This is a genomic window from Stutzerimonas kirkiae, assembly GCF_004327335.1.
In the GTDB taxonomy this organism is placed as follows: domain Bacteria; phylum Pseudomonadota; class Gammaproteobacteria; order Pseudomonadales; family Pseudomonadaceae; genus Stutzerimonas; species Stutzerimonas kirkiae.
The window spans coordinates 1-54,249 of sequence record NZ_QJUO01000007.1 but is presented as its reverse complement, the minus strand read 5'-3'; the positions used below and the strand labels follow the sequence as shown (position 1 = coordinate 54,249).

Sequence of the window (54,249 nt, the reverse complement as noted above, 5' to 3'; positions counted from 1 at the left end):
GGTGGAACTGCCGGTAGCGACCCTTCTGCGGCTTCTCGTAACGGAACATCGGCCCGGTGTACCAGAGCTTCTGCACCTGGCCGCCGCCACTCAGGCCGTGCTCCAGCACCGCCCGCACGCAACCGGCAGTACCTTCCGGGCGCAGGGTCAGTGACTCTTCGTTACGGTCGAGGAAGGTATACATCTCCTTGTCCACGACATCGGTGCCTTCACCGATGCCGCGGGCGAACAGATCGGTGAACTCGAGGATCGGCAGGCGGATCTCGCTATAACCATAACCATCGAGCAACTGTGCGAAAGTCGTTTCCAGGTAGCGCCAGATCGGGGTCTGCCCGGGCAGGATATCGTTCATGCCACGGATGGCTTGCAGGGACTTGCTCAATGCTTTTCCTTAAATCAGCTGCGGATGATCAACGCGGACTCGGCCTGCGCCTTTTCGGCGGCCTTCTGGCGGATCAGTTGTTCGAGTTCATCGACCAGGTTTTCATTGGTCAGCTTCTGCGCCGGCTTGCCATCGATATAGATCAGGTTGTTCGGCGTGCCGCCGGTCAGGCCGACATGCGCCTCCTTGGCCTCCCCCGGCCCATTGACCACGCAACCGATCACCGCCACGTCCATCGGCACCAGCAGGTCGTCCAGGCGGCCTTCCAGCTCGTTCATGGTCTTGACCACATCGAAGTTCTGCCGCGAGCAACTCGGGCAGGCGATGAAGTTGATGCCTCGCGAACGCAGGCGCAACGACTTGAGGATATCGAAGCCGACCTTGATCTCCTCGACCGGGTCGGCGGCCAGGGAAATGCGGATGGTGTCGCCAATCCCCTCGGCCAGCAGCATGCCCAGGCCGACGGCCGACTTGACCGTCCCCGAGCGCAACCCGCCCGCTTCGGTGATGCCCAGGTGCAACGGCTGTTCGATCTGCCTGGCCAGCAGCCGGTAGGCCGCCACGGCCATGAACACATCGGAAGCCTTCACGCTGACCTTGAAGTCAGGGAAGTTCAGTCGATCCAGATGTTCTACGTGGCGCATCGCCGACTCGAGCAGGGCTTCGGGCGTAGGCTCGCCGTACTTCTTCTGCAGGTCCTTCTCCAGCGAGCCGGCATTGACGCCGATACGGATCGGGATACCCCGCTCGCGGGCCGCCTCGACCACCGCCTTGACCCGGTCCTCGCGCCCGATGTTGCCGGGGTTGATACGCAGGCAATCGACGCCCAGCTCGGCCACGCGCAGGGCGATCTGGTAGTCGAAATGGATATCGGCGACCAGCGGCAAACGCACCCGCTTCTTGATCTGCCCGAAGGCCTCGGCCGCTTCCATGGAGGGCACCGAGACACGGACGATATCGGCGCCGGCATTTTCCAGGCGCTGAATCTGCGCGACCGTCGCGTCGACATCACAGGTTTCGGTGTTGGTCATGCTCTGCACGGCGATGGGCGCATCGCCGCCCACCGGCACATTGCCGACCCAGATCTTGCGGGAAACGCGACGCTTGATGGGGGACTCGGAATGCATCGTTACCGCCCAAGGCTGAAGCGTGCGATCTCGCCACGCATATGGGGCGCCAGATCGACCGCCTCGCCGTTGTAGCGCACCTGTGCCGCCGAGGCATAGCCAAGGTGCACGGCGAAGGGCGCCCTGCCGGTCAGGGTCTGGCTGCTGCCGGCCTTGGCCAGCGCACTGAACAGCACCTTGCCATCGGCATCGGTTACCTGTGCCCAACAGTCGCCAGTGAAATTCAACTCCACCCGACCCTGGTTCGCGGCCAGTGGCGGCTGCTCCGGCGGGGCCGCGGCTGGCTGCTCCGTGGCGCTCGTCGCACTTGCCGCGGCAGACGGCGCAGCGTCCGTCTCCTGCGGCGGCGCCGAAGCGTCAGGCCCAGCCTCTTCCGGCGCTTCGACCAGCGCAACGGCAGCGGGCTCTGATTCATCGTCCAGCGCCGTGCCCTCTCCCGGGTCCAGCACATGAACCTCGGTCGTGCCGTCCACCGACTCGACCTCGATACGCTCGAAGGCGCTGCTCAGGCTGCCGATGGCATCGCCGTCGTTCTGCTCCTGCCACCAGTAGAAAGCCGTGGCGAGCAGCACCAGCAGCAGGCTGATACTGAACAGGCGCAGTACATTGCGCGTCACACCGGAGGGCTCATCGATACGCTGCAGGCTGTGCACCGCACTGCTGGCAGCGCCGCTGCCGGTATACGCATCGAACTCGTGCACCAGTCGATTCTGGTCCAGCTCGAGGAACTTGCCGTACGAACGGACATAGCCACGGGCGAAGGTCGCCCCCGGCAAACGCGAAAAATCCCCGCTTTCTATCTGTTGCAGGGTTTTCACTGGCAGGTTGAGTTGCAGGGCGACCGCCGCCAGCGACAAGCCCTTGCCCTCGCGTGCCTCGCGCAGGGTTTCGCCCGGGTTGGCACAGGCCGATGGTGTGGATTCTGGGTACGATGCGCTCATCGTTGCTCCGACTGGTACTGCCTATATTCAGAAGTGCCCGGGTACAGGCGCTGCAACTGCAGGGCCAGCATCGCAGCCTGCTCGGGTTGCTGGTGGATCTGCGCCAGGCGGATGCCCAGCAGCAGGCTACGCGCGTTCTGCCCGGACAACTGGCTGAAGGCATCATAATAGCCTTTCGCGGGAACGTATTGTCCGGCGTCGAAAGATAACTGCGAAAGTTCGAGCAACGCCAGCGGTTGCCGGCTATCAAGCCGCAACGCGCGCTGGAAATGCGCCTCGGCCTGATCCGCCTGCCCGAGCCGTAGCGCCGTCAGCCCGAGGTTCTCGAAAACCCTGGCGCGCTCGCTGTAGAAAGTATCCGCGGAAGCCTGCTCGAAACGCGCCATGGCTTCCTGGTAACGCCCCTGCTCGAACAGGAAGCTGCCATAGTTGTTGAGGATTCGCGCATCGCCGCCATGGGCCAGCGCCGCACGGAAATGCTCATCCGCCAGCGAATTCTCCATCTCCCGCTGGAACACCAGGGCCAGCGCCGCATGCGCATCGGCGCTGCCTGGATCGATCGCCAGAGCGCTGCCCAGGGGCGCCTTGGCGCTGGCAGTGTCGCCCTGGGCGAGGTAGCCGAGCCCCAGGCGCACATAGGCGTCACGCGCCTCGTTGCGACCACTTTCGCTCTTCAGGGGATCGGTATCGTGCGAAGACACGCACCCGCCCAGCACGCCGACCATGAAGAAAAACAGCAAAGCGAGTCGCACATCCATGGACAAGCCTCTCAGGAACGGCCAGCGGCGGCGGAAACATCGCTCTGCAACTCACGGACAGCGATATAGCGCTCGCTGCGGCGCGTGCGGTCCATCACCTGGCCGACCAGTTGCCCGCAGGCGGCATCGATGTCATCGCCACGGGTGGTGCGCACCGTCACGTTGAAGCCGGCCTTGTGCAGGGCGTCCTGGAACCGGCGGATGGCATTGTTGCTCGGACGCTCGTAGCCGGAATGCGGGAACGGGTTGAACGGGATCAGGTTGATCTTGCACTCGATGCCGGCCAGCAGCGCGATCATCTGCCGGGCATGCTCGGGCTGGTCGTTGACCCCTTCCAGCAGCGTGTACTCGATGGTCAGGAAACGCTTCTCGCCGAGCTGGGAAATATAGCGCTGGCAGGCTTCCAGCAGCATCTTCAGCGGATATTTGCGATTGATCGGTACCAGCTTGTCGCGCAATTCGTCGTTGGGCGCATGCAGCGACAGCGCCAGGGATACGTCGATGACCTTGGCCAACTCGTCGATCATCGGTACCACGCCGGAGGTGGACAAGGTCACCTTGCGCTTGGAAATGCCGTAGCCCAGGTCATCCATCATGATGTGCATTGCGGCGACGACATTGTCGAAATTCAGCAGCGGCTCACCCATCCCCATCATCACCACGTTGGTGATGGCCCGGTCGATCTTGGCCGGGACGGTGCCGAAGGACTTGTTGGCGATCCACACCTGGCCGATCACTTCCGCCGCGGTGAGGTTGCTGTTGAAGCCCTGCTTGCCGGTCGAGCAGAAGCTGCAATCCAGCGCACAGCCGGCCTGGGACGATACGCACAGCGTGCCCCGCCCACCCTGTGGGATGTAGACGGTTTCCACGCAACTGCCCGAGGCGACGCGCACCACCCATTTGCGGGTGCCATCGCTGGAAATGTCCTCGCTGACGATTTCCGGGCCGCGTATCTCGGCAGAGGCCTTGAGTTTTTCACGCAAGGCCTTGCCGATATTGCTCATGGCGTCGAAATCATCGACGCCGAAATGGTGGATCCACTTCATTACCTGACCGGCACGGAAGCGCTTCTCCCCGATGGAATCGAAGAAGCTCTCCATTTGCGGCTGGGTCAGCCCCAGCAGGTTCACTTTAGCGGTCGATACGGCCATGTGGTTCCACCTGCGTCCGCTTAGCGGATGCGAGCATTGATTTCGGTTTCGGCGAAGAAGTAGGCGATCTCGCGCGCGGCGGAAGCCTCGGAGTCGGAACCGTGGACGGCGTTCTCGTCGATGGAAACGGCGAAATCGGCGCGGATGGTACCGGCGGCGGCTTCTTTCGGGTTGGTCGCGCCCATCAGCTCACGGTTCTTGGCGATGGCGTTCTCGCCTTCCAGGACCTGGACGATGACCGGGCCGGAGATCATGAAAGCGACCAGATCCTTGAAGAAACCGCGTTCGCTGTGCTCGGCGTAGAAACCGGCAGCCTGGCGCTCGGACAGTTGCAGTTGCTTGGAAGCGACGATGCGCAGGCCGGCCTTCTCGAAACGGCTGGTGATTTCGCCGATGACGTTCTTGGCGACGGCGTCGGGCTTGATGATGGAGAAGGTGCGTTGCAGGGCCATTTGAGACTCCAGAATTTCAGGGTTGAAAGTAAACGAGTAAACCCGCGAATCATACGTGAGTTTGGCTGAAAGGATAAGGGGGCGGCTGCAAGCCAGGGCGATCGCGCTATGCACGGCAAACAGCCGAAAACAGCGCTGGAAGCGTGAGGCTGGGCGAAAGAGCATGGCAACCGATGTTTTTCGTCCAGCTTTCCAGCCTTCAGCGCTTTATCGAAGTACCTTGCCGGTTGAAAAACGGCATAGCGCGATCGCCCTGGCGGGGTCAATACGTCCATGGTGTCGCGAACCCGCTCTTACTTGCCTGCAGGCAGCGCCGATAGTGGTTGTGCGGATGCCAGGTGGCGGGACGGGGCCTTCGCCGCCAGGGATGGCGGCGAAGAGCTACAGGGATGTATTCACGCGGTCCCGCCACCTGGCATTCGCGCAGGAACGCGGATCGCGAAAACACGCCGTGACATTTAATATATGACGCGACCTTAGCCGATCAGCACTTCGTAGGCCCTGCGCAGCAGTTCGCGATCGAGCCAGGGCATGCCGATGCTTTTCGGCAACTCGATCCAGTGGGTGCCGACGGGCGCCGGGCAGAGATCGTGGCCCGGCAGTGCGGCCAGGTAGACCGGCAGGCGCATGCCCGGCACCTCCAGGCTGACCTGGAACTCGCTGACCAGTTCCAGCGCCGGGCCGATACCAAGCTCCTCCTGCACATGGCGCAGGGCACTGGCCGGATGGACCTGCAGCGGGCTGTCGCACGGCCCCTCGGCGAATACCGCCAGGCTCGGCAGGGGCAACGGCAACACCACGCCGGCGCGTTGCGGGACCAGGAAATGCAGGCGCGCGCTGACCGGATGCTTATGGCACAGCAGCATGCGCCAAGGTTGCGCCCCAGTCATGACGGCAACCCCAGCAAGGCGTACTCCACCGGCCCGGCGAACAGCCGCGTACCGCCGCCCTCCATCACCACCCGCCGCGCGGCCTCGCCATCCAGCACCCGCACCCCCGCCAGGTAGTCCACGCCGAACTGGCGCCAGCCGGGCAACCAGGGCAGGCTCGGGCCCATCAGCACCACCCGCGCCTGGGCGGACAACTGCAGCAAGCGCGGCAGGGTCTTGTTGGCGATGCTGCTGGCGCTGACGAAGACCCAGTCCGCCTGCGGCAACAGGTATTCGGCGGCGCTGTCGGGCAGGTCGCCGTCCTGCAGGTGGCGCTCCAGGCACGTATAGGGCAGGTCCTGCCAGAGCCGTTCGAGGCCGGGATAATGGCCGATCACCACCACCTTGCGCCCTTCCAGGCGCGGGCGGAAATGGGCGAACACGCGCAGATGGCCCGGCGCATCGTCGCGCAGCGGCTCGGCCTGCCCGGCGCAGCCAGCGGCGCCGTTGACGCAGGCATTGAGCACGGCCAGGCCGACCGCCGCCTCGGCCTCGTCCCAGGACAGCAGCCACTGGCGCAGGCGCTCGCTCGGCTGGCCGCCGAGGCTGCCGGCCCAGCCCAGGGTGCGCGGCACCTGGCGCGGGCTGAAGGCAAAGCCCAGGCCATCCGCCACCTCGGCCAGGGTCCAGTTGAGGCCGAGGCAGACCCGTTGCAGCGGGGCGCCCTGCACGCTGCTGGCCAGCAGCCAGTCGTAGAGCGCGTTCATGCGCCCAGGGCCGGCAACAAGCGCAGTTCGCTCTTCAGCGCGCCAGGCCAGCCCCAGGCGGTGACCGCCTCGATCACCCACTGCGGCTTGCCCGGGTGCGGCAGGAGGATGTCGAACTCGGCGAACACCTGGCCGTCGCCGGTGAGCAGGATGCTGCCCAGGTAGCCGCCATGCTCGCCACGCCATTCGGCATACAGGGCCAGGCTGTGGTCGAAGGGATCCTCGCGCAGTTCGCTACGGCTGTTCGGCATGCCGGCGACGCTCAGGCCCTGGTCGATGCCGGCCCGCTGCAGGCAGGCACCGAGGGCCGCCCAGGTTTCCGCGAACAGCGGGGTGGCTTGTTGCAGGCAGTGGTCAAGCGACGGTTTCATCAATCATCCTCAGTGAAGGAACGGGCGATCTGCAGGAAGGCGCCGCCGCCGATTTCATCGAACGGGTCCAGCGCCAGGAGCTGCTCCAGCACCCGCCGCGCATCCCGTACCCTGCCCCGGCGCAGACGGATCACCCCCAGTGCCTTGAGGCTGAACAGGTACAGCCGCTCGCCCCCCGCGCGGCGCTGCCAGTCGGCGCTGTCGGGCCGCAGGCGGCGGTAGTTGCGGTTGAACCCGGCGCTCGCCGCCGCGCTGCGCAAGGCCCGCCACACCGCGACCTCGGCTTCGCGGTAGCGCGCGTGGAAGAAATAGAACTTGTACAGGCCGATATGCGCATCCGGTTCCTCGGCCCAGCGGCGCAGGGCTTCGAGCAACAGCGCCTCGACCGCGGCCGGGTGCTCGAGGCTCTGCGCCGCGCTCAGCAGGTAGCGCAGGCCGGTGGGCGTGCGGTCGGAGAAGAACGCCCGGGTAGTGCCCCACAACAGCAACTCGCCCATGGTTCACCAGAGCTCCGACGGAGTGAGCTTGTCCACCCAGGGCTCGCCTTCCAGCAGGTGCTGGCGGACGATGACCTCGGCGTCCGCCGGCTCGACCCAGCTGTACATCACCGCACCGGGATAGACCAGCACATTGGCCCCGGCCTGGCAGGGACCGAGGCAGCCAGTGCCGGTCAGCGCCATGCGGCCCTGCAGGTTGCGGCGGATCAGCGCCTGGGCGAAGGCGTCGAGCAGCGCCGCGCCGCCCTTGGCTGTGCAACTGCCGCGCGGGTGTCCGTCCGGGCGCCGCTGGGTGCAGACGAAGAGATGGAATTCGGGCCTGGCCATGCTCAGGCCGCCGCCGCTTCATGGGTATGGCACTGCTTGGGGCAGACGCGGGCGCAGGACATGCAGCCGATGCAGTCCAGCCCATCCTGGATGGTCATCACCATCATCTCGTCGTCTTCATCGAAATCATCGTCGTCCTCGACCATGCTGCCGCGCTCCACCAGCGCGAACACGTCCCGTGGGCAGACCTTGTAGCAGCGCCCGCAGCCGATGCATTTCTGCGCATTCAGCGCGGTGACGAATTGCGGAACCCAGTCGGCTCCACCCCGGGTGCGCCCGGTAATGACATGCTCGGCCATCTCGATCTCCTCATCCCATCAAAAGCAGCCATAAGCTGCAAGCCATGCAGGGTGCGCTGTATTGTTCATCGACCCGGCCACGGCGCCGGGCCTGTCGTCAGGCGCCGGCCTGTTCCAGCCGCGCCTTGGCTTCGGCCCAGTCGCGGCAGGCCTGCCGGGTGCGCTGAGCCAGTTCCGGGAGTTCCTCGTAGTCGCTGAGCAGGCGGTCCTCGACCAGGTCGTGGACCTGCGAAGCCCATTCGCTGGCGATACGCTTCTTCTGGCTGACTTCCTTCTGCAACGCCTTGCGTTGTTCTTCGCCCATGGCCACCTCCCCTGTCAAAGCTCGGCGACGACGCGGTGCTCGCCGACCTGGGCGACCGCCTTGCCCAACAGCTTCCCGGCCTCGGCGACCACGGCATCGAGGGAGTCGAAGCCGAAGCGGTGCACGTCGCGCAGGATCTTGTCGACCACCACCAGCTTGCCGACCAGGATCAGCGCGCGGCCGAAGCCCTCGTGGGTGAGGTTGATCACCGGCACGGCGAGCAGCCCGGTTTCCCGCTCGATCATCTGGGCGATGGCGTTGTAGTAGGCCTTGACCCGCGACAGGGTGGTCTCGTCGGGGTCGCCCACCACCGGGATGGCCCGCCGCCGTTCCTTGGTCAGCACCAGCGGGTCGAGCACCCGGGCGTCGCTCCAGGTGTCGTAGGTGCCGTAGCTGTCCATGGCGCGCAACTGCACCACCATCTGGCGGATGACCGGCTGCTGCAGGGCCGGGTCGCCTTCCTGCACCACCTGTTGTTGTTCCGGCACGTCATACATATCTGCTTCCTCGTTGGAATGTTCCCGCTATTCGTCCCAGCCTTCGGCGGCCATGGCGTCGAAACGCTGCAAGTCCGCGCCCCTGGTCCTCTGGATCGCCTTGGCCAGCCAGGCCGACGGCCCTTCGCGCAGTTCCGCCTGGAGGGTCTCGAGCAGTTCGCCGATGCGCGCCGACTCGCCGACCTTCACCGGCTGCACGCCGATGGCCAGCAACTGGCGCACCGCCGAGGCGCCGCAGGCGCGGCAGTACACCGCGATGCAGCCATCGAGCAGGTCCAGCTTGCTGGCCAGTTTGTCTTCGTTGCCGTCCTGCTGCTGGTCGCCGAACTCGACCACCAGCAGCAACTGCGCACGCTCGGGGTTGACGCCATAGATGGCGAAGGCACACGACGAGCCGAAATGCTGGTCGACTCGCTCGCGGTCGGAAGAGGCGAAGGCCACCCTGAGCAGGGTGCCGTCGTCCTGGTCGTCGAGGACCTGCAGTCGTCGGGTCTGGCTGGACATGAGTCAATGCCTCCAGTGCGATGGTTCGGTGGCGGGTTCCTGCGCGTAGATCGAGCGGTACGGGGCGATGCCCTGGTGCTGCCCGGCCAGCAGGTTGGCAAGATCGAAAAGCGCCTGCGCGGTGCCGCGGTAGCCGCTCCAGCAGCGCTGGAAGCCGCCGAGCAGGTCGTATTGCGGAAAGCCCACACGCAGCAGCGGCACGCCGAGGCGCTCGGCGCTGGCCAGCGCATGGCTGTTGCCGAGGAGCACCTGGGCGCGTTGTTCGCCGGCGGCCTGCTCGAGGTCCTCGAGGTCGCCGACCTGGATGCCGGGCAGCGGCGAAGCGGCCAGGGCCGGCGACCTGGCCGGCACCACGGCCGCCACGGTGCGCGCGCCCATGCCGCGCAGCAGGGCGTCGAAGCCGAGCAGCAGGTCGGGATCGGCGGCGATGGCCAGGCGTGCATCGCCGAGCATGAAATGGGTGTCGAGCATGCAGTCCTGCAGTTGCCGGCGTTGGCGCTGCCAGCGCTGCGGCAGCGGATTGCCGCTGATCTCGGCCAGCGCCATCAGCCAGGCGTCCACCTCATCCAGGCCGAGCAGCAGGCCGAAACGCCACTCGGGCACCCCGCTGCGCGCGGCCAGCGCATCGGCGGCGCCGGCGATGCTCTGCCCGAGCACCAGGGTCGCGGCGCTTTGCGCGGCCATGGCCAGTTCGTCCAGGCTCAGCCCGCCGCTGGTCAGCGGATTGAAGGGCTCGTCGTCCAGGTGACCGTCGAGGGCGCCGGACAGGTCGGGGATCAGCAACGGGCGCAGGCCGAAGCTCTCGATGCTGTCGCAGACGAACTCCAGGTCGCCGGGGGTCAGGTTGGCCGAACAGAGCACGTTGACCTGGCGCGGCCGCTGGCCGACGCGGCTGCGGTCCTCGGGCAGCAGGGTCTCGACGATCGCCTTCAGCGCCGTGGCGAAGCCGCTCTCGAAGCAGCCGGAAAAGTCCGGCGTGGCGACCGGCACCACGGCCACCTCGGCGAACTCGGGGTATTGCTCGCGGAACTCGTGCAGCGCCCGGCCCAGGTCGCAGCCCTGGGTTTCCGCCAGGCCGGTGCTGAGCAGGCCGATGATCGCCGGGCGCTGCTTCTCGCTGATCGCCCTGAGCGCCTCGACGATGTTCTCGTCGGCGCCCATCACCGAGCTGACCTGGTCCATCGCCGTGGTCTGCAAGGGCACCGGTTCGCGGAAGTGGCGGACGAAGAACACCTTGGCGAACGCGGTGCAGCCCTGGGAGCCATGCATCAGCGGCATGCTGCGGGCGAAGCCGAGGAAAGCCAGGGCGCCGCCCATGATCTGGCTGGCCTTCAGCGGGCTGACGGCCAGGGCTTTCTTGCGGTTGACAATCTCGGCCATGACGCCCTCCTCAGCCGTTGGCAACGTGCGCGGTGGCGACAGGCGCGTCCGCCAGCCGGGTATCCGCGGCCGGCTCCGGGCCAGCGGCCACGGCGGCGATCCGCGACCAGGGCGCCGGGCGGCGTACCGCATCCCACACAGGGCTTTCCAGGGTCAGGCAGAGCTGGCGCACCAGCTCCAGCATGCCGTCGTAGCCGGCGTAGCCGAATTCGCGCTCCTGGTTGATATCGAGGAACGGGATACGCGCCTTCAGCGCGGTGTACATATTGCGTCCGCCAGCGATGAGGATATCGGCGCGGTACTCCTCCACGGTCTTGAGCAGTACCCGGGGATTGCCCTCGTCGAGCATCTTCACCTCGTCGCCCATCAGTTCGCGGATGCGCGCCTTGTCCTCCTCGGTGGATTTCTTGGTGCCGGTGGCCACCACCTTCATGCCCAGGTCCTGCAATGCCGAGATCACCGACCAGGACTTGACCCCGCCGGTGTAGAGCAGCACGCGCTTGCCCCGCAGGCGTTCGCGCCAGGGTTCGAGGGCGGCGCGGATACGCGCTTCCTCGCGCTCGATCAGCGCTTCGGTACGCGCCGCGAGGTCGGCGTCGCCGATCAGCCGGGCGAAGTCGCGCAGCGCCTGGGAGGTGTCGGTGATGCCGTAGAAGCTGCCTTCGAACCAAGGCGCGCCGTAGCGCTCCTGCAACTTACGGCCGACGTTGAGCATGGCCTTGGAGCAGACCATCATGTTCACCTCGGCGGCATGCATGGCCTGCACCTGGCGAAAGCGCGCGTCGCCGGACAGGCTGCAGAGCACGCGCAGGCCCAGTTCGTCGAACAACGGCAGCACATGCCAGAATTCGCCGGCGATGTTGTACTCGCCGATCAGGTTGACGTTGTGCACGCGGATGCCTGGCCGCTCGCTGCCCGCTGGCAGCGGGTCGGGCTCGCGGGTGCCGATCACGTACTTGAGCATGGCCTCGCCGGCGATACGGTTGCCGAGGTTCTTGGTGCCGTAGAAACCGGCGCCGTCTACCGGCACCACCGGGGTGGCGAAATGCTCGCCGGCGGCCTTGCAGATAGCCTCGATATCGTCGCCGATCAGCGCCGGCACACAGGTGTTGTAGACGAATACCGCCGCTGGCGCGTAATCGCGCACCGCCTGGCCGATGGCATGGAACAGGCGCTTCTCGGCGCGGCCCATGATCACGTCCTGCTCGGTGAGGTCGGTGGTCATGCCGATGCGGTACAGCTCGGGGCCGCTGGAGCGGGTGCCACGGTTGTCCCAGGAACTGCCGGCGCAGGCGATAGGGCCGTGGACGATATGCGCCACATCGGCGATCGGCATCAGCGCGATCTGCGCACCGTCGAAGGCACAGCCGCCATCGGTGGCGCCCGGCTTGGGCTTGGCGCAGCCGGACTTCTCCTTCTTGTTGTGAACGCAGGCGGGCTCGTCGAGCAGTTCGACAATGTCCTTGGCTTTCATCGCATCCCCTCCGGTTCGTCGATGCAACGGATAACGAGCCCTTTGCAATGCCCATACCAAAGGTCAACCGACTGTTTTTAAAGGATTTTTAATTTATACTCGTTGTAGCAAACATGCCCTGGTGTCGGCTTTGCGACAGACACCACTGGATGCAAATGTTCATTTTCAGAGCGAACGCAGAAACGCCAGCAGCGCCTCCCGCTCGACGGCACTCATCGCCCGTACCGCCTCGCGGGCGCCGGCCGCCTCGCCGCCGTGCCAGAGGATGGCCTCGAGCAGGCCACGGGCGCGGCCATCATGCAGCAGCAAGCCATGCCCGTTGACCGTCGCCAGCAGGCCGATACCCCACAGTGGCGGGGTGCGCCACTGGCGACCGCTGGCCAGGTAGTCGGGGCGGCCATCGGCCAGGCCTTCGCCCATGTCGTGCAGCATCAGGTCGCTGTAGGGGTGGATGGTCTGCCCGGCCAGGGCCGGCAATTCAGGGAAGGCGCCGGTGCGCAACATCGGCCGGTGGCAACTGGCGCAACCCGCCGTGGCGAACAGGCGCTCGCCACGGCGCACCCGCGGCTCATCGACATCGCGCCGCGCCGGCACCTGCAGCGCGTAGTGGTAAAGGGTCATCGCATCCAGGGCCGGCCCGGACAACTCGGGGTGGCGGTCCGCGTCCCAGGCGCGGCAGGCCGCTTGCGGCGGCGGGCAGTCGGGCTCGGGGAACAGTGCCGAGGTAATGCCCAGGTCGCCGGCCATGGCGCTGGCGATCTGCTGGCGCAGGCCCGGCTGGTTGGCCTTCCAGCCGAAGCGGCCCAGGGCCACTCCTCCCCGCGCCCGGTCCCATACCCGGTTGGGCATGCCGGCCACGCCACGCCCTTCAGCGCGCTGCTGCCTGGCGATGGCGAGGATATCCGCCTCGGACACCGCTTCGAGCAGGCCTAGGCCGAAGATCGGCGGCGCCACCCGCAACGAAGTCAGCAGTCGCGGATGCAACGGGCCGAAGGCCAGTTCGCGGAAGGCCGGGACGGGCCGCCGCAGCTCGACCCGGCTGCCGTCCGCCAGGGTTTCCTGGTGGCTTCGCCACTGCAGCCAGGCCTCGCCCTCGCCGGGCACGCCAGGAACGCCGTGCTCATTGAGCTGCTCGCCATAGTTCGGCTCGGCCAGCGGCCCGCCATGGGCGTCCTGGCCAGGAATGGACAGGCGCACCAGCATCGAGCGCATCGGCTCGGCGACCGAAGCCGGCGGTTCGCCACGGCCATTGCGCGGGTGGCAGGACAGGCAGGACGGGCGATTGTAGGTCGGGCCAAGGCCGGCCAGGTCGCTGTCGAGGCTGGGCGAAACCACCCAGGTGGCGCGGACCAGTGCGCGCCCCTCGGCGAGTCGCTCGTGCAGCGCCTCTGGCACCCGTTCCCAGGCCAGCCGGGTATAGGCCGAACGACCGTCGTCGGCCAGGGTGAATGCGCCACCGGCGCGGGGTGGCACGCCTGGCGCGGCGCCGGCGAGTTGGGCGATGGCCGCCAACAGCAGCATGCCCAGGGACTTGCCAGTGTGCATATGGCAACCTCAGCGCGCGGCTTGCCGCAGGGCGGCACGGGCGGCGGCGATACGGGCATCCACGGCGGCCATCCACTCGGCCTCGCGGCGCGTGCGCAACGGCTCGGACGCCGTGGTCGGATTCGCGAATGCCTGGCGCAGCTCGCTATCGGCCTGCTCGGCCAGGGCCATCGGCGCAGCGGACAGCAGTTGCCGCGCCCGCAGGAGCGCCGGGTGCTGCGCCTGCCCGCCGCCCTCGGCCTGCTGCAAACGCCGCCAGAGCTCCACCAGTTCGTCGTTGCGCCGCACCAGGGCGATGTCGAACAGCGCCGCCACCAGGCCCTGGCGGGCGCGGCCAAGTTCGCCGTCGTAGCCGAGGCTGTCGCTGGCGAAGGGCTGCGCCGGCAGCTCGACGCTCAGGTACAGCGCCTTGCGTACCGGCAGGCGGCGCACGTCCGGGTGCAGCAGCAGGCGCTGGCCGGCATCGGAGAGGGCGAAGTCGACGAAGGCGCGGGCGCCGGCCGGGTTCGGCGCATCGGCGAAGATGGCGATCTGCGCCGGATTGTAGAGGGTCCTGCGCGGATAAGCGAAGGCCACCGGAGCGCCATCGGCGATGGCGCGGGCGGCGAAGAAGTCGATGGTCATGCGCGCCGCGACGCGGCCTGCGGCGACATCGTCGGCATCCGCGCGATTGCCCCCGCGCCCGGCCAGGGCGCCGTTGCCGGCAATCGCCGCGAGCAGCGCCCAGCCCGCGTCCCAGCCCTCGCCCTGCAGCAGCGCCTCGACCAGCGCCGGGGCGAAACCGACCCGCCCGGGAATCGGCATCTGCACCTGGCCCTGGTAGGCGGCAGCGGCCAGTTCGCGCCACTCGAGCGGCGCCTCCAGGCCCAGGCGAGCGAGCGCCTCGCGGTTGTAGGCGATGCCGTAGCCGACCAGTTCGAAGGCAGCGAAGTAGCCCTCGGCATCGCTGATCGGACTGCCGCCGACGGCGTCCGGCAGCGCCTCGCGGTCCAGCTCCAGGCGAAGCAGCCGCCGCTGGTCGCGCAGCGCGGCGAAATTGCCCGGCGCGGGCGCCCAGTAGACATCCACCTGGCCCCGTTGCCGCCGTAGCCAGGCCAGGGCGTCGGCCGACTGGCGCCACAGTATCTCGACCCGCTTGCCGGGGTGCCGCGCCTCGAACGCGGCCTGGTAGCGGACCGTGAGTTCTTCCGGGTAGCTGGTCAGCACCCTGACCCTGTCGCCGGCCCGGGCCGCGCCGCTGGCGGCGAGCGCCAGCAGGACGGCCAGGGCCAGGAGGCGTTGCACGGTCACCCGCATGCCTGTGCTGTGCAGTGTGGTGCGGTGCATGTCAGAAACTCCAGCGGCTGGCGACGATGAAGTTGCGTCCTTCCTGGGGATAGCCCACCGACGTCTCGTAGTCCTTGTCCAACAGGTTGCGGCCGCTCAGGGCGAGCTGCCAGTCCGGAGTGATGTCGTACTCCAGCCTGGCGCCGAGCAGCAGGTATTCCCCGGTCCTGCGGTAGCCGCCCTCGAAGCTCGACCAGCGGTCGGCGGCGTATTCCAGGCTGGGCAGCAGCCGCAGCCGCTCGCCCGCCTGCCAGATGGCGTAGGCGAAGGCGCTGTGCCGGGGGCTGGTTTCCAGGCGCGCGGCGGAGTCGTTAGGATCGTCTACTTCACTGTCGATATAGCTGTAGTTGCCGCCGACCTGCAGGCTGGACGACAGTTCGGCGCTCAGGGCCAGTTCGAAGCCCTTGTAGGTGGCTTCGCCGAGGTTGCGGTTCTGGCCGAACCAGCCGGAATCGGCGGGGTCCGGGGCGTCGTACCAGACGTCCAGCGAATGGATGGCGTCCTTGACCCGGTTGTGGAAGATCGCCGCCTCGCCGCGCAGGCCGGGGAGGATCTGGTCGCTGATCGCCAGTTCGATGTTGAGGGCGCGTTCCGGCTCCAGGGCGGGGTTGGAAATCGCCCCGCCGAAGCGTGACGAGAACCGCTCGAAGATGGTCGGGAAGCGGGTACGGTCGGACACCGAGAGATTCACCTTGCCCGAGTCGCGATAGCGGTAGATCAGCGCCCCTTGGTAGTTGCTGGCATGGCTGTCGGAGGTCGGCTGGGTGAAGAGTCCATCGCCCGCGCGGTAGTCCTCGGCCTTGTCCGTGGAACGCTCGTCGCGACTTATGCCGAGCACCAGGTCAAGCCGGGGGGTGATGTGCCAGGTATCCTCCAGGGCGATGGAGACGATGTCTTCCTGGTTGGTGTGCTTGGGTTCGACGAAGCCGCTGGAATGGGTGAGCTGCCATTCGTCATGTTCGTCGCGGCGCCAGTGGGCGGCCAGTTTCAGGGTCTGGCCGGGCAGGAAGGTGGTGCCGAACTCCAGGCTGGCGCCCATGGCGTTGTCGTCGTAGTAGCTGGTCCAGTTGCGCGTGCCGTCGTTGCGGTAGGCCACCAGGTCGTTGACGAATTCATTGTAGTAGGCCCGGCTCTTCAGGTAGTTGTGTTCGCCCAGTTGGGTGTGCGACAGCCAATACAGGCTTTCCACGTTCCACTTCGGCCAGTCCCACCATTGGGTGTTGCTGCGGGTGGACGAGGCGCGGGTTTTTTCTCCCTCCTGCTTGACGTAGTTGAGCGAGTACTCGTCGGTGTCGTTCGGCGTGAAACCGAACTTGAGGCCCACCCGCCAGTCCTCCTTGCCGCTGTTCTCGCGCTTGCCGCCATCCTCGTACTGGCGGTTGCGAACCTTGAAGTCGTCGGCCAGGTACCACTGGTCGATGTCGCGCTGCTGGGCATTGGCCTGCAGGTAGAACGTCTGCTGCCGGCTGCCGATGCTGGCATAGGTGGTGTTGCCGTTGTAGCGACCATCGTTGGAGAAATAGGCCGAGCCGCGCAACTCGCCCTCCAGTTCCCTGGTCGGTTTGCGGGTCACCAGGTTGATCGCGCCACCCATGCCATCCGGGCCGTTGAGCACCGACACATAGCCCTTGGAAACCTGTATCTCGGCCAGGTCCGGGGTGAGGAAGCGGTCGAAGTCGATACGATTGTCCGCCGGCAGGTAGAGGCGGATGCCATCCATGTACAGCGGCACCTGCCAACGATCGAAGCCGCGCACGCTGATGGCCGCCTCGTTGCGCTGCCCGGAACCCGGCGTTGCGCTCACGCCCGGGATCAGGTTGAGCGCATCCGGCAGGCTGTCCTTGTTGAAATTCCACAACTGCTCGCTGTCCAGTGTCGCAGTGGCGAGCGGCTGCTCATCCGCGGCCGGTGCGCTGACGGCCAGTTGGCCGAGGGTGAAGACGCCGGCCGAAGCCTGGTCCCCGGCGCTGCAGAGAAAACTCTGCAGCGCCAGCGGGAAACCGACGGCCATGAAGCGAAGTGATGATCTGTTCATATTGCTCCTCGTCAGGGGTGAATCGCCGGGCTGGCAGTGCCCGTAGCGCCCAGCACACGAGGTAGCAATATGTATTCCACTATATATAAGTAAGTTTGCTCAACGAAATCACCGCACCATGCCCGCTATTGCGCCCCGTATCGCCGCCGTAGAATTCCCCAGACTGCTTATTTTTTAAAGATAAGTTATTGATTTTTAACTTATTAATTTATTTTAACGAGTAACGAAAGGCGATACGGTATAACGGCGCGCAGCAACTGGCACGCAACTGGCGCACGCCCTCATTGCATCGAATACGACATTTCGCCGCTTAATTGTAGTTAACACTACATATATAAAACCGACACGGGACACGGGTTCGGGGACACGCTGGCGCAGGGTACGCCGTGCGCACCAGGGGTGGCTGGCAACGTTGATCGTCCAGGTGCGCATGGCGCCCTCTACAAGCCGTCGCCACCCACCGCGACAGCGGATCGTCAAACGCCCTGCAGGCGCTCGTCGAGCGCCCGGCGGACTTCCGGGTCGTGTTCGTCGAGCCGGCGCAGGGCCGCCAGCGGGGCGTTTTCCACCGCCGCCAGGCGTACCGTCCAGTCCGGGTCGTGGAGCAGTTCCAGCAGGTCCTCGCCGCGCAGCCGCGAGGCGACGATACGGCGGATTTCCGGTTCGGCATCGAACATCATCAGCCCCAGGCTTTCCTCGGGCAGGCGCTGGGCCACGCGCTTGCGCACCTCGCGGTCCGCATCGCGCATGAAGCGGAACAAGCGCCCCGGGGCGATGCGCTGTACCACGTAGCCGCGCACCAGGTAGTCCGGGTCCTCGGCCATACGCTCCAGTTGCTCGGGGGGCAGGCGGTCGGCCACGGTGATCCGTACTTCGCGGTCCTCGTCGTGCATCAGCGTGGCGAGTTGCTCGCGCGGCAGGCGATAGGCCACGGCACGGCGCACCACCTCGTCGCTGTCATCGACCAGCCGCACCAGTTCCTCGAGCGGGGCGTAGCGCACGGCGATGGCGCGCCGCTCCCAGAATGGGTCGGCCAGGTACTGCACCGCCACCTGCGGGGTGTTGCGAAAGAAACGGTCGATCTGCCGGCCGCTCTGTGCCGCCACGCAACTGTCGCCGGGGGTGCAGCGCCCGGCCGCCAGCAGGCTGGCGCGGAAACTGCAGTCGCGGCAATCGGCGATGGGCACCTGCAGGCCGCTCATTCGCCACAGACCTCCGCCAGGACGATACCGGAGGCGGCCTCGGGATCGTTGGTCAGTACCGAGCAATGCGTACTGGAGTTGACCAGGTAGAGGTTGAAATGCGGCCGCTCGGCGATGGGCCTGGCGTTGGCCGGGATATCGTCGTCCATGCAGACGGTGAAATGCACCCCCGGATGCCTGCTGCGCAGGCGTACCAGCAACTCGTCGTCCAGCGTGTTCCGTTCGGCCTGGCGGATCACTTCGTCGATCAGTCTCTGCTCGATCATGCTTGTCTCCTCATTCCCGCTCGTCACTGTCGAAACGCAGGCGCTGGCCGGACTCGACGCCCATGGCCTTGGCCAGCCAGGGTGGCGGCGCACTGGCCAGTACCTGCTGCAGTTCCTCGATCACCTCGGCCACCGGCATCGGCGCGGGCACCTTCACCGGATGCACCCCGGCACGGATCACCTTGGCCGCCGCCGGCCCGCCGATGCTCAGGGTGTAGAGCAACTGGCAGTCCTGCAGCAATTCGGCGCGAAGGCTGTAGCGATCCTCGTCCTCCCCCGGCGCGTCCGGCTGGCGCAGGGCGATCAGGCGGCTGGCGCTGGGCGATATCTGGTAGATAAGGAATCGCGTACAGGAGCCGAACCTGCCGTCCAGTTGTTCGCCTCGCTCGGAGGCGCAGGCGATGCGCACCGAGTCGCGCAGTTCGCCCTCGCGGTACGGCAGCGGCCTGGGCAGCGGTTCCTCGGGCATGCGCACGCCGCGCCCCTTGAGCAAGCCGACCACACGCTGCAACTGCTGTTCGCTGATCGCCAGCGGTAACTCCAGTTCACCGGCCAGGGCGATCAGCCGCGCCCGCAAGCGCGCGGCCCGCAGCTTGCTCAGGCGCGTCTCGGTGATCGGCTCGCCGCTGACCGCCAGCACCGCCTGCAGCAGGTGCGCGGTGTCCAGGCCTTTCAGTTCGCGCGCCGCCAGGGCGATACGCAGTGCCAGGTGGGGCGGTAGTTGTGGCCGCCGCAGGGCAACGCGCACGGCCATCGCTCACTCACCGCTGCGCCTGGCGCGCAAGGTGATCGGCAGTTTCGGCGGCGCCGGCAGGGGGTCGAGGTAATAGCTGGAGCCGTCGGTCAGGGAGACCTCGCCGCCCCAGCGCTCGGGGCCGTCATGCTCCAGGGAAAGGACGATTTCCTCCTGGTCTTTCTTGGCGATGTAGAACGTCAGTTGGCCATTCTTGTTGCGGTTGATCATGACACTGGGCATGACACTCTCCAGGGGATTAAAACGTCCGCCGGGCGCGGGAGAGCACGTTACCCGGCCCGACGGACAAAAAGGGGACGGCCGTGGCGCATGTGGCGCCCCGGCCGCGGGTGCCTGCCTGGCAGTCGCCGTCAGCGCACCAGGTCGTAGTTGTAGTCGGTGGACTGCATGCCCCGGGTTTCCTCGTCCAGGCGTTCCAGCACGGCGTTGACCAGGGTGGTCAGGATCTGCATGGCGCCTTCGTAGCCGAGGGTGGTCTGGCGATGCAGGTGGTGGCGGTCGAAGATCGGGAAACCGAGACGGATCAGCGGCACCTCGAATTCCTTGCCCTTGTGCAGCGTGTCGCGCTGGATGAACTTGCCGTAGCTGTTGCCGATCATGAAGTCCGGCTTGTCGGTGAACACCAGCGAGCGCATGTGCCAGAGGTCCTTGCCGGTATGCACGGTGCCGCTCTTGCCATAGGGCGAGCTTTCCAGCAGCGCCTCGACGGCTTTCTTCCAGCGCTTGTTGCCGTTGTTCGCCAGGATGTGCACCGGCTCGGCGCCCAGCTCCAGCAGGAACTTGACCATGCCCATGACGAAGTCCGGGTCGCCCCACAGGGCGAAGCGCTTGCCGTGCAGCCAGGTGTGCGAGTCGGTCATCATGTCGACCAGGCGACCGCGCTCCTTGGCCAGGCTGTCGGGGATTTCCTGGCCGCTGAGTTCGCTGACCTTCATCAGGAATTCGTCGGTCCAGTCCAGGCCCATGGGGATATTCAGCTTGGGCACCGTGTGCTGCCAGGTGCCTTCGACGAGCTTCCTGGTCTTGTCCAGTTGCCAGGGTTGCAGGAGCAGGGTGCTGATGGCGTTCGGCGCGTCCTTGATCTGGTCCTGGGTAGTGCCGCCGGCGTACATGCGGAACTGGCCGTCGGCCGGGGTATCGAGCACTTCGTCCGGATCGGAGAGGAAGCTGTAGCCGACGTCCATTTCCTTGAGCATGCGCTTGATCACGCGGAAGTTGCCCAGGTAGGTCTCGAAGCCCGGCACGATATTGAGCTTGTGGTTGCTGCCCACCACCTTGTCGTCCATGGTCTTCAGGGTGAAGTAGCGGGCGATGCCTTCGAACATGTTGTCCCAGCCGGTGACGTGGCTGCCGACGAAGCTCGGCGTGTGGGCATAGGGCACCGGGTAGTCGTCCGGGACGAAACCGTCCTTCTTGGCGTTGTTGATGAAGGCATTGAGGTCATCGCCGATGACCTCGGCCATGCAGGTGGTGGACACCGCGATCATCTCGGGCTTGTAGGTCGCCTTGCAGTTGGCCAGGCCGTCCTTCATGTTCTGCTGGCCGCCGAACACCGCCGCGTCCTCGGTCATGGAGTCGGAGACGCAGGAGATCGGCTCCTTGAAATGGCGGTTGAAATAGGTGCGGAAGTAGGCCACGCAGCCTTGCGAGCCGTGCACGTAGGGCATGGTCTTCTCGAAGCCGAGGGCGCACAGCACCGCGCCCAGTGGCTGGCAGGCCTTGGCCGGGTTGATGGTCAGCGCCTCGCGCTGGAAGTTCAGTTCCTGGTATTCCAGGCTGGTGCTCCAGGCGAAGACTTCGTCGATCTTCTCCTGCGGGTGCTTCTCCTCGAAGTCGTCGCGCTTGCGCGCGAGCATGTCCTTGTATTCGTCGTCGCGGAACAACGGATAGCTGGGTTTGATGTTGTCGGCTTGCTGGCTCATGATGCTCTCCTTCTTCGCCCCACTCATCTGTGACGGGCGATCATGGATGCCGGCCGCGGGCTGGCCCGCGGCGGGACGTTTCACGGTTGGTAGTGGCCACCTGTTCAGGCGCTGGCGGCGATCTTCCCGGCTGCTTCGTCGCTTTTCTGCCAGGGCGCCTGCAGCTTCTTCCAGCACGGATTGTTCAGGGTCATGTCCATGTCGCGGGCGAAGATGGCGAAGCCGTCGAAGCCGTGGTACGGGCCGGAATAGTCCCAGGAGTGCATCTGCCGGAAGGGCACGCCCATTTTCTGGAAGATGTACTTTTCCTTGATCCCGGAGCCGATCAGGTCGGGCTTGACCTTCTTCACGAACTCCTCGAATTCGTAGCCGGTGACATCGTCGTAGAGCAGCGTGGCGTTGCCCATTTCCTTGAGGGTGCGGTCGTAGTCGTCGTTGTGGCCGAACTCGTAGCCGGTGCCGACCACTTCCATGCCCAGGTCCTCGTAGGAGCCGATCACATGGCGCGGGCGCAGGCCGCCGACGTAGAGCATCACCCGCTTGCCTTCCAGGCGCGGACGGAACTTGGCGATCACCGCCTGCCACTGCGGCTGGTACTTGGCCAGCACTTCCTCGCATTTGCGCTGGATGTGCTCGTCGAAGTGGGCGGCGATGGCACGCATCGACTCGGCGGTCTTGGTCGGGCCGAAGAAGTTGTACTCCATCCACGGGATGCCGTACTTCTCTTCCATGTGCCGCGAGATGTAGTTCATCGAGCGGTAGCAGTGCACCAGGTTGAGCTTGACCTTGGGCGTCAGCTCCATCTCGGCGATGGTGCCGTCGCCGGACCACTGGGCGACCACGCGCAGGCCCATTTCCTCCAGCAGGATGCGCGAGGACCAGGCGTCGCCGCCGATGTTGTAGTCGCCGATCACGGCAACGTCGTAGGGAGTGGACTGGAAGCTGGTGTCGTCGTCGCGCTTGTCCAGCACCCAGTCACGGATGGCGTCGTTGGCGATATGGTGGCCGAGGGACTGCGATACCCCGCGGAAACCCTCGCAGCGTACCGGCACCACGGTGGTGTCGTACTCGGCGGCCTTTCTCTTGGAGACGGCCTCGATGTCGTCGCCGATCAGGCCGATCGGGCATTCCGACTGCACCGAGATGCCCTTGTTCAGCGGGAACAGCGTCTCGACTTCGTCGATCAGCTTGGCCAGCTTCTTGTCGCCGCCGAAGACGATGTCCTTCTCCTGGAAATCCGAGGTGAAGTTCATGGTGACGAAGGCGTTCACACCGGTGGTGCCGATGTAGTAGTTGCGCCGGCCGGCCCGCGAGTACTGGCCACAGCCCACCGGGCCATGGGAAATGTGGATCATGTCCTTGATCGGCCCCCAGACCACGCCCTTGGAGCCGGCGTAGGCGCAGCCACGGATGGTCATCAGCCCCGGCTGGGACTTCTTGTTGGAGGTGATGCACTTCTTCGACTGCTCCAGCGACGGGTCGTTGGGCGACAGGTGCTTGGCGCGGTCCTTGCGGGCTTTCTCGGGATAGACTTCCAGGACTTCCTGGATGAGGGACTCGACCTCTTCGCGTGACATACCGGACATGGTATGACCTCCTCTTGCCTTGCGTTCATATGCGGGTAGCGGAGCCCTCGCGGCGCGAGCCTCCGACAGGGCCAATCCGCCCTGCCCCGTCCTGCGAGCCCGCTCCACGGCCCGGCTGGGCCGTGGAAGGCTCTCTGAAGCGTGCGATCAGACAGCGGCTGCTTCGGCGGCCAGTTCGGCGGCGGTCTTGCCGACGATCGACTCGTCCTCCACTTCCATGACGCCGAACTCCATCAACAGGTCTTCGAGTTCGTCCATGGTGATGGGGGTCGGGATGACCAGCTTCTTGTTGTTGACGATCTTGCTCGCCAGTTGCCGGTACTCTTCCGCCTGCTTGGCCGTCGGGTCGTACTCGATGACGGTCATGCGGCGGATCTCGGCGCGCTGGACGACGTTGTCGCGCGGTACGAAATGGATCATCTGGGTGCCCATCTTCTCGGCCAGGGCCATGATCAGTTCGTCTTCGCGGTCGGTGTTGCGGCTGTTGCAGATCAGCCCGGCCAGGCGCACGCTGCCGGAGTTGGCGTATTTGACGATGCCCTTGGAGATGTTGTTGGCCGCGTACATGGCCATCATCTCGCCGGAGCAGACGATGTAGATTTCCTGGGCCTTGTTCTCGCGGATGGGCATGGCGAAACCGCCGCACACCACGTCGCCGAGCACGTCGTAGAAGACGAAGTCCAGGTCATCCTCGTAGGCGCCTTCCTCTTCGAGGAAGTTGATCGCGGTGATCACCCCGCGGCCGGCACAGCCGACGCCTGGCTCGGGACCACCGGACTCGACGCACTTGATACCGCCGTAGCCGGCCTTGAGCACGTCCTCCAGCTCCAGGTCTTCCACGGTGCCGGCCTCCGCCGCCATTTCCATGATGGTGTTCTGGGCCTTGGCGTGCAGAATCAGGCGGGTCGAGTCGGCTTTCGGGTCGCAACCGACAATCATCACCTTCTTGCCGAGTTCGGCCAGGGCCGCCACGAGGTTCTGGGTGGTCGTGGACTTGCCGATCCCACCCTTGCCGTAGATAGCGCATTGACGCATTGCCATAATTAAGTTCCTCAGGTTTCGTTTCCACATGAAATGTACGTGGGCTATAGGCACGAACAAGCCTGCGCAACATGGCAAGTGCAGTCTTTGTGCCAGCGCTTTTATCGAATCCCAAGCAACTGTTTTAAAAAGAAATTTTATATACGCAAGGGCCATCTGGCGGCAGTGGCATACACAACAAAAAGCGCTCCCTGTCGGTGCCAATGGCAACAATCCAACAACCAGGGCGTTACCCGGCGGGCGTCTCGATCAAAGGGCTCGAGGCTGGACGAAAGAGCCGGCTCATGCGTTAGCCGCTCCTCCTGTTTCCCGATCGGCATCAGTCTCAGCGCCCGCTCTTCGTTCAGCCTCCAGCTTTCCAGCGCTCTTTATCGGCTCTTTTCGGCCTTCCCCAGCCTGTGGCAAACCCGACAATTTGTCGCGAACACGCCGTTCCATGAGCCGCCTGAACGGCCATCAATCACTTATATTTCAATTAGTTGTACATCCTTAGGCGATTGGCGTAGATATTGCGGAGCACTCCTGCGAACCCCCGATAGCAGGAGAGTCCCGTGAACAGCAGTCCGATGCAGGAAATACTGGCCGGCCTGGAAGCTGGCGACAGCGTTCCCTACCTGGGCCCCGGCGTGCTGCGCGGGGTGGTCGATCGCCACTCCGGCCAACCGATCCCCGCCGACAGCGACAGCCTGATCCTGGCCATGACCGGCGGCCAGCCGATGTCGCCACGGCTGATGTACGAGTTCCCCCGGGCCGCCATGCACCTGGAGAACAAGAAGGGGCGCAGTTTCATCGAGCGCTTCCTGAGCCAGACCTACGGCGGCGACGACTGGACGCCCTCGCCCTTCCACCAGTGGCTGGCCGACCTGCGCCTGCCCTACGTGATCGACTGCAACCGCGATACCCAGTTGCAACGCTGCTACGCCGACCGCGCCCATACCCTGGTGGTCGGCTGTGCCCGCCTCGGCGCCAGCCAATACCGCTTCGAGCTGTACCAGTTCGACGCCGGGCAGTACCGGAAGATCGGCCTGGAACAGGTCGACAGCGAGCAGCCAGTGCTGTTCAAGCCGCTCGGCACGCCGCTGCCCAAGCCCAGCTACGTCGCCTCGGACGCCGATTTCGTCGACTACATCACCGAGCTGATGGGCGGCTTCGCCGTGCCGCCCTGGCTCAAGCTGCAGCGTCGCGGCAAGCGTTACCTGTTCCTCGGCATGCGCTTCAACCGCGACACCGAACGCATGCTGATGAGCGACCTGATCCACGACGCCGCGGCCGACGCCGGCTGGGCGCTGATCGACGGACCGAGCGAGAAGGAACGCAAGGTCTGCCAGCGCAAACACCTGCACCTGATCGAGGACGACTGGCCAACCCTGTTCGCCCTCGCCGCCCCCGACGCCGCCAAAGTGGCTTGATCCCAACGACCGGAGAACCCCCGATATGCTGCTGAACACCTACGAAGCCCGCAATCTGCTGTGCAACCTCAGCTTCAACGGCGCCACCAGCCAGGCCGATACCCATGCCTTCCGCGGCGACCTGGTGCTGGAGGAAGGCGATATCGCCGACGATTCCGGCCGGCGCATGCCACCGAAATCCGTGGTCAAGCAGGCCGTGCTGCTGGCCAGCGGCGACAAGCTGCTGATGGCCGCCGGCATCCTCGTCGAACTGAACCTGCTGCCACTGTTCATCCAGCATTACCGCGGCGACCTGGCGCCCGGCATCCGCGTGCTGTTCTACGTGGAAAACCTCGGCAAGGCGCTACGGGTCGACCTCGATGGCGTGGACATCATCCTGCTGCCGCACCCCGATGGCGGCGCGGTATGGAACACCCTGATGGACGACCTGCGCCTGGACAAGGACGACTTCAAGGGGCAGAGCGCCGAAGACAAGGTCATTACCGTCTACCAGACCCTGCTCGACTTCCAGCCGAAACTCGACAGCCCCAGCTACGAGGAAGCCCTCGGCCACACCATCGCGCCGCGCCGCGCCGCACGCGGACCGGTCTGAGCGACAGGTTGGACCCCACCTTAGGCCGATAAGCCAGGCTCCCCCGTGCTCCCGGGGGAGTTCCTTTTCGACGAGCACCCCACCCTCTCCTGCCGAGTGCCCGCCGGCATGCCGGCGCAAGCCGCGTTGCGCCCGCGCGCAGTGGCACAGGGTGCGCCCGCGCACCAGGCATTCACACAGCAACGCACGACTGTCCGGAATGATTAATGCCCGAGCATCAGTAAGCCGGTTGCAATTCCATTTCGCGCTTTCATGCCCGCACTGTCGATAGCGCCCCTGTGCGGATGCCAGGCCTTTCCACGGCCCCGTCCCGAAGTGCTCTCTTAGCCTGGGTCGAGCGCAGCGATACCCGGGGCACGCATTCGATGGTATCGCTACGCTCGACCCATCCGCACTGTCGATCGTGATTTCAGCTAGGCGGGCCGTTCCCTTCCCAGCTTGCGGGCTATGCGGTGTACCCATCTGTCCGCGTCCGGCGAGCCCCCTCTCCCCCCCGCGGGCTACCGTATGCACACAAGCCCGTGGATGCTCTGTTGGCGGTCAAGCGTTCCACCCTGCGCAGGCCCTACCCCTTGATACCATCCGCCCCGAACACTTGCTCCCACTGCTCGGCGAACAACACCCGCTCGGACCAGGTGGTCAGTGTGGCCTCATCGGCGCTTTGCAGGCGCTGTTCGAGCGCATCGGGAAGCGCGCCGAACTTGAGCTGCAGCAGGCGACGCAGGGTGTCTGTACGGCCTTCGATCTTTCCTTCGATCTTTCCTTCGATTTTTCCCTCGGCCTTGCCTGCCAGACGCCCCCTGGCTTCTGCCTCCGCCTTTTCCGTCACCTCGTCATGCAGCGCGCGCTCACGCACGAAGGCCAGGCGCCGGGCTTCGTCATCGTCGGAGAGTGCTTGCAGGCGCGCGTGGGCCTTCTTGACTGCCGGGCTTTCGATGCTTTGCATGAGGACGTCCTCCTGCCAGTGCTTCAAATAGAGGATCCAGTCTGCCAGAGTGCTGCCACCTTGGGAATGCAGGCGGTCGGCCTTGGGCAGCTCGATCAGGTGCAGTTGCAGGCTGCGGTCCAGGCGTATCTGCGGCCGTTGCCGGTCGCGCAGTTCGAAGGCCCAGCAGGCCTGTTGCGCCTCGAACAGGTCGAAGTCCATCAGGTGGATGCCGATCACCGGTTGCATCCGCTGGTAGCCATCGCCCGCCTGCAATTGCCGGCCCAGGTTGCGCGCCAGGTAGTAGAGGCTGCGCGAGGGCCAGCCGGCGTGGTTGCGGGTCTGCATCTCGATATTGAACAGTTGCCCGGTCTGGTCGCGGGCGAGGATGTCCAGCACGATGAACTTGCCGGTCAGCTCCTCCGGGGCGATCTGCGGGTTGAGTACCTGCAGCTCGACGATCGGTGGCTCGTCGCTGCGCACGGCGTTGATCAGGTCGGCCAGCAGATCCGGCGCCTCGGCGAACAGGCGCTTGAAGATGACATCGAGCTTGGGGTCGAGCAGGGGCTGTCCGGGCACGGCGGGCATCCTTGTCGCTGATGGATGCCTGGACTGTATCGAGTCTGGCCAGGACAGACCGTGAAGCCGTTCACAATTGGAACACGCCAGTAGGGATGGTTCCTCGCAAAGGGCTCCGTGGATATGTGCATAGGGTAGCCCCCGCGGGAGAGGGCCGGGGAGAGGGGGCTGCCGCCAGGCAGTCCGGCGGATCGGGCGGGCGCGACGCCCCCTGCTCTCAGCGCCCCAGGCTGGCGATAAAATGGCTGGCCAGGGTGTTGAGCCGCTCGACCTGCCGGCTCAGACGCCCGGACTCGTGCTCGGCGGCCTCGCTGGCGCCGATGGCCTGCGTCGCGCTGTCGCGCAGTACCTGCACCTGGCGTTCGGTCTGCACGCTGATGCTGGCCTGCTCGCGCATGGCATCGTCGACGCCGATGGCCAGTTCGTGGATATGCCCGATCGAATCGAGAATCCGCCCCAGGGCGCGATCGGTCTCGCCAGCCAGTTCGACCGTGTGCGCGGAAGACTCCACGCCCCTGGCCATCACCCCCACGCAGGCGCGCGTCTCGGCCTCCAGGCCGAGGACGATATCGCGGATCTCGTGGGTCGAGTCATGGGTGCGCCGCGCCAGGCCGCGCACCTCGTCGGCGACCACCGCGAAACCACGCCCGGAGTCGCCGGCGCGGGCCGCCTCGATGGCAGCGTTCAGGGCCAGCAGGTTGGTCTGCTCGGCGACCGCGCCGATCACGTCGACCACCTTGACGATGCTCTCGCTACGCTGGGCCAGGGTGGTCACGGTGCGCTGGGCGTCATGCAGGGCCGCCACCAGTTGGTCGATGGCCCCCATCATCCGGTCCAGTTGCTCGCGCCCCTGCAGCGCGGCCTGGCGCGAGTCGCTGGAAGCCTGCGCACTGTGGGTCGAGGCCTGCGCCACCTGGCGCTGGCTTTCCAGCATACGGCCCATGGCCTCGGCGATGGCGTCCACGTCCTGCCCCTGGCCAAGGATCGCCTGGCTGGACTGGGCGATGAAGGTGTCGCTGCGCGAAGTCGAGCGCTGCAGGGAACGGCAGGTGTTCTCCAGGCGGGCGACGATCGCGTGCAGCTCCGAGGTACGCACGTGCTGGGCATGCTCGATACTGCCCAGCTCATCCATGCGCCCACTGTACAGGTAGGTCATCAGCGGGCTGCCGCTGCCTTCCCGGGCACCGCTGGCCAGGCGGCGCAGCGGCGCCAGCAGGCCGCCGACGACGAGCATGGCGAGGGCGGCGGACAGCAGCGTCGGGGCCGCCGCGCCGGCCCCGCCCTGCCAGCCGGCGAACAACCCCAGGCACACCCCTGGCAGCCCTGCCGCCAGCACCAGCCTGGCGGACCAGGGCAGGTGCACACGGCGTACGCGCCAGGGCAGGCGCCCCGCGGCCATCGCCGCGTAGAGCCGCTCGGCACGCTGCCGGACCAGAGGATCGGGTTGCGTGCGCACCGACTGGTACTCGATCACCCGGCCATCCTTCATGGTCGGCGAGACGTAGGCGTCGACCCAGTAGAAGTCGCCGCTCTTGCAGCGGTTCTTCACCAGCCCCTTCCAGGAGCGCCCGGCACGAATGGTGCGCCACATATCGGCGAATGCCTCGGCGGGCATGTCCGGGTGGCGGATCAGGTTGTGCGGCTGGCCGATCAGTTCCTCGCGACTGAAGCCGGACACCGCGACGAAATCGTCGTTGACGAAAGTGATGATGCCGTGCAGATCGGTGGTGGTGATCAGGTGGACATCGCGGGGGTACTCGACCTCATGCGAGGTCAGGGGTTGGTTGTTGCGCATGGGGTTCGCCTCCACTGCTCGATGCGGCAAATGCCAGGGCGTCACCGCAGGGCCCGCGGCCCGGCGCCGAGCGCGCCGGGAACGACGCGCGACGCACGGCACAGCGGGTTCAGGCGAAAACCGTCGGTTCCGACAGGGCGAAGCGCACTCGTTGCTCGGCGGCCACACCGAGCAGCTTGGCCAGCCAGGGCGGCGGGTTGCCGGCCATCACCCGCTGCAGCTCGGCGATCACCTCGCCGGCCTGGCCACCATCGCCGCGCTTGATCGGATAGATGCCGCCCTTGACCACCTTGGCCGCCGCCGGACCGCCGATGGAGACCACGTAGAGCACCTGGCAATCACCGATCAATTCGGCGCGAAAGGCGTTCCTGTCCTCGGCCAGGTCCGCCTCCAGGGTCGAGCGCACCGCCACCAGCGCCTGGCTCCCCGGGGAGACCTGGTAGACCAGGAAACGCAGGCAGGAACCGAAGTGGCCGTCCAGGCGCTCGCCGTTGTTGGAGGCGATGGCCACCCGGATCGAGCCCTCCGGCAGGCTATCCGGCCGCACCGGCCGCGGCAGCTCCTCGCTGACATTCTCGCCCCAGAGAATACGCACGGCGTCCTTCAGCGCCGGCAGGCCGATAGCGCTGTCCTCGCCGCCCTCCTCGCCGTCGCTGCCGGCGAAGCCGTTCTTCAGGTCGGTGACAGTGATGGTCTGCAGGCTGTCCTGGTTCAGTTCGCCGTCAATCCGCTGCTGCAGAATATCCAGCAGGCGGGCGACGCCGACACCGGGCAGCACGCGCGCAGCCAGGGCGATACGCAACGCGGTCTCACGGTTCATGCTCATGGGGCTGTCCATCGGTCTCTCCTCGGTCGGTGGTCGGGGTATGCGCCACGGCAGCGCATGCGCCCCTGACAAGCCGTTTAAAAACTACCTGCGTTGCCATCGCGGCGTTAAAAACAGGCTCAGAATGCTCATTTACAATGCGTAAACTGCGCTTCTTCGCCTGTTTTTGCCTTGCGCTGGCTGCCTCGCCAACGTTTTTCAACGGCTTGTTAATCGTCATCATCCTCATCGTCGTCGTCATCGAGAACCCGCGTGATGCGCTGGTAGATCTCCACGCGGTCCCCTTCCTTCAGCGGACTGTCGAGCTTGACGAACTTGCCGTACACGCCGACTTTCTGCTTGCGCAGGTCGATCTCCGGGCAACAGCTCAACAATCCGGATCGCTCTATGGCCTGCTCCACGGTGCAGCCGTCCTCGACCCGGCAGTTCAGTGCCAGCGGCTGCCGGGCGTTGGCGTAGACCACGCAAACGTTCAGCGCTTCTGTTCCGGCCTGGCTCATTGCAGCACCACCAGTTCGCCGCTGCTGCTCAGGCGCCGGGCGGCCTGCCGGCGGTCGAGCAACCGCTTGGCGGCCAGCAGGAAGCCCAGCACGATGAACGCCCCGGGTGGCAGGATGGCCAGCAGGATGCCCTGGAAGTCGGCGATCAGCGTGGTCTCCAACCAGCGGAAACCGTCGCCGAGCAGCAGCGAGGCCTGGGCGAACAGGGTGCCGCTGCCGAGCAGTTCGCGGATGCCGCCGATCAGCACCAGCACCCAGGTGAAGCCCAGGCCGATGCCGAGGCCGTCGATCACCGACGGCAGCACCGGGTTCTTCAGGCAGAACGCCTCGGCGCGGCCGTACACCGCGCAGTTGGTGGTGATCAGGGCGATGAACAGGCCGAGCACCTTGTACAGTTCGTGCATCCAGGCGTTGATCGCCATGTCCAGCAGGGTCACCACGCCGGCGATGATGCCGATGATCACCGGGGTGCGGACTGCCTGGGAGATGGTATGGCGCAGCGCGGAAATCAGCGCATTGGTCAGCATCAGCACCAGGGTGGTGGCCAGGCCCATGCCCAGGCCGTTGGTGGCGCTGGTGGTGACCGCCAGCGCCGGGCACAGCGCCAGCAGTTGCACCAGGGCGATGTTCTGCCCCCAGAGCGCCCCGCCGAGTTGACGCAGCAGCGGGCTGGAATTGGACGTCGGCTGGCTCATGGTCTGGCCTCCTGGATCTTCTCGGCGAACGCGTCGCCCTGTTCCTGCTGTACTTGCAGGGTCTGCAGCACCGCGCGGACGATGGCCCGCGGGGTGATGGTAGCGCCGGCGAACTGGTCGAACTGGCCGCCATCCTTTTTCACGCCCCAGGCGGGCAACGGCGTATTGGCCAGCGACAGGCCGTCGAAGCGGGTGATCCAGTCGCTCCTGGCCACTTCGATCTTGTCCGCCAGCCCCGGGGTTTCCTTGTGCCCGAGCACCCGCACGCCGAGGATGGCGCCGCCCCGCTCCACCGACACCAGCAGGGTGATCGGCCCGGCCCAGCCGATCGGGCTGATCTGGAACACCAGTGCGGTCAGTTCGCCGCTGTTGCTGGCCGGGTAGACCTGCACCTGGCCCAGCCGGGCGTCCTCCAGGGTGAAGGCCTCGCCCAGCGGGTCGTTGTCGTACAGCGCATCGGGCAGCACCTGGCGCAACATCGCCAACTGGTCCTGCTGCCGGCTGGCGGCGATCTGTTCGCGGGTGGCAAGGTCGCCCAGCATCAGCAGCAAGACCGCCGCGCCGCAGACGATGCCCAGGGACAAGCCCTGGTAACCCACCCGGCTGCGCCAGCGCGCCAGCCGCGATGGCTCGGGCTCGCCCAGGGCGGCCGGTAGACTATCCTGCGTGGTCGGGTTCATACCTTGTCCACCTCCTTGACCCGGCGCGTCCACTTGGCGGCCACCAGTGGCTTGCCCCGGACACTGCGGCCATAGGCCCGCGGTCGCCAGTAACGGTCGATCAGCGGGGTCAGCGCATTCATGAACAGCACGGCGAAAGCCAGCGCCTCGGGGAAACTGCCCCAGGTGCGGATGACGTACACCAGCAGCCCGCAGCCGATACCGAAGATCAGCCGGCCACCGCGGCTGATCGGCGACGTGACCGGATCGGTGGCGATGAAGAAGGCCCCGAGCAACAGCCCGCCGCTGCTCAGGTGATAGAGCGCGCCGGGGTAGCGCAGCGGCTCGACCTGATGGGCGAACAGCGCCAGCAGCGCGATGCTCGCCAGCATGCTCAGGGGGATTTCCCACTGCACGATACGCAGTGCCAGCAGCCACAGCCCACCCAGCAGGATCAGCAGTTCGGAGGTCTCGCCCAGGCTGCCGGCGCTGGTACCGATCAGCGCCGGCAACAGGGCGAAATCGTTCGCCAGGATATCCTCGGCGCTGCGGTTCAGGGTCAACTGGGTCTTCAGGTCGCCGAGGGCGGTGGCACCGGCCACACCGTCGGCTGGCAACGCCCCGCCGAAGGTGATCGCCAGGGACTCGACAAAGCCCGGCGCGCCGAGGCTGCCCAGGGGCTGTGGCAGGACCCAGGTGGTCATCTGCAGGGGAAAGGCGATCAGCAGCGCGACCCGCGCCAGCATCGCCGGGTTGAACGGGTTCTGGCCGATGCCGCCATAGATCTGCTTGCCCACGGCGATGGCGAAGGCACTGCCGCCGACGCCGATCCACCAGGGCGCCCAGGGCGGCAGGGACAGCGCCAGCAGCCAGCCGGTGAGCAGCGCCGAACCATCCAGCAGGCGCCGCTGCGGCTGCCCCAGCAGGCGCAGGCAGACGGCTTCGCTGAGCAGTGCGCTGGCGCAGGTGAGCAGCCACAGGTTGAACGCCGGCCAGCCGAACAGGTACAGCCCGAACAGCGTGGCCGGCGCCAGGGCCAGGCACACGTGCAGCATGATGCGGTTGACCGAGGAGCGGTCATGGGCGAACGGCCCCGAGGCGACACTGGCGATCAGACCGTTCATGGCCGTACCTCCTCTGCGGATGACTGGTGCTGGCGGGCCTTGGCGGCCTTGGCCGCCTTGGCCGCGGCGCGGGCGGCCTCCTCCTGGGCCAGGCGCGCGGCGCGCGCCTCGGTCATCTGCTTGATCCGCTCGTTCTTGCGTGCCGCGTTGCGCCGCTCGTCCTGCCGCCCCATGGCGTACTGGAAGTAGTGCACCAGCGGGATATGCGACGGGCAGACGTAGGAACAGCAGCCACACAGGATGCAGTCGCGCAGGCCGTATTGGCTGGCGCCGTCGAGGTCGTCCGCGCGCGCATGAAGCGCCATTTCCAGTGGCGCCAGGCCCATCGGGCAGGCGTCCACGCAACGTGCGCAGCGGATGCATGGCGCCGACTCCTGGTGCGGCACCTCATGGCGATCCAGCGCCAGCAGGCCGGCGGCGCCCTTGATCAGCGGCACCTCGGCGGACGGCAGGCGCACCCCCATCATCGGCCCGCCGAGCAGCAACTGGCGGGGCTCGCGCAGCAGCCCGCCACAGGCATCCAGCAGCGCCTGGGCCGGCGTACCGATCAGCGCCTCCAGGTTGCGCGGGCTGCCCACGCAGCCGCCGGCCACGGTGACCACCCGCGAGATCAGCGGCCGGCCATGGCGCAAGGCCTGCTGGATGGCGTACACGGTGCCGACGTTGTGCACCAGCACGCCGACCGAGGTGCTGCGCGCGCCGGCCGGCACTTCGCGACCGGTGACCTGCTTGATCAGTTGCTTGGCCGAGCCCATCGGGTACAGCGCCGGCACCGCCTGGACCTCGATGGCGCCGTAGGGCTCGCTGGCGGCGCGCATGGCGGCCAGGGCCTCGGGCTTGTTGTCCTCGATGGCGATGACCACCTGCCAGGAACGCAGGATGTGCTGGATCAGCCGCGCACCGTCGACGATGGCCTCGGCGCGCTCGCGCATCAGGCGGTCGTCGGTGGTCAGGTAGGGTTCGCACTCGCTGCCGTTGATCAGCAGGATCTTGATCTCGTGGCGGGTGCCCTGCTTGAGCTTGACCGCCGCCGGGAAGATCGCCCCGCCGAGGCCGACCACACCGGCCTTGGCGACCTTGTCGGCGAGGGTCAGCGGGTCGAGGGCAAAGGGATCGTCCGCTACCTCCAGGTCGATCCAGCGCTCCTCGCCGTCGCATTCGAGAATGATGCCGTTGGCCTTCAGCCCCGAGGGGTGCGGCGCCAGGATGGAGCCGATGGCGATGATGCGCCCGGAACTCGGCGCATGCACCGGCGCCGACAGTTCCGAGGGCGAACGCGCCAGCAACTGGCCCTTGAGCACACGCTCACCGGCCCTGACCAGTGGCAGCGCCTCGGCCCCGGCGTGCTGGCGCAGCGGCAGGTACAGGTGCGGCGGCAGTGCCAGGCGGGCGATGGGCAGTGCCGCGGAGCGATCCTTGTGGGCGGACGGGTGGATCCCGCCGTGTCTGCGAGCGAAGTCGAACATCGAAGGATTTCCTGTGGTCGGTTCAGGCGGCCTGGGGTTTGCCCCAGTGCCAGGTGTCCAGGGTCGGCGCCTGCGCTGCCAGGGAAACGCAGCCCTCGGGGCAGGCCTCCAGGCACTTGCCGCAGCCGGTACAGGCGTTGTGCAGCACCGCGTGGATCTGCCCGTTGGCGCCGACGATGGCATCGGTCGGGCAGGCCCGGTAACAGCGCGTACAACCGGTGCATTGTTCGGCCTCGATACTGGCCAGCAGCGGCGCGGGCATCTGCCCGCCCTCCAGCGGCACATCGAGCAGTTGCGCCAGCCGCTCCGCCAGGGCCATGCCCCCCGGCGGGCAGCAGGTCGGCGCGACCTTGCCTTCGGCCAGCGCGGCGGCGGCGGCCGAGCAGCCGGGAAAGCCGCACTGCCCGCACTGGCTGCCCGGCATCGACCGCTCGATTTCCGCCAGCAGCGGATTGTCGCTGGAGACCGCGAAAACCCGTGCCGCCCAGCCCAGCCCCGCGCCCATCAGCCCGCCTATCGCCGCCAGGATCAGTGTCGCCGCCAGCATCGTCATGCTCCTTGCCGGTCCATGCCGGCCGCAGGTTTCAGATCAGTCCGCCAAAGCCCATGAAGGTCAGCGCCAGCAGCCCGGCGCTGACGAAGGCGATCGGCGCCCCGGCGAACGCCGCCGGCACCCGGGCCAGCGCCAGGCGCTCGCGCATGCCGGCGAAGATCACCATGACCAGGGTGAAACCCAGCGCCGAACCGAAGCCGTACAGGCTGGCCTCGGCCAGGCTGTGGTTCTCGCGCACACTGATCAGTGGCACACCGATCACCGCGCAATTGGTGGTGATCAGCGGCAGATAGATGCCCAGCGAGCGGTGCAGCAGTGGGCTGCCCTTGCGGATCAGCAGTTCCATCAACTGCACCAGCCCGGCGATCAGCACGATATAGGCGAGGATGCGCACGAAGCCGATACCCAGCGGCAACAACACATAGTGTTCGATCAGCCAACTGCTGATGCCGCCGATGGTCATCACGAAGGCGGTGGCCAGGCCCATGCTCAGCGAGGCGTCGAGCTTGCTCGACACGCCCATGACCGGACACAGGCCGAGGAAGTGGACCAGCACCATGTTGTTGACCAGCGCGGTACCGATCAGGAACAGCAGGTAATCCATGATTGTGCCCCCAGGTGGCGTATGGAAGATGGCGGCGTGCCCGTTTGTCGGGCGCCGCGTCCTTGCCGAGGGCTTTTGCATCAAGCATGCCACGCCCCGGCACGCCGCCGGAGGGGCCTCCCGGCTCCCGGAAAAGCTGATCCAGATCAAATCACCGGCAGATAAATCCATGCCGCCGGGGCCTCTGCGGCAGTGCTTTGTAGGTTTTCCGACAGAACCCCGCGGGATCGGTGGCGTTCACTGTGGGCTTTGCCACAGAAACCTGGCCATTTCCCCCGCCGGCGCCGCTACATTCACCCGCAGCCCGCGTATCACGGGCACGGCACAGGCTTTGCAAATCCACTCGGGTTGCATGGCCCCTGGCCGCGCTGGCGACAAGCGTGGCGGGTTCGCGGATTCCCGGCAGATCGACGAGGCAACGCCCATGACCGAAGTCACATCGCCCGCCAGCGGCGGCCCGGCGCCGCACGAGAACGCGGAACTCCCCCCCGAAGTCTTCCGGCAGACGGTGGAGCACGCCCCCATCGCCATCTCCATCACCGACCTCAAGGCCAATATCCTCTACGCCAACCGCGCCTTCTCCAGCATCACCGGCTACGACGGCGCGGAAGTGATCGGCCGCAACGAGTCGATCCTTTCCAACGGCACCACCCCGCGCCTGGCGTACCGGGCCCTGTGGAGCCGGCTGGCGCAGAAAAAACCCTGGTCGGGGGTGCTGGTCAACCGGCGCAAGGACGCCAGCCTGTACCTGGCCGAGCTGACCGTGGCGCCGGTGCTCGACGAAGACGAGCGGACCGTCTATTACCTGGGCATGCACCGCGACACCAGTGAACAGCACGAGCTGGAACAGCGGGTCAGCAACCAGCGCCTGATGATCGAGGCGGTGGTCAACGCCTCCCCCGCGGCCATGGTAGTGATGGACGACGAGCAGCGGGTGGTGCTGTCCAACCCGAGCTTCCGCCGGCTGGCCAGCGAGCTGACCGCCGACTGCACCGCCGAAAGCCTGGTGACGCTGCTGCGCGACAACCTCGCCGCGCCCATCGAGGCCCTGGAGCGCCAGGGCGCGACCTTCTCCGGCAAGGAAATCTCCTTCGACCTGGGCGGCAGATCGCCACGCTGGCTGGCCTGCCACGGCATGGCCATCCATGTCGGCGACGAGCGCGCCCAGTTGTTCTTCACCCCCGGCGAGCAACGCTACCTGCTGCTGACCCTCAACGACATCTCCGAACTGCGGCAGCAGCAGCAGGACTCCCAGCTCAACGCGCTCAAGGCGCTGATGGCCGAGGAAGGCCTGCTCGACGGCATGCGCGAGACCTTCAACGGCGCCATCCACCGCCTGCAGGGACCGGTCAACCTGATCAGCGCGGCGACCCGCATGCTCGAGCGGCGCCTCGGCGACAAGGCCGAGAACGACCCGGTGCTGGCGGCCATGCGCGAGGCCAGTGCGGCCGGCATGGAAGCCCTGGAGAACCTCAGCGGCTCGATCCCGCTGCGCATCGCCGAGGCCAAGATGCCGGTCAACGTCAACCAGTTGATCCGCGAAGTCATCACCCTGTGCACCGACAGCCTGCTGGCCCAGGGCATCGTCGTCGACTGGCAGCCGGCGCTGCGCCTGCCCTGGGTGCTCGGCGCCGAATCGCGCCTGCGCAGCATGATCAAGCAACTGGTCGACAACGCCATCGAGGCCATGAGCCAGGGCCATATCCAGCGCCGCGAACTGTTCATCAGCACGCGGGTGGAAAACCAGCAGGTGGTGCGCATGGAAATCAGCGACAGCGGCCCCGGCGTACCCGCCGAACTGGCCCTGAAGATCTTCCAGCCATTCTTCAGCACCAAGCCGCCGCACCGCGCCGGGCGCGGCATGGGCCTGGCCATGGCGCAGGAAATCGTCATCGAGCACGCCGGTATGCTGCATATAGACGGCGACTACCATGAAGGCTGCAGGATGGTGGTCGAACTGCCATTCGCGGCGGCGGGTTGAACCAGCGGAGGATATGCCGATGAACAGCTCGCTCGCCCCGCGCCCCACCACAGCGACGCGCCAGCAGCTCTACGACAGCCAGTTGCAGGCCCTGGCGCGCATCGCCCGTACCCTGAGCCGCGAACAACAGATCGAGGACATACTGGCCAAGGTCCTCGCCGTGCTGCACGAACAGCTCGGCCTGCTGCATGGCCTGGTGTCGATCGGCGACCCGGAAAACGGCATCCTCCAGGTCGGCGCCATCCACAGCGATTCGGAAGCGGTGATCCGCGCCTGCGAAGGGGTGCGCTACCGCATCGGCGAAGGGGTGCTCGGCAACATTTTCAAGCATGGCAACAGCGTGGCACTCGGGCGCATCGCCACGGAGCCGCGCTTTCTCGACCGGCTGGCGCTGTACGACCTGGAAATGCCCTTTATCGCGGTGCCGATCAAGACCCACGAAGGCCACACCATCGGCGTGCTCGCTGCCCAGCCGGACAGCCACGCCGACGAGTTGATGGCCGATCGTACGCGCTTCATGGAAATCGTCGCCAATCTGCTGGCACAGACCGTGCGCCTGGTGGTGAACATCGAGGATGGCCGCGAAGCGAAGGACGAGCGCGACGAACTGCGCCGCGAGGTGCGCGCCAAGTACGGCTTCGAGAACATGGTGGTGGGCCACACCGCCTCCATGCGCCAGGTGTTCGACCAGGTGCGGCGGGTGGCCAAGTGGGACAGCACGGTGCTGATCCTCGGCGAGTCCGGCACCGGCAAGGAACTGATCGCCAGCGCCATCCACTACAACTCGCCGCGCGCACACCGCCCGCTGGTACGCCTGAACTGCGCCGCGCTACCGGAGACCCTGCTCGAATCGGAACTGTTCGGCCACGAGAAAGGCGCCTTCACCGGCGCGGTGAAACAGCGCAAGGGGCGTTTCGAGCAGGCCGACGGCGGCACCCTGTTCCTCGACGAGATCGGCGAGATCTCGCCGATGTTCCAGGCCAAGCTGTTGCGCGTACTGCAGGAAGGCGAACTGGAGCGGGTCGGCGGCAACCAGACGGTCAGGGTCAATGTGCGCATCGTCGCCGCGACCAACCGCGACCTGGAAAGCGAAGTGGAGAAAGGCAAGTTCCGCGAGGACCTCTACTACCGCCTCAACGTCATGGCGATCCGTGTGCCGGCGTTGCGCGAGCGCAGCGCCGACATCCCCGAACTGGCGGAATTCCTCATGGACAAGATCGCCCGCCAGCAGGGACGCAAGCTGAGCATCACCGACAGCGCCATCCGCCTGCTGATGAACCACCGCTGGTCGGGCAACGTGCGCGAGCTGGAGAACTGCCTGGAGCGCTCGGCGATCATGAGCGAGGACGGCAGCATCACCCGCGACGTGGTTTCGCTGACCGGCCTGGGCAACGACAGCGTGCCGCTGGCGCCGCTGCCGGAAGTCGACCTGGCCGACGCAGCCATGGACGACCGCGAGCGGGTCATCGCAGCCCTCGAACAGGCCGGCTGGGTGCAGGCCAAGGCCGCGCGCCTGCTGGGTATGACACCGCGGCAGATCGCCTACCGCATCCAGACCCTGAACATCCATATGCGCAAGATCTGAGCGCCGCGCCCGCCACTAACGGCGCGGCGCGTCCCCACGCATGGCGCTTGCGGCGAAGCCCCATGCCCGCCAACACTTGCCAGACTGCAGGGCACAGCATGACCGACCGCGACAATCAGCTCTGGCTGCGGCTCTGGCGCGAGCGCCGGACCGACTTCCACCAGCGCGGCGTCAACCGCCTGCTCAGCCGCTTCTGGCCCGCCTTCGCCCCGGCCACCGGCAGCCGCGTGTTCGTCCCGTTGTGCGGCAAGAGCCTGGATATGCTCTGGCTGGCCGAGCGCGGCCACGACGTGATCGGCGTGGAACTGAGCCCACTGGCGGTGGCGGCCTTCTTCAGGGAGAACCACCTGCAGCCCAGCAAGCACCGGCAGGGCCGCTTCACCCTCTGGCGGCATGGCCGCATTGCCATCCTCTGCGGCGACTACTTCGCCCTCGCCGCAGCCGACCTGGGGCCGGTCGACAGCGTCTACGACCGCGCCGCCCTCACCGCCCTGCCGCCGACCGTGCGCGCCCGCTACGTGGCGCAGTTGCGGCGCATCGTGCCAGACAGCGCCGGGGTCTTCCTGCTGACCCTGGAAGACGCCGAGGAAGGCGCCAGCCTGCAACAGGCCCAGGGCGTGGACGGGGAACTGGCGGCCCTGTACCGGGCCGACTTCGAGATCGCCCTGACCCACGTGCACAGCCTGTTCGAGACCGACCCGCAAAGCGGCGCGCCATGCCGGGTGGAATACAAGCTGTACCAGCTCAGCGGGAAAGCGCCGGCGGATTAGGCTCGGGAGCGGCGCTACTGTGCGAATGCCCTGGGGATGATTCGCACTGCGCGCGCCCGACAACAGTGGCCAGCACCCCATGCGCGATTGTCGCGTGTGCGACAGCCACCCCCGCAGCGCCCCCGCGCTTTGTTGGCTGCCAGACAAAGCCCCGCCGCCATAGAGCTAAATATCCTTTAGAATCAACAAGATGAAAAACAGGCACGGCACTTGCTCGAGCCCCATGGCAATGACTCTCTCACCCGGAGACCAACCATGGAACTGAGCGTACTTGGGCAAACCGATACCGCGCCGCAAAACGCCGGCGGTTGCTCTTCCGGCTCGTGCGGCAGCAGCGGCGACCAGCTTTCCCACCTGCCGGAGCATATCCGCGAGAAAGTGCAGAACCACCCCTGCTATTCCGAGGAAGCCCACCACTACTTCGCACGCATGCACGTGGCGGTGGCGCCGGCCTGCAACATCCAGTGCCACTACTGCAACCGCAAGTACGATTGCGCCAACGAATCGCGCCCCGGCGTGGTTTCCGAAGTGCTGAGCCCGCAGCAGGCGGTGAAGAAGGTCAAGGCGGTGGCGGCGAACATCCCGCAGATGAGCGTGCTCGGCATCGCCGGTCCCGGCGACCCGCTGGCCAACCCCGCACGCACCTTCGAGACCTTCCGCCTGCTCAGCGAGCAGGCCCCGGACATCAAGCTGTGCGTCTCCACCAACGGCCTGGCGCTGCCCGACTGCGTGGACGAACTGGCCCGGCACAACATCGACCACGTGACCATCACCATCAACTGCGTGGACCCTGAGGTGGGCGCCAGGATCTACCCCTGGATCTACTGGAACAACAAGCGCATCCGTGGCGTCAAGGCCGCCAGGATCCTTATCGAGCGGCAGCAGAAAGGCCTGGAAATGCTGGTCGCCCGGGGCATCCTGGTGAAGGTCAACTCGGTGCTGATCCCCGGCGTCAACGACCAGCACCTCAAGGAAGTCAGCCGCATCGTCAAGGCCAAGGGCGCCTTCCTGCACAACGTCATGCCGCTGATCGCCGAGGCCGAGCATGGCACCTTCTACGGCGTGATGGGCCAGCGCAGCCCCGAGCCGGAGGAACTGCAGGACCTGCAGGACGCCTGCGCCGGCGACATGAACATGATGCGCCACTGCCGCCAGTGCCGCGCCGACGCGGTCGGCCTGCTCGGCGAGGACCGTGGCGACGAGTTCACCCTGGACAAGATCGAGGAGATGGAAATCGACTACGAGGCGGCCATGCTCAAGCGCGCCGTCATCCATGCCGCGATCAAGGAGGAACTGGACGAGAAGGCGGCGAAGAAGGCGCGCCTGAACGGCATGTCGGTGCCCGCCCTGCCCGGCGACGCAACGACCAGGCGCCAGCGCCCGGTGCTGATGGCCGTGGCCACCAGCGGCGGCGGCCTGATCAACCAGCACTACGGGCACGCCCGGGAGTTCCTGGTCTACGAAGCCTCGCCGGCCGGCGTACGCTTCATCGGCCACCGCAAGGTCGAGCAGTACTGCATCGGCGACGACAGTTGCGGGGAGAAGGAAAGCGCGCTGTCCGCCGGTATCCGCGCCCTGAAGGGGTGCGAGGCGGTGCTCTGCTCGAAGATCGGTTTCGAACCCTGGAGCGCACTGGAGGCCGCCGGTATCCAGCCCAACGGCGAACATGCCATGGAGCCCATCGAGGAAGCGGTGCTGGCGGTCTACCAGGAAATGATCCGCGACGGACGCCTGGAGCAGGATAGCGCCCCACTCAGGGCCGAGGCCTGAGTGGGGCGGTGGAACGACCGATGACGGGAGGTGCGAAATGGCATTGAATATAGTGGAAGCGTGCGTCAACTGCTGGGCCTGCATGGATGTCTGCCCGAGCGAGGCGATCTACCGTGGCAGCGCGCACTTCAGCATCAACGCGCACAAGTGCACCGAGTGCGACGGCGACTACGCCGAGCAGCAGTGCGCGAGCATCTGCCCGATCGAGGGCGCCATCGAGCTGGCCGACGGCAGCCCGGCCAACCCGCCGGGGTCGCTGACCGGCATTCCCCCCGAGCGCCTGGCCGAAGCCATGCGCGAAATCCAGGCCCGTTGAAGGAGAGCACGCTCATGTCCTGCATCGTCTTCTACGAAAAACCCGGCTGCGCCACCAATGGCCTGCAGAAACGACTGCTGCGGGCGGCCGGCCTGCAACTGGAAGTACGCGACCTGCTCAGCGAACCCTGGAGCCGCGAACGCCTGCGGCCCTTCTTCGGCGAGCGGCCGGTGGCCGAGTGGTTCAACCTCTCGGCGCCGGCGATCAAGCACGGCGAAGTGGCCCCCCACACCCTGGACAGCGAACAGGCGCTGGCGCTGATGCTTGCCCAGCCCCTGCTGATCCGCCGCCCACTGCTGCAGTATGGCGAGCAGCGCATGGTCGGTTTCGACCCGCACGAACTCAGCCGCCTGTTGCCCGGCCAGGACGCCCTGGCGCGGCTGCCGGCCGACCTCGACGGTTGCCGCCACGGCAGCGCTGGCCATGGCGGCAACACCCAGGCCAGCGGCGGCGCCCAAATCAGTAGCTGCGCCCCGGCGCAGGCCTCGTCATGCTGACGCAACTGGCCGCCAGGCCGCGCCTGGCACCCGCGCCGGCGAGCGCCAGGCGGACGCCCAACCAGGCCTGGCTGCAGCAGATCATCCGCGCCCAGCGCACAGGGCAGAGTTGCCTGCCCTTCCAGCTCGGCCTGGACCGCCATGACTACCGCGCACTGATCCAGGCGTTCCCGGAATGGCGCTGGCGGACCCAGGCCAGCCAGCCCCCACTGCTGCGCGAATGCAGCGAACTGCGCGAGGAACTGCGCAGCCTGCGCCGCGACGAATGGCAGGAGCTGCGCGCACTGCTGCTGGCCGGGCGACGCGGCGGCGACCCGGACGAAGCCCTGCTGGCCGGTATCGTCGCCGCCGCCTGCCTCGGCAGCGACCACCTGTGGCGCGACCTGGGCCTGACTTCGCGGCTGCAGTTGCGCGAACTGCTGGAGCACAACTTCCCGGTGCTGGTCATGCGCAACGTACAGGACATGCGCTGGAAGAAATTTTTCTACAAACAACTGTGCGAGCAGGACGGTGGCTACATCTGCCGCTCGCCCAGTTGCGATCAATGCCCGACCCACCATGACTGCTTTGGAGAAGAACCATGAGCGACTTCACCCACCTCAGTGTCGAACAGGCCGAAGACCTGCTGAACCGGCAAGACAACGTCATGCTGCTCGACATCCGCGCCGCCCGCGACTACAGCCAGGGGCACGACCCACGCGCCATCCACCTCAGCGACCTGACCCTGGGCACCCTGCTCAAGCACACGCCGAAGCAGACGCACCTGATCGTCTGCTGCTACCAGGGCAAGGCCAGCCAGGACATGGCGCGCCTGTTCAGCGACTTCGGCTTCAGCCACAGCTACAGCCTCGACGGCGGCTACGAAGCCTGGCGCCAGGCCCACCACCAGTACCGCGCGCCGCAGCGCCAGGCCGAGCGGCGCCAAGCCGCGCTGTAGACCGGAGAAATCGCCATGCAGGTACTCGATACGGAAAGCCGCATCCGCCAGCAGATCGCCGACAACCCGGTGATCCTCTATATGAAGGGCAACCCCGAGGCGCCGGAATGCGGCTTCTCCCGCGCCGCCGTGGCGGCGCTGAAAAACACCGGCCAGCCGTTCGCCTTCGTCAACGTACTGAACGCCCCGCACATCCGCGAGAAACTACCGCGGATCTCGCAGTGGCCCACCTACCCCCAGTTGTTCGTCAATGGCGAACTGGTCGGCGGCTGCGACATCATCCTCGGCATGGAAGCCGACGGCAGCCTGAAGACCTTGCTCGAGAACGCTCCGGCGCAAGGCTGACAAGGATGGGAGCGGCCTTGGCCGCGCAGTGCTTGAAGTGTTCTCGTAGCCTGGGTTGAGCGCAGCGATACCCAGGGCATGCGCTCGATGGGTATCGCTGCGCTCAACCCATCCTACAAGCCAAAAATTTAATAATGATTTGAGTCATCACTTTCTTCGACAGCATGAGCAATAAAGGAGCCAGGCCTTTCACCTGTTTATGCGCCTGGGAGGAAGATTCCGCTGCTGGCTGGATCAGCCTATGGCCTGAGCGCTTTGGATAAAGAACGGGGAGCGCCCGCCAGGGCGCCGCTCGATACGCCGGACTGCCTAGCGGCAGCCCCCTTCCGCGGGGGCTACGGTGTGTGCACATCTTCGCCCCTGGGGATCGGCGTTCCTGTGCGAATGCCAATCCGTGCGCTACTTCCCGGAGCGCACGCTACGGGCCCATCAAAGCGGCAGATCGAAATCCGCGGCGATCGATTTCAGCCAGGTATCCAGGCGTTCCTCGGTCAGGCCGCTCTGGTTGTCCAGGTCCAGCGCCAGGCCGACGAACTTGCCGTCGACCAGGGCCGCGGAATGCTCGAACTCGTAACCCTCGCTAGGCCAGGCGCCGACCAGCCGGGCGCCGCGTTCGGTGAAGAAGTTGTACAGCTCGATCAGCGCATCGAGGAACTCCTCGCCATAGCCCACCTGGTCGCCCAGGCCGAACAGGGCGATGGTCTTGCCGCTGAAATCGAAGCCTTCCAGCCTGGGCAGGAACTCTTCCCAGCTCTCGTTCTCGCAATCGGCACTGGTGCCCGGCAACTGGCCATCGCCAAGGGTCGGGGTGCCGAGGATCAGATGGGAATAGGCGGCGAACTCCTCCAGCGTGGTGCGATTGACGTTCAGCGGATCGGCGACGGTGTCGTCGTCGAAGCGTTTCTTGATCAGTTTGGCGACCTTGCGGGTTTTCCCCGTGTTGGTGCCGAAGAAGAGTCCAATCCTGGCCATGGTTCACCTCGGGCTACGTGTGGAATACAAGTCTGGGAAGCGCGGCTGTCGCGCGCCCCGGTTGTCTATCAGCAGGAAACAGGCCAGCCCCCCGCCTCCGGGGAAAATTCATAACCAAATGATATGAAAGGATTTTTTAATCAAAGAGCGAAACCCCCTGGGGCAAACCCGACGTAGCCCGGGGAAGGCTTCTGTCGGGATTGCGACAAATCACAGGTCGAGTGTCATCCGCGGCGCCGCCGGTAGCGGAGGCCTCTCGCCGCTCACGGGCGGCGCCGTCTCGTCCAGGCTGCGCAGCACCTCCAGGCGCTCGCCGGCGGCGTCCTCGACCAGCGTCAGGGTGCAGCGGCGTACCCCCGGCTGCGACGGCATGCTGAACATGGTCGGCTGCAACGCCGCCTCCAGCGCCGCGCGCAGGCCACGCGCGCCGGTCTTGCGCTGCAGCGCCTGGCTGGCGATGAAGTCGAGGGCGGCGGGGGTGACTTCCAGCGTCACGCCCTGATAGGCGAACAACTGCTGGTACTGCTTGACCAGGGCGTTGCGCGGCTCGCTGAGAATGCGCAGCAAGGTGGCGTGGTCCAGTTCCTGGAGGAAGGTGATGACCGGGAAGCGACCGATGAACTCGGGGATCAGGCCGAAACCATGCAGGTCGTCCGGCAGCAGCGCGGCGAGCAGTTCGTTGATCCCCGGCTGCACCGGGCGCGGCGCGGCGAGGAAGCCGATATCGCTGGCCAGCGGCTGCAGGCGGCTGCCGATCAGCTCCTCCAGGCCGGCGAAGGCGCCACCGGCGATGAACAGGATATTGCGCGTGTCGACCACCTGCTCCTCGCCATGCTCGTTGCGCCGGCCGGTCTTGGCGATACGCACCTCGCTGCCCTCGATCATCTTCAGCAGGGCCTGCTGCACGCCCTCGCCGGAGATGTCGCGCACCGCCGTACCGCCGCTGCCGCGCCGGGCCAGCTTGTCCACCTCGTCGATATAGACGATGCCCCACTGCGCCAGGTGCACGTCGCCGGAAGCGGCGTCCAGCAGCCGCGCGATGATGCTGTCGACATCGTCGCCGACGTAGCCGGCCTGGGTCAGGGTGGTGGCGTCGGCCGTGGCGAAGGGCACCCCCAGGGTACGCGCCAGGGTGCGCACCAGCAGGGTCTTGCCGGTGCCGGACGGTCCGGCCATGAGGATATTGGCTTTCTCCAGCTCGACCTGCTCGCCAAGCCGGCAGGCCGGCTCACGGTCGCTGTTGAGCAGCCGCAGGTAGTGGTTGTAGACCGCCACCGCGAGGGTTTCCTTGGCGCTCTCCTGGCCGATCACCGACTCGTCGAGCAGTTGCTTGTAGGCCATCGGCGTGCGCAGTTGCGGCGCCAGTTGCTGGCTCTTGCGCCGCGCGCCCCAACTGCTCACGACCTGGTGCGCGAGGTTGACGCAGGCTTCGCAGATGCGCCCTTGGTTACCGGCGATCAAGGGCACGCTCAGGCTCTTTTCCACGCCGCAGAAGGAACAGCAGGGTTTTTCGCTATCAGCCATGGGCCTGGTTCTCCATAGGGGGGGCCTGTTGCAGCAGGCTTTCCAGCCAGCGCCGCTGGTGGGCTTGGCGCTGGCGCTGCTGGAGCGTCTCGCGCAGGTGTGGCAGGACAGCCTCCAGCGGCAGTTGCATGGCCGGTACGACGGCTTCGCACAGCAGCAGGTGGAAGCCCAGCGGCGACTCGACGACCGGGCCGATCCGCCCTGGCTGCAGGGCGAACAGGCAGGCGTCGAGTTCCGGGTAGAGCATGCCCGGGCGGATGTTACCGAGCTGGCCGCCCTGCAGCGAGGTGGGGCATTCCGAATGCTTCAGCGCCTGCTCGGCGAAGCGCTCCGGCTTGCTGCGCAGGCGCCCGGCGATCGCCTCGATGCGTGCCAGCGCCGCCTCGCGGATGTTCTCCGGGTAGTCGGGGTTGACGGTGATGAGGATGTGCCGTGCCTGGCGCGAGGGCGGCCGCAGGAAGCGCTCCGGATGGTTGAAGTAATACAGCCCGAGATCGGTATCGCTGAGCGCCGGCAAGCCGGCGCAGACCCGCTCCAGCACCGCCTCGACCTTCAGTTCGCGAGCCAGCAGCCCACGCACCTGCCGCCCGTCCAGGCCACTGTCGTGCAGCGCCTGTTGCAGCGCGGCGGGGCTTGCATAGCGCTCGCCGATCTGCTTCCAGGCCTGCTCCACCTGGGCCGGCGGGATCACCACGCCGAGCGCCTGCGGGCTGCGCAGCACCGCGCCCTCGATCTGCAGGTGACGCTCGACGATACGCCGGGCCTGCTGCAACTGCCCTTCGTCGAGCTCGCCCGGGCCCCGGCCGAAACGCTCATGGGCCACCTTCAGCAAGAGGTAGCGGGCATCGCCGTCAAGGCGAACGTCAGTGCCCATGCTGCGGCCCTCCGGACAAGAGTGGCGCCAGGCTGTGCTCGGGCACCTGCAGGGTGCGCCCATTGTCGAAATACACGTGGTATTCGATGCCATGGGGCAGGTCGCGCAGCACCTTCTCGATGCTGCCCGCCTGCCCCTTGGACACCACCACTTCGCCACCGATAGCCAGCGCGCGGCTGGCCTGCACCGGGTCGCGGAACTCGTACAGATTGGCTATCCAGGGCTCCGCGGCCGGGATCAGCTCCTCCTCGCGGCAGCCGACGGTGCGCCCGGCGTCGAGGAAGTGCACCCGGTAGATCAGTTGATCCTGCAGGTAGGTGCCGACATCGTAGACGCAACCCACGGCGCCACGGCGGATCAGCAGCGCGCCGGTTTCCATGCCCGGATAGGTGCCATCGTTGCGCACATTGCGGATCAGGCGGACTTGTGCACCATAGTCGAATCGCGGCAGGCTCATGGCTCAGCTCGACAGTTGGTCGATGGAGACGAAGGTGACCTGCGGCTCTTGCATGCGGAACACCTTGAAGACCTTCTCGGTCTGCGCGTCGGAGACGACGAAATCCTCGTAGGCGCGCCTCAGCAGTTGGCTGTAGACGGCCTGGCGCGCCGCATCCGCGTGCCCGTCGAGGTCGCCGGTCTGGCCCAGGTAGTCGTGGTAGCGCTGCATGATGTGCAGGCGGTTGATATGCACCACGTCCTCGGCGTAGGACACGCCGAAGAAGTCGAGGAAATCCTCAGCCGAGACCAGCTCCTCCATGGCCTCGTCCAGCGTCAGGCCATCGTCCGGGGAGAAATGTCGTTTGTTCATGGCTGAGTCTCCATTGCAGGCACAGTGGGAAAAGGCAGGATTTCGGCATCGTTCTCCGCCAGCACGTCGAGCAGCAGGCGAGCGCCGAGGCGGTCGCCTGCGTCCAGTTCGACGACCTTGGCGAGCATCGCCTTGCCCTGCTCGAAGTGGCCCAGGCGCAGGCACAGGTAGCCGGCGCCCTTGAGCGACAGCAGGTAGAAACGCAGCAGGCCGATGCCCTGCTCGACGGCATAGGCCAGGTGCCCCAGGCGGACATCGCGCCAGACCGGCGGCAGGCCCAGGCGCGGCGCGACGCAGGCCATCGCCCGCGCGGCAATGGCCAGGGCATCTTGGTAACGATGCTGGTAGTAGTAGAAGCGGTACAGTCCGACCAGCACGATGAGGCTGTCCGGGGCCAGTTCCTGCGCCTCCAGCAACGGCTGCTCGGCCGTGCCGCCGGCGTAGCGTCGGGCCGCATCGGCCAGGCGATGGGCGACCTGCTCCGGCAGTTGCTCATCGAAATACAGGTCGTCGCCGTTGAAATCCTGCAGGTCCATGCCGCGCCTCCGTCACTTGCTCGTCGAATGGTTGGCGACCAGTCGCGAGGGCTGGCCCAGGGTGACGGCGCCGCCGGCGCAGTCGTGCTCGCAGATGGCGTTGTCCGCATCGCAGCCCTGGTAGAACTGCCGCTGGCTGCCGGCGGCGGCCAGGCCGCCCGCCTCGAGCCGCTTCTCCAGGATGTCGATACGTTCCAGCAGACAGGCGATAGCCTTGCCCACGGGGTCGGGAATCAGGTGGTGGTCGAGGTCGACGCCATAGGGGTTGGGCTGCCCGGCCTGGCGCAAGCGCACCACCCTGCCGGGGATGCCGACAACGGTGCAGCCGGGCGGTACGTCCGCCACCACCACCGAGTTGGCGCCGACCCGGGCGCCGGCGCCGATGCTGATCGGCCCGAGGATCTTGGCCCCGGCGCCGACCAGCACGCCATCGCCCAGGCTCGGATGGCGCTTGCCCTTGCGCCAACTGGTGCCGCCGAGGGTGACACCGTGGTAGAGGGTCACGTCGTCGCCGATTTCGGCGGTCTCGCCGATCACCACGCCAGCGCCATGGTCGATGAAGAAGCGCTTGCCGATGGTCGCGCCGGGGTGGATGTCGACATTGCTCAGCAGCCGCGCGAGGAATGCCAGCAGGCGCGCCGGGTAGCGCCAGCCGTGCCGCCACAGGCGATGGCCGAGGCGATGCAGGAGGATCGCATGCACCCCGGGGTAGGTGGTCAGCACCTCGAAGCGGGTGCGCGCGGCCGGGTCGCGCTGGAACACGCAGCCGACATCCTCGCGCCACTCGGCCAGCAGGCTCATGACAGGGCTCCGGATACCACGTCGGCGTCGCCGAGCTGCCGGTAGAAGGACTCCAGCTCGAACGTCTGCGGGCTGCGCTTGGTCAGGGTGGAAAAGGCGCGGATGCGACCGAGCAAGGCGCGGCTCTGCCATTCCAGCAATTCGATGCCCATGGCCCGGTAGCTGGCCTCGACCATGCGCGAACCGGAATGCTTGCCCAGCACCAGGCTGTGGCTGCGGCCAAGCTCATCGGGGTCGAGGCCCTGGTAGTTGCTGCGGTGCTTGAGCAGGCCATCGACGTGGATGCCCGCCTCGTGGGTGAACACCCCGGCGCCGACCACACTCTTGTGCCAGGCCACCTGGCGCCCCGAGGCCTGCTCCACCAGCGCGGAAATCCCCGGGATGCCGCGGCTGTCGATACCGCAGTCGATGCCGTGCAGGTGCCTGAGGGCCAGCACGCACTCCTCCAGGGCGGCATTGCCGGCGCGCTCGCCGAGGCCGTTGACCGTGGTGTTGATATGGCTGGCGCCGCCCGCCACCGCCGCCAGGGTATTGGCCGTGGCCAGGCCGAAATCGTCGTGGGCGTGCACTTCCAGTTCCAGGTCCAGGCGCTGGCGCAGGAAGCGGAAGCGCTCGCGCATGGCGAACGGCTCCATCACCCCCACCGTATCGGCGAAACGCAGGCGCCTGGCGCCGGCGGCCTGGGCCACCTCGGCGACCCGGACGATGAACTCGGGATCGGCGCGCGAGGCATCCTCGCAGCCCAGGCACACCTCCAGGCCGGCCATGCGCGCGTCGCCGACCAGCCGGGTGACCTGGGCCAGGGCCCAGTCGCGGTCACGCTCGAGCTTGTGGCGCAGCATCAGGTCGGAGACCGGCAGCGACAGGTCGACCATGCCCACGCCGCTGCCACGCGCCGCCTGCAGGTCGAGGTCGCACAACCGGCACCAGGCCAGCAAGCGCGCCGGCAGGCCAAGGCCGGCGATGGCGCGCATCACCTCGCACTCCTCCTCGCCCATGGCGGGGATGCCGACCTCCAGCTCCGCTACGCCGATGGCTACCAGGGCGCGGGCGATGGCCAGCTTCTCCTCGGCATTGAAGGCCACGCCGGCACCCTGTTCGCCATCGCGCAGGGTGGTGTCGTCGATGATCACTGTGTTCATGACTGCCTCCAGATAGTGCAATGCCACGGCGGGTCTGCGCTTTGCGCAGGAGCCAGCTTGCCGGCGATACTTTCGGTCGACTGATCGCCAGCAAGCTGGCTGCTGCACCAGGGGCCACGGCTTCGGGGTCGAGCCGCCCTAGGCGTAGACCGGGGCGAACGCCTGGTCGGGCTCCTCCGCCGGGCCGCTACCGTTCCAGTAGGGCGACAACTTGCGCAACTGCGCGATGATCGGCGGCACTTCGCGGATCACATGTTCGATCTCGACATCGGTGGTGTAGCGCGACAGGGAAAAACGCACGGTGCCATGGGCGGCGGTGTAGGGAATGTCCATGGCGCGCATCACATGGGACGGCTCCAGCGAACCGGAGGTGCAGGCCGAACCGCTGGAGGCGGCGATGCCGACCTTGTTCAGCAGCAGCAGGATAGCCTCGCCCTCGATGTACTCGAAGGCGATGTTGGCCGTGTTCGGCAGGCGGTTGTCCGGATCGCCGGTGACGAAGGCATAGGGCACCGCGGCGAGGATGCCGGCCTCGAGCTTGTCGCGCAGGCGCCGCACCTCGGTGTTCTCGTGCTCCATGAACTGCAGCGCACGCTCGGCCGCCACCCCGAGGCCGACGATCGACGCGGCGTTCTCGGTGCCGGCGCGGCGCCCGCGCTCCTGGTGGCCGCCGCGCAGCAGCGGGCGGAAGCGCGTGCCGCGGCGCAGGTAGAGCACACCGATGCCCTTGGGCGCGTGCAGCTTGTGCCCGGACAGCGAGAGCATGTGGATCGACGAGTTCTTCAGGTCCAGCGGCAGCTTGCCCACCGCCTGTACCGCGTCGGTGTGGAACATCACCCCGGCCTCGTCGGCCATTCGCGCCATCTCCTCGACCGGAAACAACGTACCGGTCTCGTTGTTGGCCCACATCACCGAGACCAGCGCCACGTCGTCGTCCAGCAGTTCGGCGTAGGCGGCGAGATCCAGGCGGCCGCGCTTGTCCACCGCCAGCTTGTGCACGGTGTAGCCCTCGCCGGCCAGGTAGTCGCACAGGGTCAGCACCGCCGGGTGCTCGACCGTAGTGGTGATCAGCGTCTTGCGCTCCGGCTGGGCCTTGAGCGCCGAAAGGATGGCAGTGGAGTCGGACTCCGAACCGCAGGAGGTGAAGATGATTTCCGAGTCGTGCTCGGCGCCGAGCAGTTTCTGCACGCTCTGCCGGGCCTTCTTCAGCGCCAGGCCGACCTGGTTGCCGAAGCGGTGCAACGACGAGGGATTGCCGAAGTGCTCGGTGAAGAACGGCAGCATGGCCTGGACCACTTCGTCGTCCACCCGGGTGGTGGCGTTGTTGTCGAGATAGACGTCTTTCATCTCACACCCCCGCCAACTGTGCATGGGCCGGCGAACTGACCGGGACCACCTTGACGAACTCGCCCAGTTCCTCGATCAGGCGCTGCTGGATGCCGCCCAGGGTCATGCTGGCCATCTGGCAACCGGTGCAGGCGCCGGTCAGCTTGACGTAGACGTTCTTGCCCTCGACATCGAGCAGCTCCACGTCGCCGTGATCGCGCTGCAGGGTCGGGCGGATCGACTCCAGTACCTGCTCGATGCGGCGGATGCGCTGCAGGTTGGTCAGGCCTGGGGCCGGGGCCGCAGCGGCTGGGGTCTCGGCCGCCTCGATATTCACCAGCGGCGCTTTCGCCGCTTTCTTCTTCGCGCCGGTGCCCGCCGGCACGAATATCTCGCCCCGCGCGGCCAGCTCTTCGCTGAGCAGTTCCTCGATCTTTTCGTGGCAGGCCGAACAGCCGCCTCCGGCCTTGGTGTAGTTGGTCACCTCCTCGACACTGGACAGGCAGTTGGCGCGGATGGTATCGCGCACCATCACCTCGTCCACGGCGAAGCACTTGCAGACCAGCGCGCCTTCCTCGTGGTCGTCCTCCAGTGCCTCGCCACGGTAGTTGGCGACCGCCGCCTGCAGCGCCTCGCGGCCCATCACCGAACAGTGCATCTTTTCCGGCGGCAGGCCGTCGAGGAAATCGGCGATGTCCTGGTTGCTGATCTTCAGCGCCGCGTCGACGCTAAGGCCCTTGACCATCTCGGTCAGTGCCGAGGACGAGGCGATAGCCGAACCGCAGCCGAAGGTCTGGAAGCCGGCATCGAGGATCACATCCGTATCCGGGTCGACCTTCAGGGTCAGGCGCAGGGCGTCGCCGCAACTGAGCGAGCCGACATCGCCGGTGGCGTTGGCATCGGGCACCGCGCCGGCGTTCTTCGGGTTGTAGAAGTGTTCTTTGACCTTTTCCGAATAATCCCACATGACAATTGATCTCCCGGTGAGTCAGGGGCCGCCATTGCCGCGGGCCCCGGAGCGAACTAGCAGGCGAATGACTTGCCGCAGCTGCAGCTCTTGCTCGCGTTCGGATTGACGAAGGTGAAACCGCTGCCCTCCATGCTTTCGACGAAATCCATGGTGACGCCCTCGAGCAACGGCGCACTGCCGTCATCGATCAGCACGGTGATGCCGCCACAGTCGATGAGCAGGTCGCCGTCGGCGTCCCGCTCCTCCAGTTTCAGGCTGTACTTGAGCCCGGAGCAGCCGCCATCCTCGACACGGATGCGCAAGCCCGCGGTCGGCTTGTCCGTGCTGCTGATAAAACGGTTGATCGCGGTCTTGGCGCTCTCGGTCAGGATAATCATCGGTCTCTCTCCTCAGGCAGTTGCGGACAACCTGGCGAAAGGACTGGTGCAAAGCCGATGCCATAGCGGAAAGTGCTTTTCAATCAGATGATTGGCGTTAAAACCAAGGAGCAGGGCCATGTCGTGAACGACACCCTGGAGGGACTTTGTCGAGTTTGTGACAATGCCGGACGCAGCGGCTCACAACCTCGCGAGGCGCAGTTGGAGGCGGCTTCCGAGCGGTCGCTCAGAAGGCCGCATCGGCGAAGTAATGGTTGCGATGCAACTGGTCGGCGCCGAAACGCGCCACCAGGCAGGCGTGGCTATCCAGCCGCTTCGCGGTGACCACCAGGCCCTGCTGCTGGACCAGCACGTCGCCCTTGCGCAGGGCCAGTACCCGCATGCCGGTGTCGCCCTGCGCGGAACGCTCGCGCAGCACCTGCAGCAACTGCGCCTCCAGGCCGAACCACTGTTGCAGGCTGACGCCGTCCTCGCGCATGCGCTGGATACGCGAGGCCAGGCCAGGTTCCGAAGCCAGCAGCCGGCGCAGGCATTCGCGGGTGCGCGCATGGCTGCCCGGCCAGACCCGCAGGCCGGCCTCCAGCGGGATATCGCGCAGGGCTATCCAGGCCCCCAGGTGCGGGCTGGGGCCGATGCTGGCATTGCAGGCGCAAAGCACCTGCTCGTCATCCGGCGTACCGATATCGAGCAGGAAGCAGCTTTCCCCGGCGAGGATATTCAGCGATGCCAGCAGCCGCTCGTGCAGCGCCAGGTCCAGCCCGCCGCTGGCGCGAAAGGCATGCGTATGGCGCAGCCGGCGCACCGCCGGGTGCGCCGGCCAGGGCGTGGCCGCCGCATATTCGCTGCGCAAGCGTTGCGCGGCGACCGTCGCCAGATGGCGATCGACCACCTCCGTCGGCAGGCAGCCACGCAACAGCAGGAAGCCATCGCGGGAAAAGGCGAAACTGTCCAGCAGGGGTGAAGCGAGGTGTGCGTTCATTCGTGCGTGTGCGTTCATCGGACTTGCCTCCTGCGCATCGTGCGCCCCTAAAAGAAAATACGTCTCAACAAGATCAATGCAAGCAGTATTTTTCCTATATCCACGACACTATCGTTAATGCAATCACGCAGGCAATCTCCGTGCCCCTTTTCATCGGCACTGCACAGAAAATGACGAGGATGGCTATATCGGGGAGGCTATAAGCGCTATGCGCTGATAGTGTGCGGAAGAAGCG

The 54,249-nt window shown here is 66.5% G+C and carries 61 protein-coding genes (1 of these 61 only partly in view); 11 read left to right on the top strand and 50 right to left on the bottom strand.

From position 1 onward, the window contains the following. The 27 genes from hisS to nifH all read right to left on the bottom strand — a co-directional run. Positions 1-382, bottom strand: the beginning of a protein-coding gene (gene hisS / locus DNJ95_RS06190; RefSeq protein WP_131183858.1) for a histidine--tRNA ligase. Its footprint begins 908 nt before the window's first position; the window shows 382 of its 1,290 coding nt (coding positions 1-382); the start codon lies at positions 380-382; the stop codon falls past the left edge of the window. A 14-nt stretch (positions 383-396) separates the two neighbouring features. Beyond that, positions 397-1,509 (bottom strand): flavodoxin-dependent (E)-4-hydroxy-3-methylbut-2-enyl-diphosphate synthase, encoded by a 1,113-nt coding sequence (gene ispG, locus DNJ95_RS06185; protein WP_131183857.1) that lies wholly within the window; start codon positions 1,507-1,509, stop codon positions 397-399. Positions 1,510-1,511: 2 nt separating this feature from the next. Next, on the bottom strand, positions 1,512-2,450 hold the full coding sequence (locus DNJ95_RS06180; RefSeq protein WP_131183856.1) for a RodZ domain-containing protein: 939 nt from the start codon (positions 2,448-2,450) through the stop codon (positions 1,512-1,514). After that, entirely contained in the window at positions 2,447-3,208 is a 762-nt protein-coding gene (pilW, locus tag DNJ95_RS06175; RefSeq protein WP_131183855.1) for a type IV pilus biogenesis/stability protein PilW, read from the bottom strand. The genes DNJ95_RS06180 and pilW overlap by 4 nt, the downstream gene beginning before the upstream one ends. Positions 3,209-3,219: 11 nt before the next feature. Further along, entirely contained in the window at positions 3,220-4,359 is a 1,140-nt protein-coding gene (gene rlmN, locus DNJ95_RS06170) for a dual-specificity RNA methyltransferase RlmN (protein WP_131183854.1), read from the bottom strand. Between the two features lie 20 nt (positions 4,360-4,379). After that, a complete protein-coding gene (gene ndk / locus DNJ95_RS06165) occupies positions 4,380-4,811 on the bottom strand; it encodes a nucleoside-diphosphate kinase (protein WP_131183853.1) in 432 nt (143 codons plus the stop codon). Between the two features lie 476 nt (positions 4,812-5,287). Beyond that, on the bottom strand, positions 5,288-5,701 hold the full coding sequence (locus DNJ95_RS06160) for a hypothetical protein (RefSeq protein WP_242671872.1): 414 nt from the start codon (positions 5,699-5,701) through the stop codon (positions 5,288-5,290). Continuing rightward, entirely contained in the window at positions 5,698-6,447 is a 750-nt protein-coding gene (locus tag DNJ95_RS06155) for a DUF364 domain-containing protein (protein ID WP_131183852.1), read from the bottom strand. The genes DNJ95_RS06160 and DNJ95_RS06155 overlap by 4 nt, the downstream gene beginning before the upstream one ends. Further along, on the bottom strand, positions 6,444-6,818 hold the full coding sequence (locus DNJ95_RS06150) for a hypothetical protein (protein WP_131183851.1): 375 nt from the start codon (positions 6,816-6,818) through the stop codon (positions 6,444-6,446). Before DNJ95_RS06150 ends, DNJ95_RS06155 begins: the two co-directional genes overlap by 4 nt. Next, on the bottom strand, positions 6,818-7,315 hold the full coding sequence (locus DNJ95_RS06145) for a hypothetical protein (protein WP_131183850.1): 498 nt from the start codon (positions 7,313-7,315) through the stop codon (positions 6,818-6,820). The genes DNJ95_RS06150 and DNJ95_RS06145 overlap by 1 nt, the downstream gene beginning before the upstream one ends. A gap of 3 nt (positions 7,316-7,318) precedes the next feature. Further along, positions 7,319-7,642 carry a 2Fe-2S ferredoxin gene (locus tag DNJ95_RS06140; protein ID WP_131183849.1) on the bottom strand — a complete coding sequence of 108 codons (324 nt, stop codon included), beginning with the start codon at positions 7,640-7,642 and terminating at the stop codon, positions 7,319-7,321. A 2-nt stretch (positions 7,643-7,644) separates the two neighbouring features. Further along, positions 7,645-7,941: a ferredoxin III, nif-specific gene (gene fdxB / locus DNJ95_RS06135; RefSeq protein ID WP_131183848.1), complete on the bottom strand. Its 297-nt coding sequence runs from the start codon at positions 7,939-7,941 to the stop codon at positions 7,645-7,647. A gap of 97 nt (positions 7,942-8,038) precedes the next feature. Continuing rightward, positions 8,039-8,245, bottom strand: coding sequence for a CCE_0567 family metalloprotein (locus DNJ95_RS06130; RefSeq protein ID WP_131183847.1), 207 nt, complete (start codon positions 8,243-8,245; stop codon positions 8,039-8,041). 14 nt (positions 8,246-8,259) lie between these two features. Then, positions 8,260-8,742 carry a NifX-associated nitrogen fixation protein gene (locus DNJ95_RS06125; protein ID WP_131183846.1) on the bottom strand — a complete coding sequence of 161 codons (483 nt, stop codon included), beginning with the start codon at positions 8,740-8,742 and terminating at the stop codon, positions 8,260-8,262. A gap of 27 nt (positions 8,743-8,769) precedes the next feature. Continuing rightward, positions 8,770-9,246, bottom strand: a complete 477-nt coding sequence (locus DNJ95_RS06120) for a NifB/NifX family molybdenum-iron cluster-binding protein (RefSeq protein ID WP_131183845.1) — start codon at positions 9,244-9,246, stop codon at positions 8,770-8,772. Between the two features lie 3 nt (positions 9,247-9,249). After that, positions 9,250-10,626, bottom strand: coding sequence for a nitrogenase iron-molybdenum cofactor biosynthesis protein NifN (gene nifN / locus DNJ95_RS06115; RefSeq protein WP_131183844.1), 1,377 nt, complete (start codon positions 10,624-10,626; stop codon positions 9,250-9,252). A 10-nt stretch (positions 10,627-10,636) separates the two neighbouring features. Then, positions 10,637-12,100, bottom strand: coding sequence for a nitrogenase iron-molybdenum cofactor biosynthesis protein NifE (gene nifE, locus DNJ95_RS06110; protein ID WP_131183843.1), 1,464 nt, complete (start codon positions 12,098-12,100; stop codon positions 10,637-10,639). Between the two features lie 165 nt (positions 12,101-12,265). Continuing rightward, positions 12,266-13,645 (bottom strand): di-heme oxidoreductase family protein, encoded by a 1,380-nt coding sequence (locus tag DNJ95_RS06105; protein WP_207388729.1) that lies wholly within the window; start codon positions 13,643-13,645, stop codon positions 12,266-12,268. Between the two features lie 9 nt (positions 13,646-13,654). Next, on the bottom strand, positions 13,655-14,971 hold the full coding sequence (locus DNJ95_RS06100) for an ABC transporter substrate-binding protein (protein WP_131183842.1): 1,317 nt from the start codon (positions 14,969-14,971) through the stop codon (positions 13,655-13,657). A gap of 1 nt (position 14,972) precedes the next feature. Then, positions 14,973-17,006, bottom strand: a complete 2,034-nt coding sequence (locus DNJ95_RS06095) for a TonB-dependent receptor plug domain-containing protein (RefSeq protein ID WP_131183841.1) — start codon at positions 17,004-17,006, stop codon at positions 14,973-14,975. A gap of 476 nt (positions 17,007-17,482) precedes the next feature. Then, positions 17,483-18,208 (bottom strand): 4Fe4S-binding leucine-rich repeat protein, encoded by a 726-nt coding sequence (locus tag DNJ95_RS06090; protein WP_131183840.1) that lies wholly within the window; start codon positions 18,206-18,208, stop codon positions 17,483-17,485. Further along, a complete protein-coding gene (locus DNJ95_RS06085) occupies positions 18,205-18,474 on the bottom strand; it encodes a DUF6129 family protein (protein WP_131183839.1) in 270 nt (89 codons plus the stop codon). Before DNJ95_RS06085 ends, DNJ95_RS06090 begins: the two co-directional genes overlap by 4 nt. Positions 18,475-18,484: 10 nt before the next feature. Further along, positions 18,485-19,228 carry a NifB/NifX family molybdenum-iron cluster-binding protein gene (locus DNJ95_RS06080; RefSeq protein ID WP_131183838.1) on the bottom strand — a complete coding sequence of 248 codons (744 nt, stop codon included), beginning with the start codon at positions 19,226-19,228 and terminating at the stop codon, positions 18,485-18,487. Between the two features lie 3 nt (positions 19,229-19,231). After that, the gene (gene nifT, locus DNJ95_RS06075) at positions 19,232-19,450 is read right to left on the bottom strand and encodes a putative nitrogen fixation protein NifT (protein ID WP_131183837.1); all 219 of its coding nucleotides are present in this window, start codon (positions 19,448-19,450) and stop codon (positions 19,232-19,234) included. Between the two features lie 128 nt (positions 19,451-19,578). After that, the gene (gene nifK, locus DNJ95_RS06070; protein ID WP_131183836.1) at positions 19,579-21,150 is read right to left on the bottom strand and encodes a nitrogenase molybdenum-iron protein subunit beta; all 1,572 of its coding nucleotides are present in this window, start codon (positions 21,148-21,150) and stop codon (positions 19,579-19,581) included. 104 nt (positions 21,151-21,254) lie between these two features. After that, complete coding sequence (gene nifD, locus DNJ95_RS06065) at positions 21,255-22,736, bottom strand: nitrogenase molybdenum-iron protein alpha chain (protein ID WP_131183835.1); 1,482 nt, start codon at positions 22,734-22,736, stop codon at positions 21,255-21,257. A 147-nt stretch (positions 22,737-22,883) separates the two neighbouring features. Further along, positions 22,884-23,777, bottom strand: a complete 894-nt coding sequence (gene nifH / locus DNJ95_RS06060; RefSeq protein ID WP_131183834.1) for a nitrogenase iron protein — start codon at positions 23,775-23,777, stop codon at positions 22,884-22,886. A gap of 551 nt (positions 23,778-24,328) precedes the next feature. Between nifH and DNJ95_RS06055 the strand changes: the two genes are divergently transcribed. Together DNJ95_RS06055 and DNJ95_RS06050 are read left to right on the top strand one after the other, a co-directional pair. After that, positions 24,329-25,186: an SIR2 family protein gene (locus DNJ95_RS06055; protein WP_131183833.1), complete on the top strand. Its 858-nt coding sequence runs from the start codon at positions 24,329-24,331 to the stop codon at positions 25,184-25,186. A gap of 25 nt (positions 25,187-25,211) precedes the next feature. Next, positions 25,212-25,778 carry a hypothetical protein gene (locus DNJ95_RS06050; protein WP_131183832.1) on the top strand — a complete coding sequence of 189 codons (567 nt, stop codon included), beginning with the start codon at positions 25,212-25,214 and terminating at the stop codon, positions 25,776-25,778. 565 nt (positions 25,779-26,343) lie between these two features. On the opposite strand, the gene DNJ95_RS06045 is transcribed toward DNJ95_RS06050, so the two are convergent. From DNJ95_RS06045 to rsxA, 11 genes are all read right to left on the bottom strand, one after another. Continuing rightward, entirely contained in the window at positions 26,344-27,282 is a 939-nt protein-coding gene (locus tag DNJ95_RS06045; RefSeq protein WP_131183831.1) for an Rpn family recombination-promoting nuclease/putative transposase, read from the bottom strand. Between the two features lie 217 nt (positions 27,283-27,499). Further along, positions 27,500-29,077: a methyl-accepting chemotaxis protein gene (locus DNJ95_RS06040; RefSeq protein ID WP_131183830.1), complete on the bottom strand. Its 1,578-nt coding sequence runs from the start codon at positions 29,075-29,077 to the stop codon at positions 27,500-27,502. A gap of 109 nt (positions 29,078-29,186) precedes the next feature. Further along, a complete protein-coding gene (locus DNJ95_RS06035; protein WP_242671871.1) occupies positions 29,187-29,903 on the bottom strand; it encodes a dinitrogenase iron-molybdenum cofactor biosynthesis protein in 717 nt (238 codons plus the stop codon). After that, positions 29,887-30,123 (bottom strand): hypothetical protein, encoded by a 237-nt coding sequence (locus DNJ95_RS06030; RefSeq protein WP_131183828.1) that lies wholly within the window; start codon positions 30,121-30,123, stop codon positions 29,887-29,889. The genes DNJ95_RS06035 and DNJ95_RS06030 overlap by 17 nt, the downstream gene beginning before the upstream one ends. Then, on the bottom strand, positions 30,113-30,379 hold the full coding sequence (locus tag DNJ95_RS06025) for an RnfH family protein (protein ID WP_131183920.1): 267 nt from the start codon (positions 30,377-30,379) through the stop codon (positions 30,113-30,115). The genes DNJ95_RS06030 and DNJ95_RS06025 overlap by 11 nt, the downstream gene beginning before the upstream one ends. A gap of 20 nt (positions 30,380-30,399) precedes the next feature. After that, positions 30,400-31,098, bottom strand: coding sequence for an electron transport complex subunit E (locus tag DNJ95_RS06020; protein ID WP_131183827.1), 699 nt, complete (start codon positions 31,096-31,098; stop codon positions 30,400-30,402). Continuing rightward, complete coding sequence (gene rsxG / locus DNJ95_RS06015) at positions 31,095-31,778, bottom strand: electron transport complex subunit RsxG (RefSeq protein WP_131183826.1); 684 nt, start codon at positions 31,776-31,778, stop codon at positions 31,095-31,097. The genes DNJ95_RS06020 and rsxG overlap by 4 nt, the downstream gene beginning before the upstream one ends. Next, positions 31,775-32,881 carry an RnfABCDGE type electron transport complex subunit D gene (locus tag DNJ95_RS06010; protein ID WP_131183825.1) on the bottom strand — a complete coding sequence of 369 codons (1,107 nt, stop codon included), beginning with the start codon at positions 32,879-32,881 and terminating at the stop codon, positions 31,775-31,777. The genes rsxG and DNJ95_RS06010 overlap by 4 nt, the downstream gene beginning before the upstream one ends. Then, complete coding sequence (gene rsxC / locus DNJ95_RS06005; protein WP_131183824.1) at positions 32,878-34,347, bottom strand: electron transport complex subunit RsxC; 1,470 nt, start codon at positions 34,345-34,347, stop codon at positions 32,878-32,880. Before rsxC ends, DNJ95_RS06010 begins: the two co-directional genes overlap by 4 nt. Positions 34,348-34,369: 22 nt before the next feature. Beyond that, entirely contained in the window at positions 34,370-34,894 is a 525-nt protein-coding gene (locus DNJ95_RS06000; RefSeq protein WP_131183823.1) for an RnfABCDGE type electron transport complex subunit B, read from the bottom strand. Between the two features lie 37 nt (positions 34,895-34,931). Next, positions 34,932-35,507 (bottom strand): electron transport complex subunit RsxA, encoded by a 576-nt coding sequence (rsxA, locus tag DNJ95_RS05995; protein WP_242671879.1) that lies wholly within the window; start codon positions 35,505-35,507, stop codon positions 34,932-34,934. 421 nt (positions 35,508-35,928) lie between these two features. Between rsxA and nifL the strand changes: the two genes are divergently transcribed. The 9 genes from nifL to grxD all read left to right on the top strand — a co-directional run bounded on the left by nifL (position 35,929) and on the right by grxD (position 43,705). Beyond that, positions 35,929-37,485: a nitrogen fixation negative regulator NifL gene (gene nifL / locus DNJ95_RS05990; RefSeq protein WP_131183821.1), complete on the top strand. Its 1,557-nt coding sequence runs from the start codon at positions 35,929-35,931 to the stop codon at positions 37,483-37,485. 19 nt (positions 37,486-37,504) lie between these two features. Continuing rightward, positions 37,505-39,070 (top strand): nif-specific transcriptional activator NifA, encoded by a 1,566-nt coding sequence (gene nifA, locus DNJ95_RS05985; RefSeq protein WP_131183820.1) that lies wholly within the window; start codon positions 37,505-37,507, stop codon positions 39,068-39,070. A 98-nt stretch (positions 39,071-39,168) separates the two neighbouring features. Then, positions 39,169-39,840 (top strand): thiopurine S-methyltransferase, encoded by a 672-nt coding sequence (locus tag DNJ95_RS05980; protein ID WP_131183819.1) that lies wholly within the window; start codon positions 39,169-39,171, stop codon positions 39,838-39,840. A 255-nt stretch (positions 39,841-40,095) separates the two neighbouring features. Beyond that, the gene (nifB, locus tag DNJ95_RS05975; RefSeq protein WP_131183818.1) at positions 40,096-41,610 is read left to right on the top strand and encodes a nitrogenase cofactor biosynthesis protein NifB; all 1,515 of its coding nucleotides are present in this window, start codon (positions 40,096-40,098) and stop codon (positions 41,608-41,610) included. A gap of 37 nt (positions 41,611-41,647) precedes the next feature. Then, entirely contained in the window at positions 41,648-41,926 is a 279-nt protein-coding gene (locus DNJ95_RS05970; RefSeq protein ID WP_131183817.1) for a 4Fe-4S dicluster domain-containing protein, read from the top strand. Between the two features lie 14 nt (positions 41,927-41,940). Further along, positions 41,941-42,423 carry an ArsC/Spx/MgsR family protein gene (locus DNJ95_RS05965; RefSeq protein WP_131183816.1) on the top strand — a complete coding sequence of 161 codons (483 nt, stop codon included), beginning with the start codon at positions 41,941-41,943 and terminating at the stop codon, positions 42,421-42,423. Then, positions 42,417-43,007: a nitrogen fixation protein NifQ gene (locus tag DNJ95_RS05960; protein ID WP_131183815.1), complete on the top strand. Its 591-nt coding sequence runs from the start codon at positions 42,417-42,419 to the stop codon at positions 43,005-43,007. Before DNJ95_RS05965 ends, DNJ95_RS05960 begins: the two co-directional genes overlap by 7 nt. Next, entirely contained in the window at positions 43,004-43,360 is a 357-nt protein-coding gene (locus DNJ95_RS05955; RefSeq protein WP_131183814.1) for a thiosulfate sulfurtransferase GlpE, read from the top strand. The genes DNJ95_RS05960 and DNJ95_RS05955 overlap by 4 nt, the downstream gene beginning before the upstream one ends. 15 nt (positions 43,361-43,375) lie before the next feature. Next, on the top strand, positions 43,376-43,705 hold the full coding sequence (grxD, locus tag DNJ95_RS05950; protein ID WP_131183813.1) for a Grx4 family monothiol glutaredoxin: 330 nt from the start codon (positions 43,376-43,378) through the stop codon (positions 43,703-43,705). A gap of 429 nt (positions 43,706-44,134) precedes the next feature. Here the strand turns inward: grxD and DNJ95_RS05945 are convergent, their stop codons facing one another. From DNJ95_RS05945 to DNJ95_RS05890, 12 genes are all read right to left on the bottom strand, one after another. Continuing rightward, positions 44,135-44,677, bottom strand: coding sequence for a flavodoxin (locus DNJ95_RS05945; RefSeq protein ID WP_131183812.1), 543 nt, complete (start codon positions 44,675-44,677; stop codon positions 44,135-44,137). A gap of 210 nt (positions 44,678-44,887) precedes the next feature. Beyond that, positions 44,888-46,201: an ATP-dependent Clp protease ATP-binding subunit ClpX gene (gene clpX, locus DNJ95_RS05940; protein ID WP_131183811.1), complete on the bottom strand. Its 1,314-nt coding sequence runs from the start codon at positions 46,199-46,201 to the stop codon at positions 44,888-44,890. Beyond that, a complete protein-coding gene (gene nifM / locus DNJ95_RS05935) occupies positions 46,194-47,075 on the bottom strand; it encodes a nitrogen fixation protein NifM (RefSeq protein ID WP_131183810.1) in 882 nt (293 codons plus the stop codon). The genes clpX and nifM overlap by 8 nt, the downstream gene beginning before the upstream one ends. Further along, entirely contained in the window at positions 47,065-47,532 is a 468-nt protein-coding gene (locus DNJ95_RS05930) for a nitrogen fixation protein NifZ (RefSeq protein ID WP_131183809.1), read from the bottom strand. Before DNJ95_RS05930 ends, nifM begins: the two co-directional genes overlap by 11 nt. Before the next feature lie 3 nt (positions 47,533-47,535). Then, the gene (nifW, locus tag DNJ95_RS05925; protein ID WP_131183808.1) at positions 47,536-47,883 is read right to left on the bottom strand and encodes a nitrogenase-stabilizing/protective protein NifW; all 348 of its coding nucleotides are present in this window, start codon (positions 47,881-47,883) and stop codon (positions 47,536-47,538) included. Beyond that, positions 47,880-48,419 carry a hypothetical protein gene (locus DNJ95_RS05920; RefSeq protein WP_131183807.1) on the bottom strand — a complete coding sequence of 180 codons (540 nt, stop codon included), beginning with the start codon at positions 48,417-48,419 and terminating at the stop codon, positions 47,880-47,882. The genes nifW and DNJ95_RS05920 overlap by 4 nt, the downstream gene beginning before the upstream one ends. 12 nt (positions 48,420-48,431) lie before the next feature. Continuing rightward, on the bottom strand, positions 48,432-49,220 hold the full coding sequence (cysE, locus tag DNJ95_RS05915) for a serine O-acetyltransferase (protein WP_131183806.1): 789 nt from the start codon (positions 49,218-49,220) through the stop codon (positions 48,432-48,434). Continuing rightward, positions 49,217-50,362 (bottom strand): homocitrate synthase, encoded by a 1,146-nt coding sequence (nifV, locus tag DNJ95_RS05910; protein ID WP_131183805.1) that lies wholly within the window; start codon positions 50,360-50,362, stop codon positions 49,217-49,219. Before nifV ends, cysE begins: the two co-directional genes overlap by 4 nt. 138 nt (positions 50,363-50,500) lie before the next feature. Further along, positions 50,501-51,709 (bottom strand): cysteine desulfurase NifS, encoded by a 1,209-nt coding sequence (gene nifS, locus DNJ95_RS05905; RefSeq protein WP_131183804.1) that lies wholly within the window; start codon positions 51,707-51,709, stop codon positions 50,501-50,503. Between the two features lies 1 nt (position 51,710). Beyond that, complete coding sequence (gene nifU / locus DNJ95_RS05900; RefSeq protein WP_131183803.1) at positions 51,711-52,655, bottom strand: Fe-S cluster assembly protein NifU; 945 nt, start codon at positions 52,653-52,655, stop codon at positions 51,711-51,713. A 56-nt stretch (positions 52,656-52,711) separates the two neighbouring features. Then, the gene (locus DNJ95_RS05895; RefSeq protein WP_131183802.1) at positions 52,712-53,035 is read right to left on the bottom strand and encodes a HesB/IscA family protein; all 324 of its coding nucleotides are present in this window, start codon (positions 53,033-53,035) and stop codon (positions 52,712-52,714) included. A gap of 226 nt (positions 53,036-53,261) precedes the next feature. After that, the gene (locus DNJ95_RS05890; RefSeq protein ID WP_242671870.1) at positions 53,262-54,032 is read right to left on the bottom strand and encodes a phytanoyl-CoA dioxygenase family protein; all 771 of its coding nucleotides are present in this window, start codon (positions 54,030-54,032) and stop codon (positions 53,262-53,264) included. Between the last annotated feature and the right edge of the window lie 217 nt (positions 54,033-54,249).

Bases quoted from the DNA above. Each gene is read 5' to 3' on its own strand.
- DNJ95_RS06090 (WP_131183840.1), bottom strand. From the start codon at position 18,208: ATGAGCGGCCTGCAGGTGCCCATCGCCGATTGCCGCGACTGCAGTTTC.
- DNJ95_RS06120 (WP_131183845.1), bottom strand. From the start codon at position 9,246: ATGTCCAGCCAGACCCGACGACTGCAGGTCCTCGACGACCAGGACGAC.
- nifA (WP_131183820.1), top strand. From the start codon at position 37,505: ATGAACAGCTCGCTCGCCCCGCGCCCCACCACAGCGACGCGCCAGCAG.
- nifK (WP_131183836.1), bottom strand. From the start codon at position 21,150: ATGAGCCAGCAAGCCGACAACATCAAACCCAGCTATCCGTTGTTCCGC.
- DNJ95_RS06160 (WP_242671872.1), bottom strand. From the start codon at position 5,701: ATGACTGGGGCGCAACCTTGGCGCATGCTGCTGTGCCATAAGCATCCG.
- nifN (WP_131183844.1), bottom strand. From the start codon at position 10,626: ATGGCCGAGATTGTCAACCGCAAGAAAGCCCTGGCCGTCAGCCCGCTG.
- grxD (WP_131183813.1), top strand. From the start codon at position 43,376: ATGCAGGTACTCGATACGGAAAGCCGCATCCGCCAGCAGATCGCCGAC.
- rsxG (WP_131183826.1), bottom strand. From the start codon at position 31,778: ATGAACCCGACCACGCAGGATAGTCTACCGGCCGCCCTGGGCGAGCCC.
- DNJ95_RS06080 (WP_131183838.1), bottom strand. From the start codon at position 19,228: ATGGCCGTGCGCGTTGCCCTGCGGCGGCCACAACTACCGCCCCACCTG.
- cysE (WP_131183806.1), bottom strand. From the start codon at position 49,220: ATGAGCCTGCTGGCCGAGTGGCGCGAGGATGTCGGCTGCGTGTTCCAG.
- DNJ95_RS05970 (WP_131183817.1), top strand. From the start codon at position 41,648: ATGGCATTGAATATAGTGGAAGCGTGCGTCAACTGCTGGGCCTGCATG.
- nifB (WP_131183818.1), top strand. From the start codon at position 40,096: ATGGAACTGAGCGTACTTGGGCAAACCGATACCGCGCCGCAAAACGCC.
- DNJ95_RS05960 (WP_131183815.1), top strand. From the start codon at position 42,417: ATGCTGACGCAACTGGCCGCCAGGCCGCGCCTGGCACCCGCGCCGGCG.
- clpX (WP_131183811.1), bottom strand. From the start codon at position 46,201: ATGGCTGATAGCGAAAAACCCTGCTGTTCCTTCTGCGGCGTGGAAAAG.
- DNJ95_RS06050 (WP_131183832.1), top strand. From the start codon at position 25,212: ATGCTGCTGAACACCTACGAAGCCCGCAATCTGCTGTGCAACCTCAGC.
- DNJ95_RS05945 (WP_131183812.1), bottom strand. From the start codon at position 44,677: ATGGCCAGGATTGGACTCTTCTTCGGCACCAACACGGGGAAAACCCGC.
- DNJ95_RS05965 (WP_131183816.1), top strand. From the start codon at position 41,941: ATGTCCTGCATCGTCTTCTACGAAAAACCCGGCTGCGCCACCAATGGC.
- DNJ95_RS06100 (WP_131183842.1), bottom strand. From the start codon at position 14,971: ATGCACCGCACCACACTGCACAGCACAGGCATGCGGGTGACCGTGCAA.
- pilW (WP_131183855.1), bottom strand. From the start codon at position 3,208: ATGGATGTGCGACTCGCTTTGCTGTTTTTCTTCATGGTCGGCGTGCTG.
- rlmN (WP_131183854.1), bottom strand. From the start codon at position 4,359: ATGGCCGTATCGACCGCTAAAGTGAACCTGCTGGGGCTGACCCAGCCG.
- DNJ95_RS05930 (WP_131183809.1), bottom strand. From the start codon at position 47,532: ATGAGCCTGCCGCGATTCGACTATGGTGCACAAGTCCGCCTGATCCGC.
- DNJ95_RS06040 (WP_131183830.1), bottom strand. From the start codon at position 29,077: ATGCGCAACAACCAACCCCTGACCTCGCATGAGGTCGAGTACCCCCGC.
- fdxB (WP_131183848.1), bottom strand. From the start codon at position 7,941: ATGGCCGAGCATGTCATTACCGGGCGCACCCGGGGTGGAGCCGACTGG.
- DNJ95_RS06095 (WP_131183841.1), bottom strand. From the start codon at position 17,006: ATGAACAGATCATCACTTCGCTTCATGGCCGTCGGTTTCCCGCTGGCG.
- nifW (WP_131183808.1), bottom strand. From the start codon at position 47,883: ATGAACAAACGACATTTCTCCCCGGACGATGGCCTGACGCTGGACGAG.
- DNJ95_RS06125 (WP_131183846.1), bottom strand. From the start codon at position 8,742: ATGTATGACGTGCCGGAACAACAACAGGTGGTGCAGGAAGGCGACCCG.
- nifV (WP_131183805.1), bottom strand. From the start codon at position 50,362: ATGAACACAGTGATCATCGACGACACCACCCTGCGCGATGGCGAACAG.
- nifM (WP_131183810.1), bottom strand. From the start codon at position 47,075: ATGGGCACTGACGTTCGCCTTGACGGCGATGCCCGCTACCTCTTGCTG.
- DNJ95_RS05895 (WP_131183802.1), bottom strand. From the start codon at position 53,035: ATGATTATCCTGACCGAGAGCGCCAAGACCGCGATCAACCGTTTTATC.
- DNJ95_RS06140 (WP_131183849.1), bottom strand. From the start codon at position 7,642: ATGGCCAGGCCCGAATTCCATCTCTTCGTCTGCACCCAGCGGCGCCCG.
- DNJ95_RS06000 (WP_131183823.1), bottom strand. From the start codon at position 34,894: ATGCTGGCGGCGACACTGATCCTGGCGGCGATAGGCGGGCTGATGGGC.
- nifH (WP_131183834.1), bottom strand. From the start codon at position 23,777: ATGGCAATGCGTCAATGCGCTATCTACGGCAAGGGTGGGATCGGCAAG.
- DNJ95_RS05920 (WP_131183807.1), bottom strand. From the start codon at position 48,419: ATGGACCTGCAGGATTTCAACGGCGACGACCTGTATTTCGATGAGCAA.
- nifL (WP_131183821.1), top strand. From the start codon at position 35,929: ATGACCGAAGTCACATCGCCCGCCAGCGGCGGCCCGGCGCCGCACGAG.
- DNJ95_RS06105 (WP_207388729.1), bottom strand. From the start codon at position 13,645: ATGCACACTGGCAAGTCCCTGGGCATGCTGCTGTTGGCGGCCATCGCC.
- DNJ95_RS05890 (WP_242671870.1), bottom strand. From the start codon at position 54,032: ATGAACGCACACGCACGAATGAACGCACACCTCGCTTCACCCCTGCTG.
- DNJ95_RS06145 (WP_131183850.1), bottom strand. From the start codon at position 7,315: ATGGGCGAGTTGCTGTTGTGGGGCACTACCCGGGCGTTCTTCTCCGAC.
- nifE (WP_131183843.1), bottom strand. From the start codon at position 12,100: ATGAAAGCCAAGGACATTGTCGAACTGCTCGACGAGCCCGCCTGCGTT.
- DNJ95_RS05980 (WP_131183819.1), top strand. From the start codon at position 39,169: ATGACCGACCGCGACAATCAGCTCTGGCTGCGGCTCTGGCGCGAGCGC.
- nifD (WP_131183835.1), bottom strand. From the start codon at position 22,736: ATGTCCGGTATGTCACGCGAAGAGGTCGAGTCCCTCATCCAGGAAGTC.
- ispG (WP_131183857.1), bottom strand. From the start codon at position 1,509: ATGCATTCCGAGTCCCCCATCAAGCGTCGCGTTTCCCGCAAGATCTGG.
- DNJ95_RS06155 (WP_131183852.1), bottom strand. From the start codon at position 6,447: ATGAACGCGCTCTACGACTGGCTGCTGGCCAGCAGCGTGCAGGGCGCC.
- DNJ95_RS06085 (WP_131183839.1), bottom strand. From the start codon at position 18,474: ATGATCGAGCAGAGACTGATCGACGAAGTGATCCGCCAGGCCGAACGG.
- DNJ95_RS06130 (WP_131183847.1), bottom strand. From the start codon at position 8,245: ATGGGCGAAGAACAACGCAAGGCGTTGCAGAAGGAAGTCAGCCAGAAG.
- nifT (WP_131183837.1), bottom strand. From the start codon at position 19,450: ATGCCCAGTGTCATGATCAACCGCAACAAGAATGGCCAACTGACGTTC.
- nifS (WP_131183804.1), bottom strand. From the start codon at position 51,709: ATGAAAGACGTCTATCTCGACAACAACGCCACCACCCGGGTGGACGAC.
- DNJ95_RS06035 (WP_242671871.1), bottom strand. From the start codon at position 29,903: ATGAGCATGAACCGTGAGACCGCGTTGCGTATCGCCCTGGCTGCGCGC.
- rsxC (WP_131183824.1), bottom strand. From the start codon at position 34,347: ATGTTCGACTTCGCTCGCAGACACGGCGGGATCCACCCGTCCGCCCAC.
- DNJ95_RS06010 (WP_131183825.1), bottom strand. From the start codon at position 32,881: ATGAACGGTCTGATCGCCAGTGTCGCCTCGGGGCCGTTCGCCCATGAC.
- DNJ95_RS06180 (WP_131183856.1), bottom strand. From the start codon at position 2,450: ATGAGCGCATCGTACCCAGAATCCACACCATCGGCCTGTGCCAACCCG.
- DNJ95_RS06030 (WP_131183828.1), bottom strand. From the start codon at position 30,123: ATGACGATTAACAAGCCGTTGAAAAACGTTGGCGAGGCAGCCAGCGCA.
- DNJ95_RS06150 (WP_131183851.1), bottom strand. From the start codon at position 6,818: ATGAAACCGTCGCTTGACCACTGCCTGCAACAAGCCACCCCGCTGTTC.
- nifU (WP_131183803.1), bottom strand. From the start codon at position 52,655: ATGTGGGATTATTCGGAAAAGGTCAAAGAACACTTCTACAACCCGAAG.
- DNJ95_RS05955 (WP_131183814.1), top strand. From the start codon at position 43,004: ATGAGCGACTTCACCCACCTCAGTGTCGAACAGGCCGAAGACCTGCTG.
- ndk (WP_131183853.1), bottom strand. From the start codon at position 4,811: ATGGCCCTGCAACGCACCTTCTCCATCATCAAGCCCGACGCCGTCGCC.
- DNJ95_RS06020 (WP_131183827.1), bottom strand. From the start codon at position 31,098: ATGAGCCAGCCGACGTCCAATTCCAGCCCGCTGCTGCGTCAACTCGGC.